The organism is Paenibacillus humicus NBRC 102415, assembly GCF_004000905.1.
In the GTDB taxonomy this organism is placed as follows: domain Bacteria; phylum Bacillota; class Bacilli; order Paenibacillales; family Paenibacillaceae; genus Paenibacillus_O; species Paenibacillus_O humicus.
Window position 1 is genome coordinate 1 of the sequence record NZ_BIMD01000007.1, and the last position, 57,480, is coordinate 57,480.

The 57,480-nt window shown below is 59.5% G+C and carries 51 protein-coding genes and 1 pseudogene (1 of these 52 only partly in view); 37 read left to right on the forward strand and 15 right to left on the reverse strand.

What is annotated here, in order from left to right; genetic code table 11:
* Positions 1–509, reverse strand: a pseudogene (locus PHU01S_RS26860) (hypothetical protein); the annotation flags it as partial.
* A gap of 184 nt (positions 510–693) precedes the next feature.
* Between PHU01S_RS26860 and PHU01S_RS06690 the strand changes: the two are divergent.
* The 11 genes from PHU01S_RS06690 to PHU01S_RS06740 all read left to right on the forward strand — a co-directional run bounded on the left by PHU01S_RS06690 (position 694) and on the right by PHU01S_RS06740 (position 14,567).
* Positions 694–1,803 carry a glycosyltransferase family 2 protein gene (locus PHU01S_RS06690; RefSeq protein WP_127506760.1) on the forward strand — a complete coding sequence of 370 codons (1,110 nt, stop codon included), beginning with the start codon at positions 694–696 and terminating at the stop codon, positions 1,801–1,803.
* Between the two features lie 264 nt (positions 1,804–2,067).
* Positions 2,068–2,814: a C40 family peptidase gene (locus PHU01S_RS06695; RefSeq protein ID WP_021879521.1), complete on the forward strand. Its 747-nt coding sequence runs from the start codon at positions 2,068–2,070 to the stop codon at positions 2,812–2,814.
* Between the two features lie 530 nt (positions 2,815–3,344).
* Complete coding sequence (locus PHU01S_RS27105) at positions 3,345–3,422, forward strand: potassium-transporting ATPase subunit F (RefSeq protein WP_127506941.1); 78 nt, start codon at positions 3,345–3,347, stop codon at positions 3,420–3,422.
* A 32-nt stretch (positions 3,423–3,454) separates the two neighbouring features.
* On the forward strand, positions 3,455–5,131 hold the full coding sequence (gene kdpA, locus PHU01S_RS06705) for a potassium-transporting ATPase subunit KdpA (protein WP_127506943.1): 1,677 nt from the start codon (positions 3,455–3,457) through the stop codon (positions 5,129–5,131).
* 32 nt (positions 5,132–5,163) lie between these two features.
* Complete coding sequence (gene kdpB, locus PHU01S_RS06710; protein ID WP_049867154.1) at positions 5,164–7,200, forward strand: potassium-transporting ATPase subunit KdpB; 2,037 nt, start codon at positions 5,164–5,166, stop codon at positions 7,198–7,200.
* A 51-nt stretch (positions 7,201–7,251) separates the two neighbouring features.
* Positions 7,252–7,812 (forward strand): potassium-transporting ATPase subunit KdpC, encoded by a 561-nt coding sequence (gene kdpC / locus PHU01S_RS06715; RefSeq protein WP_048748225.1) that lies wholly within the window; start codon positions 7,252–7,254, stop codon positions 7,810–7,812.
* A 7-nt stretch (positions 7,813–7,819) separates the two neighbouring features.
* Positions 7,820–10,144, forward strand: a complete 2,325-nt coding sequence (locus tag PHU01S_RS06720) for a histidine kinase (RefSeq protein WP_127506762.1) — start codon at positions 7,820–7,822, stop codon at positions 10,142–10,144.
* A gap of 137 nt (positions 10,145–10,281) precedes the next feature.
* Complete coding sequence (locus tag PHU01S_RS06725) at positions 10,282–11,928, forward strand: DUF4118 domain-containing protein (RefSeq protein ID WP_164762999.1); 1,647 nt, start codon at positions 10,282–10,284, stop codon at positions 11,926–11,928.
* A 2-nt stretch (positions 11,929–11,930) separates the two neighbouring features.
* The gene (locus PHU01S_RS06730; protein WP_048748227.1) at positions 11,931–12,635 is read left to right on the forward strand and encodes a response regulator; all 705 of its coding nucleotides are present in this window, start codon (positions 11,931–11,933) and stop codon (positions 12,633–12,635) included.
* A 258-nt stretch (positions 12,636–12,893) separates the two neighbouring features.
* Positions 12,894–13,724 (forward strand): transporter substrate-binding domain-containing protein, encoded by an 831-nt coding sequence (locus PHU01S_RS06735; RefSeq protein ID WP_021879515.1) that lies wholly within the window; start codon positions 12,894–12,896, stop codon positions 13,722–13,724.
* Between the two features lie 192 nt (positions 13,725–13,916).
* Positions 13,917–14,567 carry an amino acid ABC transporter permease gene (locus PHU01S_RS06740; RefSeq protein ID WP_127506766.1) on the forward strand — a complete coding sequence of 217 codons (651 nt, stop codon included), beginning with the start codon at positions 13,917–13,919 and terminating at the stop codon, positions 14,565–14,567.
* A 142-nt stretch (positions 14,568–14,709) separates the two neighbouring features.
* On the opposite strand, the gene PHU01S_RS25660 is transcribed toward PHU01S_RS06740, so the two are convergent.
* On the reverse strand, positions 14,710–14,874 hold the full coding sequence (locus PHU01S_RS25660; RefSeq protein ID WP_164763000.1) for a hypothetical protein: 165 nt from the start codon (positions 14,872–14,874) through the stop codon (positions 14,710–14,712).
* A 159-nt stretch (positions 14,875–15,033) separates the two neighbouring features.
* Between PHU01S_RS25660 and PHU01S_RS06745 the strand changes: the two genes are divergently transcribed.
* Positions 15,034–16,008, forward strand: coding sequence for an SDR family oxidoreductase (locus PHU01S_RS06745; RefSeq protein ID WP_083436525.1), 975 nt, complete (start codon positions 15,034–15,036; stop codon positions 16,006–16,008).
* Between the two features lie 99 nt (positions 16,009–16,107).
* Here the strand turns inward: PHU01S_RS06745 and PHU01S_RS06750 are convergent, their stop codons facing one another.
* On the reverse strand, positions 16,108–16,782 hold the full coding sequence (locus PHU01S_RS06750; RefSeq protein ID WP_049867158.1) for a hypothetical protein: 675 nt from the start codon (positions 16,780–16,782) through the stop codon (positions 16,108–16,110).
* A gap of 92 nt (positions 16,783–16,874) precedes the next feature.
* Positions 16,875–17,771 carry a LysR family transcriptional regulator gene (locus PHU01S_RS06755; protein ID WP_049867159.1) on the reverse strand — a complete coding sequence of 299 codons (897 nt, stop codon included), beginning with the start codon at positions 17,769–17,771 and terminating at the stop codon, positions 16,875–16,877.
* 103 nt (positions 17,772–17,874) lie between these two features.
* Here PHU01S_RS06755 and PHU01S_RS06760 point away from each other — a divergent pair, with 103 nt between their 5' ends.
* From PHU01S_RS06760 to PHU01S_RS06785, 6 genes are all read left to right on the forward strand, one after another.
* Positions 17,875–18,255: a CidA/LrgA family protein gene (locus PHU01S_RS06760; protein ID WP_049867160.1), complete on the forward strand. Its 381-nt coding sequence runs from the start codon at positions 17,875–17,877 to the stop codon at positions 18,253–18,255.
* Complete coding sequence (locus PHU01S_RS06765; protein WP_048748230.1) at positions 18,252–18,938, forward strand: LrgB family protein; 687 nt, start codon at positions 18,252–18,254, stop codon at positions 18,936–18,938. Before PHU01S_RS06760 ends, PHU01S_RS06765 begins: the two co-directional genes overlap by 4 nt.
* A 109-nt stretch (positions 18,939–19,047) precedes the next feature.
* Positions 19,048–20,028 carry a phosphotransferase family protein gene (locus PHU01S_RS06770; protein WP_127506768.1) on the forward strand — a complete coding sequence of 327 codons (981 nt, stop codon included), beginning with the start codon at positions 19,048–19,050 and terminating at the stop codon, positions 20,026–20,028.
* A 196-nt stretch (positions 20,029–20,224) separates the two neighbouring features.
* Entirely contained in the window at positions 20,225–22,783 is a 2,559-nt protein-coding gene (locus tag PHU01S_RS06775) for a beta-mannosidase (RefSeq protein ID WP_127506770.1), read from the forward strand.
* 438 nt (positions 22,784–23,221) lie between these two features.
* Complete coding sequence (locus tag PHU01S_RS06780; protein WP_049867162.1) at positions 23,222–25,228, forward strand: PAS domain-containing hybrid sensor histidine kinase/response regulator; 2,007 nt, start codon at positions 23,222–23,224, stop codon at positions 25,226–25,228.
* Positions 25,194–25,859, forward strand: coding sequence for a pentapeptide repeat-containing protein (locus PHU01S_RS06785; protein ID WP_069202421.1), 666 nt, complete (start codon positions 25,194–25,196; stop codon positions 25,857–25,859). The genes PHU01S_RS06780 and PHU01S_RS06785 overlap by 35 nt, the downstream gene beginning before the upstream one ends.
* A gap of 88 nt (positions 25,860–25,947) precedes the next feature.
* On the opposite strand, the gene PHU01S_RS06790 is transcribed toward PHU01S_RS06785, so the two are convergent.
* Positions 25,948–27,180, reverse strand: coding sequence for an aminopeptidase (locus PHU01S_RS06790; protein WP_048748241.1), 1,233 nt, complete (start codon positions 27,178–27,180; stop codon positions 25,948–25,950).
* 126 nt (positions 27,181–27,306) lie between these two features.
* Here PHU01S_RS06790 and PHU01S_RS06795 point away from each other — a divergent pair, with 126 nt between their 5' ends.
* The 3 genes from PHU01S_RS06795 to PHU01S_RS06805 all read left to right on the forward strand — a co-directional run bounded on the left by PHU01S_RS06795 (position 27,307) and on the right by PHU01S_RS06805 (position 30,580).
* Positions 27,307–27,915 (forward strand): GNAT family N-acetyltransferase, encoded by a 609-nt coding sequence (locus PHU01S_RS06795; protein WP_021880659.1) that lies wholly within the window; start codon positions 27,307–27,309, stop codon positions 27,913–27,915.
* Complete coding sequence (locus PHU01S_RS06800; protein WP_127506772.1) at positions 27,912–28,946, forward strand: helix-turn-helix domain-containing protein; 1,035 nt, start codon at positions 27,912–27,914, stop codon at positions 28,944–28,946. The genes PHU01S_RS06795 and PHU01S_RS06800 overlap by 4 nt, the downstream gene beginning before the upstream one ends.
* A 125-nt stretch (positions 28,947–29,071) precedes the next feature.
* Positions 29,072–30,580, forward strand: coding sequence for an alpha-glucosidase/alpha-galactosidase (locus tag PHU01S_RS06805; protein WP_127506774.1), 1,509 nt, complete (start codon positions 29,072–29,074; stop codon positions 30,578–30,580).
* 88 nt (positions 30,581–30,668) lie between these two features.
* On the opposite strand, the gene PHU01S_RS06810 is transcribed toward PHU01S_RS06805, so the two are convergent.
* Genes PHU01S_RS06810 through PHU01S_RS06820 form a run of 3 tightly spaced genes read right to left on the reverse strand, consistent with a single transcriptional unit; the run spans position 30,669 to position 34,221 of the window.
* Positions 30,669–31,754 carry a Ger(x)C family spore germination protein gene (locus PHU01S_RS06810; protein WP_021879216.1) on the reverse strand — a complete coding sequence of 362 codons (1,086 nt, stop codon included), beginning with the start codon at positions 31,752–31,754 and terminating at the stop codon, positions 30,669–30,671.
* Positions 31,751–32,854 carry a GerAB/ArcD/ProY family transporter gene (locus PHU01S_RS06815; RefSeq protein WP_021879217.1) on the reverse strand — a complete coding sequence of 368 codons (1,104 nt, stop codon included), beginning with the start codon at positions 32,852–32,854 and terminating at the stop codon, positions 31,751–31,753. The genes PHU01S_RS06810 and PHU01S_RS06815 overlap by 4 nt, the downstream gene beginning before the upstream one ends.
* On the reverse strand, positions 32,851–34,221 hold the full coding sequence (locus tag PHU01S_RS06820) for a spore germination protein (protein ID WP_048746732.1): 1,371 nt from the start codon (positions 34,219–34,221) through the stop codon (positions 32,851–32,853). Before PHU01S_RS06820 ends, PHU01S_RS06815 begins: the two co-directional genes overlap by 4 nt.
* A gap of 154 nt (positions 34,222–34,375) precedes the next feature.
* On the opposite strand from PHU01S_RS06820, the gene PHU01S_RS06825 reads away from it, so the two are divergent.
* The 10 genes from PHU01S_RS06825 (at position 34,376) to PHU01S_RS06870 (ending at position 47,555) form a co-directional block, all read left to right on the forward strand.
* Entirely contained in the window at positions 34,376–36,625 is a 2,250-nt protein-coding gene (locus PHU01S_RS06825) for an alpha/beta hydrolase (protein WP_127506777.1), read from the forward strand.
* 124 nt (positions 36,626–36,749) lie between these two features.
* On the forward strand, positions 36,750–37,463 hold the full coding sequence (locus tag PHU01S_RS06830; protein ID WP_246029161.1) for a DsbA family protein: 714 nt from the start codon (positions 36,750–36,752) through the stop codon (positions 37,461–37,463).
* Between the two features lie 33 nt (positions 37,464–37,496).
* Positions 37,497–37,952, forward strand: a complete 456-nt coding sequence (locus PHU01S_RS06835) for a disulfide oxidoreductase (protein WP_021879222.1) — start codon at positions 37,497–37,499, stop codon at positions 37,950–37,952.
* 297 nt (positions 37,953–38,249) lie between these two features.
* Positions 38,250–40,166, forward strand: coding sequence for a 1,4-alpha-glucan branching protein GlgB (glgB, locus tag PHU01S_RS06840; protein ID WP_127506781.1), 1,917 nt, complete (start codon positions 38,250–38,252; stop codon positions 40,164–40,166).
* A gap of 16 nt (positions 40,167–40,182) precedes the next feature.
* The gene (locus tag PHU01S_RS06845; protein WP_049867168.1) at positions 40,183–41,349 is read left to right on the forward strand and encodes a glucose-1-phosphate adenylyltransferase; all 1,167 of its coding nucleotides are present in this window, start codon (positions 40,183–40,185) and stop codon (positions 41,347–41,349) included.
* A complete protein-coding gene (glgD, locus tag PHU01S_RS06850; RefSeq protein ID WP_048748468.1) occupies positions 41,346–42,458 on the forward strand; it encodes a glucose-1-phosphate adenylyltransferase subunit GlgD in 1,113 nt (370 codons plus the stop codon). Before PHU01S_RS06845 ends, glgD begins: the two co-directional genes overlap by 4 nt.
* Before the next feature lie 210 nt (positions 42,459–42,668).
* On the forward strand, positions 42,669–44,132 hold the full coding sequence (gene glgA, locus PHU01S_RS06855; RefSeq protein ID WP_127506783.1) for a glycogen synthase GlgA: 1,464 nt from the start codon (positions 42,669–42,671) through the stop codon (positions 44,130–44,132).
* Positions 44,114–46,090 (forward strand): glycoside hydrolase family 15 protein, encoded by a 1,977-nt coding sequence (locus PHU01S_RS06860; RefSeq protein WP_048748450.1) that lies wholly within the window; start codon positions 44,114–44,116, stop codon positions 46,088–46,090. Before glgA ends, PHU01S_RS06860 begins: the two co-directional genes overlap by 19 nt.
* Before the next feature lie 81 nt (positions 46,091–46,171).
* Positions 46,172–46,759, forward strand: coding sequence for a GNAT family N-acetyltransferase (locus PHU01S_RS06865; protein WP_232313209.1), 588 nt, complete (start codon positions 46,172–46,174; stop codon positions 46,757–46,759).
* Positions 46,760–47,012: 253 nt separating this feature from the next.
* A complete protein-coding gene (locus PHU01S_RS06870) occupies positions 47,013–47,555 on the forward strand; it encodes an NAD(P)H-dependent oxidoreductase (RefSeq protein ID WP_127506787.1) in 543 nt (180 codons plus the stop codon).
* A 65-nt stretch (positions 47,556–47,620) separates the two neighbouring features.
* Here PHU01S_RS06870 and PHU01S_RS06875 read toward each other — a convergent pair whose 3' ends face one another.
* Entirely contained in the window at positions 47,621–47,995 is a 375-nt protein-coding gene (locus PHU01S_RS06875; protein ID WP_021879230.1) for a winged helix-turn-helix transcriptional regulator, read from the reverse strand.
* A 258-nt stretch (positions 47,996–48,253) separates the two neighbouring features.
* On the opposite strand from PHU01S_RS06875, the gene PHU01S_RS06880 reads away from it, so the two are divergent.
* Entirely contained in the window at positions 48,254–48,946 is a 693-nt protein-coding gene (locus tag PHU01S_RS06880; RefSeq protein ID WP_127506788.1) for a class I SAM-dependent methyltransferase, read from the forward strand.
* A 294-nt stretch (positions 48,947–49,240) separates the two neighbouring features.
* Here the strand turns inward: PHU01S_RS06880 and PHU01S_RS06885 are convergent, their stop codons facing one another.
* The 6 genes from PHU01S_RS06885 to PHU01S_RS06910 all read right to left on the reverse strand — a co-directional run bounded on the left by PHU01S_RS06885 (position 49,241) and on the right by PHU01S_RS06910 (position 52,844).
* Positions 49,241–49,360 (reverse strand): YjcZ family sporulation protein, encoded by a 120-nt coding sequence (locus tag PHU01S_RS06885; protein ID WP_021879232.1) that lies wholly within the window; start codon positions 49,358–49,360, stop codon positions 49,241–49,243.
* A 112-nt stretch (positions 49,361–49,472) separates the two neighbouring features.
* Positions 49,473–50,012 (reverse strand): spore germination protein GerPE, encoded by a 540-nt coding sequence (locus PHU01S_RS06890; protein ID WP_127506790.1) that lies wholly within the window; start codon positions 50,010–50,012, stop codon positions 49,473–49,475.
* Positions 50,009–50,362, reverse strand: coding sequence for a spore germination protein GerPD (locus PHU01S_RS26975; protein ID WP_069202423.1), 354 nt, complete (start codon positions 50,360–50,362; stop codon positions 50,009–50,011). Before PHU01S_RS26975 ends, PHU01S_RS06890 begins: the two co-directional genes overlap by 4 nt.
* 5 nt (positions 50,363–50,367) lie before the next feature.
* Positions 50,368–52,374, reverse strand: coding sequence for a spore germination protein GerPC (gerPC, locus tag PHU01S_RS06900; protein WP_127506792.1), 2,007 nt, complete (start codon positions 52,372–52,374; stop codon positions 50,368–50,370).
* Positions 52,375–52,395: 21 nt separating this feature from the next.
* Complete coding sequence (locus tag PHU01S_RS06905; protein ID WP_048748455.1) at positions 52,396–52,608, reverse strand: spore germination protein GerPB; 213 nt, start codon at positions 52,606–52,608, stop codon at positions 52,396–52,398.
* Positions 52,605–52,844, reverse strand: a complete 240-nt coding sequence (locus PHU01S_RS06910; protein WP_021878205.1) for a spore germination protein — start codon at positions 52,842–52,844, stop codon at positions 52,605–52,607. Before PHU01S_RS06910 ends, PHU01S_RS06905 begins: the two co-directional genes overlap by 4 nt.
* Positions 52,845–53,025: 181 nt before the next feature.
* On the opposite strand from PHU01S_RS06910, the gene PHU01S_RS06915 reads away from it, so the two are divergent.
* The 5 genes from PHU01S_RS06915 to PHU01S_RS06935 form a co-directional block, all read left to right on the forward strand.
* On the forward strand, positions 53,026–53,517 hold the full coding sequence (locus PHU01S_RS06915; protein WP_021878206.1) for an Hsp20/alpha crystallin family protein: 492 nt from the start codon (positions 53,026–53,028) through the stop codon (positions 53,515–53,517).
* A gap of 85 nt (positions 53,518–53,602) precedes the next feature.
* Positions 53,603–53,803, forward strand: coding sequence for a hypothetical protein (locus PHU01S_RS06920; protein ID WP_021878207.1), 201 nt, complete (start codon positions 53,603–53,605; stop codon positions 53,801–53,803).
* Between the two features lie 394 nt (positions 53,804–54,197).
* Positions 54,198–56,018: a ribosomal protection-like ABC-F family protein gene (gene abc-f, locus PHU01S_RS06925; RefSeq protein ID WP_127506794.1), complete on the forward strand. Its 1,821-nt coding sequence runs from the start codon at positions 54,198–54,200 to the stop codon at positions 56,016–56,018.
* Between the two features lie 211 nt (positions 56,019–56,229).
* Complete coding sequence (locus PHU01S_RS06930; protein WP_076356618.1) at positions 56,230–56,457, forward strand: hypothetical protein; 228 nt, start codon at positions 56,230–56,232, stop codon at positions 56,455–56,457.
* A gap of 144 nt (positions 56,458–56,601) precedes the next feature.
* Positions 56,602–57,480 carry the 5' portion of a stalk domain-containing protein gene (locus tag PHU01S_RS06935; protein WP_127506796.1) on the forward strand. 1,071 nt of this gene lie beyond the right edge of the window, so only the first 879 of its 1,950 coding nucleotides appear in the window; its start codon is at positions 56,602–56,604; the stop codon falls past the right edge of the window.

Sequence of the window (57,480 nt, forward strand, 5' to 3'; positions counted from 1 at the left end):
ACGCCTGGATCCCCAGTAACCCCCGTCGCGCCAGTGACACCCGGATCTCCGGTGACTCCTGTCAGACCGTCAGCTCCAGTCACTCCTGTAACGCCTGCCGGTCCCATCGGCCCCGCTGGTCCCATCGGCCCCGCCGGTCCCATCGGCCCCATCGGCCCCGCCGGTCCCATCGGCCCCGCCGGTCCTGTCGGTCCCGGCAAACCTTTGATCAGATGCGCGGAATGAAGGTGCAGGAGGGATTCATCCGGGGAATTTAATGCTTCCAACAAAATATCGAGCTTGTATTGCAAGTGCATATCCCTGAAAGCCAGCTTCTGCAAGTCTGCTTTCAAATGGTCATTGGCGGCTAGAATGTCTTGAAGAGACGAGGAGGGATTTTTCAATACCTGATCGAGTTGTTTTCCTTGACGGTCCAAATATCGGCTCGATCGAAGCTCCTCGATTGATACCTCCGACAGCAATCGGGCGAGTTCATCGATCCATTTGTCCTTTTCATCGGAATCCCGCAACCAGACGCCTCCTCTCCAGTTATGCAGACAGGCTTGTTCGTGGATCAGCCTTGTTCTACTCTATGCACAGCAGCCCAAAAAGGTTATCGGATGACAGGCATGGTGATGATTTTTCCTGGATGCGAATAGATTTACTGGAGGAAGCTTGGGGAAATTCCATTCCAGGGAGAGGGAAGGGGATGGCATGATCACAATCAGCCTGTGCATGATCGTTCGGGACGAAGAGGAGACTCTCGGGAGAGTTCTGGACGGCGTCAAGGACATCGTGGACGAAATCATCATCGCGGATACGGGTTCCGTCGACAGAACGAAAGAGATTGCGGCCGCGTACGAACAATGCCGAATCGTTGATTTCGAGTGGATCGACGATTTCGCGGCCGCGCGCAATTTCTCGTTTTCACAAGCCGGCATGGATTATATTCTATGGCTGGATGCGGATGACTGGCTCCGGGAAGAAGACAGGCAGGGGCTGCTGCGCTTGAAAAAAACGCTGGACCCATCCTATGAACGGGTGACCATGCCCTATAATCTGGCTTACGATTCCGCAGGCAACGCCGTATCGAGCCTTCGGCGCAACCGTCTGGTGCGCAGGGACCGGGGGTTCAAATGGATCGGGCCTGTCCACGAATATTTGGAAGCATGGGGAAAAGCGTTGGACAGCGATGTCTGTGTCTCGCATGGGAAGGAAAAGGAATACTCGGACCGCAATTTGCGCATTTATCGCAACCGGCAGCAGGCTGGCGAAGATTTTTCCATCAGGGATCTCTATTACTTTGCCAATGAATTGAAGGATCACGCGTTCTACGACGAGGCGGCGCTCTACTATGAGCAGATGCTTCGAACGGGACAGGGGTGGATCGAGGACAACATTCAGGCATGCCTGAAGCTGGCGGACTGTTATGGACAGATGGGGCACAAGGATCTGCAGCTGCAAGCTGCGCTGAGATCGCTCTGTTACGACAAGCCTCGGCCGGAATCCAGCTGTGCGATCGGCAACGGCTTGTTTGAGAGGGAACAGTACGAGGCTGCCCTTTATTGGTACGGGCTTGCTGTCGCCTTGGAGCCCCCCGTTACGATGGGAATAATCAATCGCACCGCGTCAACCTGGTATCCCCATCTGCAAATGTGCCTTTGCCTTGACCGGCTGGGAAGGTTCAGGGAGGCATTCGAGCATAATGAACATGCGCTCGCCTTTCATCCGGATCATCCGAGCATGCTGCATAATCGGGAGTATTTCCGTTCGTCGCATGGAATGGTTCCCGATGCCGGCGTAACGGCTGCGGTAAAAGGCTGATTCATGCGAGCAGAAGCATCCGGGGAAACGGATGCTTTTTTTAGTGCCCTCGCTGCCTTTTGCAGGGCTCTATTTACTGCCCCTTAACGAGTCCTTCGTTGATTCGGGAAGGGCTGATTTTGATGAGATAATTCTCATTTATTTCTAAGAAAGGCCTTGAAAGGCATGTCCTTCCTGGATTTCCGCTCTTCGTGGAAAATCTTAGGCCGTTTATAATCTGCTACAGTTGGTTGAGACCAACAACCCTAGGAGGTTTTCACCAACATGAGCAATAATTGGTTCAACCGCAAGCTGATTGGAACGAGTCTATGCGCCGCCGTCGCCTTCACCGCTATTGGAGCCGTTTACGTCCCGCCGACCCCGGCAGCTGCGGCATCATCTTCTTATGAAACCACCATTACATATGGCGTCAATATGCGCACTCAGCCAAGCGTCTCCGCCGCCAAAATCCGCATGCTGAAAAAAGGCGAAGCGGTCCATGTTGTCGGACAAGCCAACAGCTACTGGCTGCATGTCTTGACCGCTAAAGGAGAGAGCGGTTATATTTCCTCCGGAAGCCAGTACACCACATACTCCGGACCTGCAGCAGGAGGGGGCGGCGGAAGCGTACAGCCCGGAGCAAGCGCGAAAGCCGATCAGGTCGTTTCGCTGGCGCAAAGCTACATCGGCAAAGTGTCGTACAGCTACGGCGTCCGAAATGAGAGCAAGCTGATCTTCGACTGCTCCTCCTTCACCCAGTTCATCTACGGCAAAGCCGGAGTCAGCCTGAAATGGGGGACAAGCTCCCAGAAATCCCAAGGAACCGCCGTCAGCAGGGCAAATCTGAAGAAGGGCGATCTTATCTTCTTCGACACTGTCGGTACGAACAATGGCGTCATCAACCATGTCGGCATCTACATGGGCGACGGCAACTTCATCCACAACACTCCATCCGCCAACGGGGTGACGGTCAACAGCCTGACATCCGGCTGGTGGAAAGACCGCTTTGTATCCGCCCGCAGCGTGCTGTAGAAGCTCGTTGCGGATGAATCCGCAAAGTGCCGCTGAACCTCGCCTCGCATGGTTGCACAGCGCGCAGCGAATCGCCACGCATGACCGCACCGCTTGCGGCGGAACCTCGCCCTGCGCGACCGCACAGCGACTTGCCTCTCATGACCGCGCAGCGTACGGCGGAAGCTAGCTACGGCCTCTGCGCGAGGCCTTGGACTTTCGCCTGCCTGTCTGCTCGGCATCCGGCAAGGATTCCGCTTTCGGCTAGCGGCGATTATCGCTATAGATGACAAGCCGCTCCTCCGGGAGCGGCTTTTTTGCGTTTTCCTGGTAGTTTTTACGTCTTTTTTACGCCGCAGCCGTCGATCTTTACCCCGTTTTTACGGCTGCCCGCAGTACCATTTCCCTATGCGGTAGAGGAAATGAGAACCAAGAGGGAGAGTTGAGAATGTTCAATCAGGATTGGACCCTGCTGCTGCTCATGGCGCTCGGGTTTCTGGCGTTCAGAGGTCTGATTTCCTTCGCGGAGAGGTCATAAGGAGGGAATAAGCATGCTTGTGCTCGCTATCATCGCTTTTATTTGCATGGTCTACCTTGGTTTTGTTCTGGTTTATCCGGAAAAATTTTAATGAATGCCGCAAGGGGGAGCTAAGACGTGGGAATGGGATTGGTTCAGGTCGCGGTTACGCTTGCGATCATCATGCTGCTGGTCAAGCCGGTCGGAACGTATCTGGTCGCCGTGTTCGACTACGGCAGCGGCAGGACGAAGCTCGACAGATGGTTCGGCTGGGCGGAGAAGCCGCTGTACCGGCTGGCCGGCATCAAGGAAGAAGAGAACATGGGGTGGAAGGGCTATCTGAAGGCGATGCTCCTCACCAACTTTATTATGCTCGTCATCATGTACGCCATCCTCAGACTGCAGAAATACTTGCCCTTAAATCCCGACGGGATCGGCAACATGCCGCCGGCGCAAGCGTTCAATACGGCTGTATCGTTCATGACGAATACGAACTGGCAATCGTACAGCGGCGAGAATGCGCTGTCCTACTTCTCGCAGATGGCGGCGATCACCTTCCCGATGTTCACATCGGCGGCGACGGGATTTGCCGTCGCGATCGCGTTCATCCGCGGGATCTCGGGCAAGAGCGACGCGCTGGGCAACTTCTACGTGGATCTGGTCCGCGCCGTTACGCGGGTGTTTCTTCCGCTGAGCTTCGCGGCAGCGCTGTTCCTGGTCTTCCAGGGCGTTCCGCAGACAATCTACGGGGCGATAACGGCTACGACGCTTGAAGGCGGCCGGCAGACGATCACTCGAGGACTCGTCGCATCGCTTGAATCCATCAAGCATCTGGGCACGAATGGAGGCGGCTGGTTCGGCACGAACGCGGCGCATCCGTTCGAGAACCCTACGCCTTTGACCAACCTGGTCCATATCGTCAGCATGATGCTTCTGCCGACCGCGCTCGTGTACGCCTTCGGCTTGATGATCCGCAACAAGCGCCAGGGCTGGGCCGTGTTCGGCGCCATGAGCTTCATCTTCGTGGCGATGCTTGCCCTCGTGATGGCGTCGGAATATCGCGGCGTGCCTGCTCTGGATGCCGCCGGCATCCACGGCAATATGGAGGGCAAGGAAGTCCGGTTCGGCATCGCGGAGTCCTCGCTGTTCACGGCCGTGACGACAGCGGCGACGACGGGAAGCGTCAACAACATGCATGAATCGCTGACGCCGCTCGGCGGACTCGTGCCGCTGGCGGAAATGATGCTGAACAACGTGTTCGGCGGCAAAGGCGTCGGCCTCCTGAACGGCCTGCTGTACGCCATTCTTGCGGTGTTCATCTGCGGCCTTCTCGTCGGCAGGACGCCCGAATTCCTCGGCAAGAAGATCGAGGGCAAGGAGATCAAGCTGGCTTCCATCGCCTTGCTGGTTCATCCGTTCATCATCCTGGCCCCGACCGCGCTTGCGCTGCTGACGCCGCAGGCGGTCGCCTCCATCAGCAACGCCGGCATGCACGGCTTGTCCGAAGTGCTGTACGCCTTTACTTCCGGAGCCGCGAACAACGGGTCGGCCTTTGGCGGCCTCAATGCCAATACAGACTTCTATAACGTCGGCATCGGCCTCGTCATGCTTGTCGGCCGCTATGTGTCCATCATCGCGATGCTCGGCATCGCAGGATCGCTGGCGGTCAAGAAAACCGTGCCTCAAGGGATGGGGACGCTGCGCACCGACACCGGCTTGTTCACAGGCATTCTAATCATGATCATCATCGTCATCGGCGCGCTGACATTCCTGCCGGCTCTGGCCCTCGGGCCGATCGCCGAGCATCTGGCGATGCCATGACGTCCGCGAATACGGGAAGGGAGCTTCAAGCAATGGAAGAAAGCCGCAAGAAAACATGGTCCAAACAAATGGTGGGAAGGGCGATGCTGGACGCTCTCATCAAGCTGAACCCAATCGTCATGGCGAAAAATCCGGTCATGCTCATCGTGGAGGCCGGCACCGTGATCGCCCTGCTGCTGGCCATCGACCCCGGGCTGTTCGGAACCGGAGAAGCGGGCAGAGGCTACAATATCGCCGTCTTCTTCGTCCTGTTCTTTACGGTATGGTTCGGCAACTTCGCCGAAGCGCTCGCAGAGGGCCGGGGCAAAGCCCAGGCGGATACGCTGCGCAGGACGAAAAGCGAGACGATGGCGGCGCTGATCCAGAAAGACGGCTCCCTGAAGCAGGTCCCTTCCACCGCCCTGAGGAAAGGAGATTTCGTGCGGGTAGAAGCGGGAGAAATCATTCCGTCGGACGGCGAGATCGTGGAGGGCCTCGCATCGATCGACGAATCGGCCATCAACGGGGAATCGGCTCCGGTCATCAAGGAAGCCGGCGGCGACTTCTCCTCGGTAACGGGCGGAACGAGGGTAGCTTCCGACTGGATCGTCATCCGGATCATGGCGGATCCCGGGGAGTCCTTCCTCGACCGCATGATTGCGCTGGTGGAAGGGGCCAAGCGGCAGAAGACGCCGAACGAGCTCGCTTTGACGACGCTGCTGGCCGTTCTCTCCTTGATCTTCCTGATCGTCATCGTCACCATGGTGCCGATGGCCGATTATCTCGGCATCCAGCTCGATCCCGCCACTCTGATCGCCCTGCTCGTCTGCCTCATCCCGACCACGATCGGGGGCTTGCTCTCGGCCATCGGCATCGCCGGCATGGACCGGGTGACGCAGTTCAACGTGCTGGCCATGTCGGGCAAGGCGGTCGAGGCCGCAGGCGACATCGACACGCTCATCCTGGACAAAACGGGCACGATCACGTACGGCAACCGGATGGCCTCGGAATTCATTCCGGTGCAGGGCGTCAGTGCGGGCGAGATTACACATGCCTCGCTGCAGGCTTCCGTCCGGGACGAGACGCCGGAAGGCCGATCCATCGCGGAGCTCGCCCAGAAGCTCGGGGAGAGCTGGGACGATCGGGATTACGCCGATGCGGAAGTAATGGACTTTACGGCCGAAACGAGGATGTCGGGCATTACGCTGCCAGGCGGGCTGGCCATCCGCAAAGGCGCCGTCGATTCCGTGCGGAGAGCGGTCGCGGAGGCGGGCGGACTCATTCCCGACGATCTGGAGGAGAAGGCGGCCGTCATCGCGAAGTCCGGCGGCACGCCGCTTGCCGTATCCTCCGGCAGCCGCATTCTCGGCTTGATCCACCTGAAGGATACGGTGAAGCCGGGGCTGAAGGAAAGATTCGCGGAGCTGAGGTCGATGGGCATCCGCACCGTCATGTGCACGGGCGACAATCCTCTGACGGCGGCCACCATTGCGCTCGAAGCCGGCATCGACGACTATATCGCCGAAGCGAAGCCGGAGGACAAGATTGCCGCAATCCGCCGCGAGCAGCAGCAAGGACGGCTGGTCGCGATGACGGGCGACGGCACGAACGACGCTCCGGCGCTTGCCCAGGCCGACGTCGGCCTGGCGATGAACTCCGGCACGATGGCGGCGAAGGAAGCGGCCAATATGATCGACCTCGATTCCGATCCGACCAAGCTGCTTTCGGTCGTATCGATAGGCAAGCAGCTGCTCATCACCCGCGGCGCGCTGACGACGTTCTCGATTTCCAACGACCTGGCCAAATATTTCGCGATCCTGCCGGCGATGTTCATCACCGTGCTGCCGCAGCTGTCCTCGCTCAACCTGATGGGGCTCGGCTCGCCGTCCTCGGCCATCCTGTCGGCGCTCATCTTCAATGCCGTCATCATCCCGCTGCTTATTCCGGTCGCGATGAAAGGCGTCAAGTATCGGGCGCTCAGCGCAGACCGGATGCTGGCCCGCAACATCCTTATCTACGGCGTCGGGGGCGTCATCGTGCCGTTCATCGGCATCAAGCTGATCGACATGCTGCTGTCCAGCTTTATTTGATCGGACCGCCGGGTTATCATTCATTTTCAGCAGGAGAAGGAGCTGTATCCTATGAAAGCATTTATGACTGCATTTCGAATATCGGCGCTGCTGCTCGTTCTATGCGGAATTCTATATCCGCTCGCGACGACCGGAGCCGCCCAGCTTCTCTTCCCGAAGCAGGCTGAAGGCAGCCTGATCCATGTCGGTTCCGTTCCGGCAGGATCGGAGCTGCTCGCGCAGGAGACGGCATCGCCGGGGCGGTTCCAGCCCCGGGCTTCCATGGCCAAGTATGATCCGACCGCGTCATCTGGCTCCAACCGGGCTGTCGGCACGAAGGACTATGTGGAAGAGACGCTGGCCAAGGCATCCGATTGGCGCAAGCAGAATCCCGGTCTTGCCGAGATGCCCGCCGATCTCGTGACCGCCTCCGGATCGGGCTTCGACCCCGATCTGTCTCCGGAGGCGGCGAAAGCCCAGATTCCCCGGATCAGCAAGGCGAGCGGCATTCCGGCGGACGAGCTGACGAAGCTGGTGGACCGGCTGACGAAAGGGCGCCAGCTCGGCCTGTTCGGCGAGCCGAGGGTCAACGTGAACGCCCTCAATCTGGAGCTGTCCAAGCGGACTCCGTAAGCCGGCCATGGATTCTTACCGCAGGAAATCGCCGGAGGAATTGCTGGAGTCGATCGACAGGCTGAAGCGCGGCCTGCTGACGGTCTATATCGGGCCGGTCAGCGGGGCGGGCAAGACGTACCATATGCTGCGCGAAGGCTGCGCCCGCGCAGCCAAAGGAGTCGACGTCGTCATCGGAGCGCTCGCCGCCCCGGTGTGGCCGGAGACGCTAGAGCAGATCGGATCGCTGGAGGAAATATCGCCGCTCGTCTGGACGGAGAACGGCACGGGCATGCAGGATCTGGACGTCGACCGCATTGTGGAGCGGATGCCGGACCTGGTGCTGGCGGACGGACTCGCCCACCGCAACCGGCCCGGGGCTCCGCGGCCGACGAGGCTTGAGGATATCCGCCTGCTGATATCCAGCGGCATCAGCGTCATGACGACAGTCAACGTGTACGAGCTGGACGGATACAAGGAGCTGGCGCAGCGGCTGACCGGCGTCGAGGTCCGCTGCACCGTTCCCGACGATACGCTGGAGCTTGCGGATGAGGTCCGGCTGATCGATGTGACGCCCGAGGCTCTGCTGAGCCGGATGGAGGAGGCCAAGCGGAGAAGCGGCAAGGATGCTCCCTTGCTGCGCCAGGGGAATCTCGGCGTGCTGAGGGAGCTTGCCCTACGCTTCGTGGCGGAGGAGGTGAACGAATCGCTGCGGCGCTATCGCCGGGGAATGGGGCTGTCCGGCCCTTCCGGAGCCGGCGAGCATATTCTTGTCAGCACCCAGTATCATTGGAACGGCTCGCTGTATATCCGCCGCGGCGGACAGATCGCCAAGCGCCTCGGAGGGGCGCTTTCGGTCGTTACCTTCCAGGATCCCCGCAAGCCGCTGTCCAAGGAGGGGGCCGATTTTCGCCGCAGCATGCTGAAGCTCTCCTCCAAGCTGGGCAGCTCCTTCGAGGAGCTGCCCAGTCCGGGGAGGCGACGAATTGCGGATGAGCTTGTCCGCTACGCCTACGCTCATGGCGTGACCCGCATCATCATGGGCCATTCACGGCAGAGCCGCTGGGAAGAGTGGAGCAAGGGCTCGGTGCTCGGCACGCTGCTCAAGAAAATGAGGAACGTCGATCTTTATCTCATCGCCGACCGGGAGTCCGGCGACGGCAGCCGCATCGTGACCGGCGCGTCCAGGGAAGGCAAGCGGCAGGAGCCGCATCGAAGGCTGACGGAAGATGAAGTCAAGGAAGAGATCGGCAAAATCGCCAGGGGGCGTCTCAAAATGTTCATCGGGGCGGCTCCTGGCGTAGGCAAGACGTATGCGATGCTTCGAGAGGGCAACGATCTGCTCGATAAAGGCATCGATGTCCGGGTCGGCCTGCTGGAGACGCATGGCCGGCCGGATACGCAGGCGCAGCTCGGCCGCCTCCCCGTCATTGCCCGAGCGGCTTCGGAGATGAAAGGAGCTTTGCTGCAGGAAATGGACGTGGAGGCGATCATCGCCGCGAGGCCGGAGGTCGTGCTCGTGGATGAGCTGGCCCATACCAATGTTCCCGGCAGCCGCAGCCGCAAGCGCTACGAGGATGTGCAGAGGATACTGGAAGAGGGCATTTCCGTGCTGACGACGGTCAATATCCAGCATCTGGAGAGCCTCAACGATGCGGTGGAGCAGATTACCGGCATCCGGGTGAGGGAAACGGTGCCGGACCGCCTGCTGCGGCTTGCGGATGAAATCCAGCTGATCGACGTCTCTCCCCGGTCGCTGCAGCAGCGGATGCGGGAAGGGAAGATTTACGCCATGAACAAGGTGGATCAGGCGCTGAACCATTTTTTCCGTACGGGCAACCTCATCGCCTTGCGGGAGCTCGCTTTGCGCGAGCTCGCCGACGATGTCGACGAACGTCTGGAATCGCGGAGCGACAGCGGTTCGCTGCGCGGCCCATGGAGGCGCAAGGAAGTCATCTTCGTCTGCGTCAGCGCTTCCCCGGGAGCGGAACGGCTTATTCGCCGCGGCTTCCGGACGGCTTTCCGGCTCAAGGCGGATTGGCATGTCCACTACGTGCGGGACGGCATGGACTCTCGAGGGGACGCCTCTCGGCGGGTCGAGGAGCTGGAGAGGCTCACGATGCTGCTCGGAGGAGATTTCGTCGTTCACGAAGGCAGGTCGCCTCGCGAGACTGCCGCTATCCTTGTGGCCGAAGCCGGGAAGGCGGAAGCGACCCAGCTCGTCATCGGGCAGCCGAGCCCGTCGTTCTCCAAGGAATGGAGGAACGGCTCGCTCGTCCGGAGCCTTCTCCGCGCGGCCAGACATCTGGATGTGCTCATCGTAGCTGATTATGAGCCGGGACATGCGATATAATAGGCAGAGCTGCAGTGCAGATGGCGGGATGCAAATAGGCAGAGCTGCAGATGGCGGGATGCCAACAGGCAGAGCTGCAGGGGTGCGCGGTGCAAATAGAAGCTGCAGGAGTGCGCGGCGTTAAGGAGAGATGCGGATTGTCAGTCAGCGGCAGGCCGGCGGAGGGCGAGAACGTTCCCGAGGCCGTCGGAGCGGAAGCGGGAAGAGACGGCGCGGGCCGGAGGCGGAACGCTGCCGTGACCTATGGAATCGTGGCCGTGTCGATCGGCGTGCTGTCGGTATGCCTTCATTTGCCCGGCTTGGCTTACGATACGGTGAACGCTGCCTTGCTCTTTCTGTTCCCGGTGCTGTTCGCCGCTGCATACGGTGGGAGAGGGCCGGCCGTTTTTGCGGCCGTCGCGGGCATACTGGCGTTCGACTTCTTCTTCATTCCCCCGGTATGGAGCTTTACGGTGGCGGATTTGCGCTATTTGATTTCTTTTGCCGTCTATCTTGCCGTCGCCCTCATGACGGCCGGACTGGCGGCTCGGCTCAAGCGGCAGGTCGAGGCGGCCCGGCGGCAGGAGCGCAGCACGGCAGCGCTCTATGTCATGAGCCGGCTGATGTCCGACGTCAGCGATGTCCCTGCCGTGCTCAATGCGTTCAGCGGACATATCCGCGACGCTTGCGGATTGGCCGCCGATTTTTATGTGCCGGACAAGGAGGGGGAGCTGCGGCCGTTCGGGCTGAATCCGCCGCTCGGCTCCATGAAGGGGACGGAGCGGGGGCAGGAGACGCTTGGACAGAATCCCGAGCTGATCGCCCGCTGGGTGTATCGGCACGGAGAGCCTGCCGGACAGGGGACCGGCAAGCTTGGCGGCTCCTCCGGGTGGTTCATGCCGCTGAAGGCCGAGGATCAAACGTACGGCGTAGCGGAGATTCATGCCCTCGGGCAGGACCTATCTCCGGCCGTCGTCCTGCAGGTCGAGGCTTTGAGCGGTCTCGCCGGAAGCGCGCTGGCCCGCATCAAGCGCGGAGAGGATGCCAAGCTGGCCCAGCTGACCGCCGAATCGGAACGGATGCGCACGGCGCTGCTGGATTCCGTCTCGCATGAGCTGAGAACCCCGCTGGCGGCCATCATCGGCTCCTCGACCGGCCTGCTTGAATCCGGCGAGCTGTTCTCCGAGGAAGACCGCGCCGAGCTTCTCGGCACGATCCGGGACGGCGCGCTGCGCATGAACCGGCTTGTGACGAACCTGCTCGGGATGGTGCAGCTGGAGAGCGGCATGATCAAGATGCGGCGGGAATGGCTGGATGTCGGCGAGCTGGCCGGAATCGTGATCCGCCAGCTGAAGGAAGCATTGGGGCAGCGCAAAGTGCGGCTTCGAATCAGCGAAGATCTGCCGCCGCTTCCCGGGGATATCGTCTTGCTGGAGCAGATGCTGGCCAATATCGTGAGCAATGCCATCAAATATTCTCCCGACGGCAGCGACATCCGGCTGGAAGCCTTTGTCCGCGACCGGAGCCTGGCGCTGCGCATCGAGGACGAAGGCGCCGGATTGAGCGAGGAGGAGGGGCGGCGCATCTTCGACAAGTTCTACCGCTCGGAAGCGACCCGCCATATTCCCGGCACGGGGCTCGGACTCTCAATCGCCAAGGGCATCGCGGAGATGCACGGGGGTTCCATCAGCGCGGGTCCGGGCAGCGTCAAGGGTGCGGCCGTGACCGTGCTGCTGCCGCTGTCCATGCCTTCCGGCGTGCCGCCGTCCGAATCATCAGATCCAGCAACAGAGAGCAGGGACTAGAGATGACAACCGAACGAACAGGAGCGCGGGTTCTGATCATTGACGACGAGCCGCAAATCCGCAAGCTGCTGAAGGTGACGCTGCAGGCGCATCAATACGAAATCTATGAAAGCGCCACGGCAGAGTCGGGGATGCTGGAGGCTTCCATGCACCATCCGGATCTCGTCATCCTGGATCTGGGCTTGCCCGACATGGCGGGAATCGAGGTGCTTAGACGGCTGAGGGAATGGTCGTCGGTGCCGGTCATCGTGCTGACGGCCAAAGACCGCGAGGAAGACAAGATCGAAGCTCTGGATGCCGGAGCCGACGATTATGTCACGAAACCGTTCGGCATGGGCGAGCTGGTCGCGCGCATGCGTGTCGCCCTGCGCCATGCCGCCAACAAATCCGGCGGCGAGCCGGTGCTGCGCTTCGGAGAGCTCGTCATCGACCTGGCCCTCCGCAGCGTAGAGCTGTCGGGCAGCCGTCTGAAGCTGACTCCGACGGAGTACGACCTGCTGAAGGCTCTCGCTTCCAATGCCGGCAAGGTGATGACGCAGAAGCAGCTGCTGCAGCAGGTGTGGGGCTCCAGCAATCTAGCCTCGGAAGGCCATTATTTGCGCATATACGTCGGGCATCTCCGCAAAAAGCTGGAGGAGGATCCCGCAGATCCGCGGTATATTGCCACGGAGCCGGGAATCGGATACCGGTTTTTGACCGGGGAATGAGGGTTCGTTTCGACAGCTGCAGAGTCGCCGGCGACGGAGCCTGAAGAGCAAGGGATGCATGGATCCGTAGTCAGGGCAACGGACTTATGCACGCGGAGAACGTCCTGTTTAAGAGCTGTTATCGAAAAGCTGACATTGGCGTTATCGCCGATGTCAGCTTTTTTAATAAATACAAGCAAATAAGGCATTTAAATGGAAAATCATTCTAGCAATTCTCTAATTAGTGTTATATTATATGACACAAAAGGGGGATGAAAGATGGGAAAACGATCATGGATCCTAGGAGCCGCTGTGCTTGTCCTGGCATTGACGGCATGCGGAGATAAGGGGGACGAGGCTTCGGGAGATGGAAGCAGCGGGTCCGGCGGGGAAACGAAGGTGGTCAAAATCGCCACCGATGCGAGCTACGCCCCGATGGAGAGCATGGACAAGGATAAGATTGTCGGGCTGGATGTGGACTTCCTGGATGCCGTCATGAAGGAGGCCGGACTTTCCTACGAGCTGCAGAATACGGGCTGGGATCCGTTGTTCGCCGATTTGGGCAAGGGAGAGAAGAGCTCTTTTGATGCAGCCATATCCTCCATCTCGATTACGGAAGACCGCCAAAAGACATTCGACTTTTCCATTCCTTATTTTGAATCGGTCAATATGATCCTGACGAAGGAAAATGCCAAAGTTGCGGATGCGCTGGAATTGAAGGACAAGAAAGTCGCGGTACAAGGAGCGACGACGGCGGAAGACCTGATGAAGGGGATCATGGGAGACAGCAGCACCAGCCTGAAGCGGTTCGACAGCAATACGCTGGCGCTGATGGAGCTGGATCAGGGCGGCGTGGACGCGGTCGTCGCGGACTTCGCGGTCGTTCAAGCCTTCGTCCAGAACAACCCGGACAAGCATTATGCGGCTGCCTATGACAAGACGAATTTTGCGCCGGAGTATTATGGAATCATGCTGCCCAAGGGAAGCGGCCTGAAGCCGAAAATCGATGCCGCTGTAGAGAAGGTGCGCGCGAGCGATGAATACAAGGCGATGTATAAGAAATGGATCGGCGTCGAGCCGGATACGACGGATCTGCTGAAGACGAAGTAAGCGCGGCAAAGACCGGGGCATGCGCATGCGGAAGCGTTGCTCCTGCTTTTTTGCGGACAAGCATTCTTTCCCGCGCTGGAGAGTCCCGAGGGGATCGGATTGCGGCGGTTCCAGCGGAATTGCCTTCGGAACGATCTTCTTGCCATCCGTTATGGCCAAGGATGCGACAACGTAGAGATAGGGGCGCTGCCTGTGAAGTTCGACTTCGGCATCGTATGGGATTATCTTCCTTTATTGATCAGGGGAACCGGCATGACCATCGGAATTTCCCTGCTGGCGATTCTATTGGGGGCGGTTCTGGGCTTGTTGATCGGCTTTGGGAAAATGTCGGATCGGTGGTATTTCAGCTGGCCGGCCAGCGGGTATATCCATGCCTTCCGCGGAACCCCGCTCATCCTGCAGATTCTGATCACGCATTTCATCGTGGTCCCTATGTTTCTCGGAACGACTCAGGCAGCCGTCGCAGCTGTTGCGGCATTGTCCCTGAACTCCGCCGCATACACAGGGGAAATATATCGAGCCGGCATTCAATCCATTGATCCGGGGCAGAGAGAGGCGGCGCTCTCCCTCGGAATGAACCGCTACCAGACGATGCGCTTCATCATCCTGCCGCAAGCGGTCAAGAGGATGATACCGGCATTCGGCAACGAATTCATCGTGCTTGTCAAGGACTCGTCGCTGGTAGCCTATATCGCCGTTCCTGAGCTTATGTACTGGAGCAATGCGATGAAAGGACAGTATCTGAAGGTGTGGGAGCCTTACCTGACTGCTGCCGTCATCTACCTCATCCTCACGTACCTGCTGAGCAAGCTTCTTCATTTCGCCGAACGGAAAGCGGCATAAGCTTCTTTTTGCGTCGAATGTGACGCGGCAAAGCAGCGAATGCCATCGAGCCGGACAGGCGGATGTCCGCTCGATGGAAGGGAAGCGAAGAAACCCGGCGCCTCGGACAGCGCCGGGTTTCTTCGTCTGCCGCGGAAGCCTCTTAAGCGACCGGATACTCCGATTCCAGGCGGGGATTGGCGTAGAAGGGCGGTCGGATGGCGATGAGCGGCAGCGCGAATTTATACGGGGCGTAGACCACTTCGACTGTTTCCTTGGAATAGGGAATGAGCAGCAGCTTGATGCTCTCGTCATAATAGTAGTTCACATTGATCTCCTCCTGTAGGGCCATGTTGCTGCCTGATACTATATTCCATTCGGAGCCATCCGGGCACTTCGGATACGATTGAGCCGGGTGGGCAGGCACGGCAGGCGCCCATAGCCCATAGGCTATGGATACAAGAAGGTTCAGGAGGTAGGACGCGGCATGAGTGAAGAAAAAGACGACGGCCTGAGCGAAATCCGGGACTTGCAGGAATGGTTCGAGAACTGCAAGCAAAGCGGTTATCCGCTGTATCCGGCCTACGGCAAGATTACCCGCTACGAGGATGTGCAGATCAGCTTTCCGGAGCAGCGCCAGCTGTTCCAGCCGGGTCTGGAGAAGCTTATGGTGCCGCGCCCGATCATCGAGAATCCCCATTACAAAGGCAGCGGCAAGCTCGAAGGCAAGGTCGCGCTGATTACGGGCGGAGACAGCGGCATGGGAGCTGCCGTCGCCATCGCCTTCGCCAAGGAAGGGGCGGATGTCGCGATCTCCTATCTCGACGAGCATGAGGACGCCGGCCGCACCAAGGCTCGCGTGGAGCATTTTGGAGGCCGCTGCCTGCTGCTGCCCGGCGATCTTCGAGACAAGGGCCACTGCAAGGATATCGTCGCCAAGACAGTCGAGGCGTTCGGCTGCCTGAACATTCTCGTGAACCATGTGGGCATCCAGTTCCAGCAAAACGAGCTGACGGATATTACGGATGAGCAGTTCGACGAGACGTTCAAGGTCAACATCTACTCCCACTTCTATACAACGAGGGCTGCGCTTCCGCATCTGAAGGCGGGAGATTCCATCATCAACACCGCCTCGGTCGTCCCCTACGTCGGGGAGAAGCTGCTCATGGACTACACGGCATCCAAGGCCGCGATCGTCGGTTTCACGCGGGCGCTGGCCAAAAACCTGGCGAAAAAAGGCATCCGCGTCAACGCCGTCGCCCCCGGGCCGATCTGGACGCCGCTCATTCCATCGAGCTTCTCCGCCGATCAGGTGGCCGTATTCGGAACGGACACTCCGATGGGCCGGCCGGGCCAGCCGTTCGAGCTCGCTCCGACCTGGGTATACCTCGCTTCCGACGATTCCCGCTATGTGACGGCGCAGGTGCTGCATGTAGACGGCGGCCTGTCGACGAATTCCTGAGCCGCTGCGGCTGCTGTCAGAGCGGCTCTGGCGTCCTAAATAAACAGCCGATCCCAGTTATTAGGGGTCGGCTGTTGCGTCTGGGACCGGGGCGGGGGGTCAGCCTCGCTCCATGGCGGACATCATGCCCAGCAGCTTGCCGGCGACTTCGTGGACGAAGGCGGCGGTTTCTTGAGGCGAGAGGAAACGGAACTCGTAATCGCCGCCCCAATCCTGCTGGAAAGCATGGCCTGTGTAATAGGCGGCGATCCGGTCGATCTGCTTCTGGATCTGTCCAGGGGGGAAGATGTCCAGGTAGTCGGGGAAATCGCGGACGCTGCTGAAGCAGCGGGTGAAGATGTTGGCGGGCTCCTTCTCCAGATACAGGAAGTCGGCTCCATACCAGTCGCTTTTCAGCCGGGAGGTGCGGTCCGGCGTTCCTTCAAGAGCTTGCGTGGCAGGCTCCCTTCTTTTGCGCTTCTGGAGCTCGATCCATTCGACGTCGGTCAGCAGATGGCAATAACAGCCGATCAGGAACGCGGTTCGGGGATTCATGGCATCCGCTTGATCTACTCCTTCCGGCAGGAACGCTTTCAGGAACCGATCCGGGTGAATCATTTTGTCGGCGTCCAAGAAATGGGTCACGGACTTGGGGGGCCGGAACTGCCCCGTGCCGAGATCGGGCAGGCCGCAGTCCGGGCCGATGTGGCCGACGACGAACTCCGGCACGCTGGCCTTGAATCCGCTCTTCAGCATTTGATCCGCGATGCGAAAATGGGTCATCCACGTTGCCATGCCAGCCTCCAATAATCCCGTTGCACGGGAGGATGATTTCCTGACGAGGCTTGTCCGGAAAAAGTTCCGGATGCTACCATTTCTGCCTGCATCTACTTCGGGGCGGAATGGCCGAAATGCTCCCTGGCGTACCGGATCCACTCCCGTGCGGCAAAGCTCAGGTATTGCCCCCGCCGCCAGATCATGACGATATTCCATCCGATCGACGGATTCACGAGCGGGACCGCCGCGACTCGGGAAGGGTCCAGCCTGCGGCAGATCGATTCCGGCAAGAGGGCGATGCCAAGGCCCTCGGCGGCCATCTCGTAGATGAGATCCCACTGCGAGCTTTCCATCAGGACGCGGGGACGAAAGCCGAGGGCGTCGCATTGCTCGTAGATTTTGGCGTGAAGGGCGAAGTCCTCCCGGTACATGACGAAGGCTTCCTCGCGAAGCTCCTGCAAGGACAGCTCTGGCCGTCCGGCGAGAACGTGGCCGCGCTCCATGACGACGCATAGATTCTCCTGAAGAATCGGGAACGAGTCGAACAGATCCTCGCGTACCGGCGCCAGCACGAGGCCTGCATCCAGCAATCCTTCCGCCACCTCCGATTCCACCCGGATCGCGCCATGCTCCTCCAGTCCGATGGACAGGCCTGGATGCTCCTGCAGAAACATGCGTACGACCTTGGGAAAGACGGTGGCTCCAACCATCGGGGGCAGGCCGATGCGGATCCAGCCGCTCTTGAAGCCGGAGAGTTCGGCGAGCTCCGATTTCAGGCTTCCCGCCAGCCGGACGATGTCCTGCGATTGGGACAAGATGGCCTGGCCGGCATCCGTCAGCTTGATTTTCCGGCCATTGCGGACAAAGAGCGGCGTTCCCAGCTCCTGTTCGAGCTGGGCGATCGTCTTGCTGATCGTCGGCTGTGTGACATGAAGAGCCTCGGCGGCTCTAGTGAAGCTTTCCTGCTTGGCGATTTCGAGCATGTATTCCAGATGGCGCAGCTCCATGGCTCCTCCTTATGTCATAGACAGATGGAATGCGAGCGATTCCTATTATTCATTTTACGTATAATCGCATGGGGAATAAACTGGGAGCAGGAGGGATTTTGACATGAATTTCGCCAACTTGCTGCGCGGAGCTGCGCAGATGCTCTTTTTCGTCGCCATTTACGAGGCTATGACGCTGCTGTCCTCCGCCCTGTCTCTGCATATGCCGGGAAGCGTCCTGGGGCTGGCCCTCGTGTTCATTCTGCTGCGGACCGGGGTGATCAAGTTAGGCTGGATCGAGCTCGGAGCCGGATGGCTGCTCGCCGAGATGCTGCTCTTCTTCATCCCGCCTGCCGCCGGGCTCATCCAATTCGGCTCGCTGCTTGCCGGCAGCGGCCTCCAGATCCTGCTCGTCATCCTCGTCAGCAGCGTAATCGTTATGATCAGCGCGGGAGGACTTGCCCAGCTGGCAGGCCGCCGCCGGGAGAGAGCGGAAGAGCGATGAGCATTCTCGCAGCTGCCGCCTTCATCGTCATGACCGTGCTGGTGTACGGAGGGAGCAAGCTGGCGCATCGGCGCTGGCGCAATCTGATCCTGTCTCCTTTGATATTAACGCCGGTTGCGATCATGGCCATTCTAGCCCTATGCCGGATTCCCTATGAAACCTATAACGAGGGAGGCCGCTGGCTGAGCGCTATGGTCGGTCCGGCGACGGTCGCGCTTGCCGTGCCGCTGCACAAAAATGCGGCTCTGCTGAAAAAGCATGCGCTTGAAATCTCGGCCGGGGTAGCTGCCGGCTGGATGACGGGAACGGCTGCCGCGCTCGGAATCTGCCGGCTCTTCCATCTCGACCGCGCGCTCGCGGACTCGCTCCTGCTCCGGGCGACCACGACGCCGATCGCGCTTGCCGTCAGCGGCATGATCGGCGGAATCTCGACCTTGACCGCCGTATTCGTTCTGATCACCGGCATTTTGGGCACGGTGCTCGGCCCGCTCGTGATCCGCTGGACGCGGATACGCAGCGAAGTGGCCCAGGGGGTGCTGATGGGCAGCAGCGCCCATACGGCCGGGGCCCACAAAGCATTCGAGCTCGGAGCCGTGCCGGGCTCCATCGCCAGCGTGTCCATGCTTTTGAGCGCGTTCCTTTCCTTGTTCCTGATTCCCCTGGTTGCCGGCTTCGCGGCTTGACGGAAGGGGAGAGACGGCTCCGCGGATACAGGCCGGCACGCTCTGGTTTCATATCCGGCCGGCCGCCAGGATGCAATTCCACGAGAAGACAGGAGGATGCATGGGGGAGATGACAACGACGATTTATTTTTCAACGAACAAGCTGGGGGACGTAACATCGGAGCAGCTGCAGAAGGCGCTCGACCGGTTCTCGCTCGGCCGGCTTCGAGGCTGCCGCCGCACGGCGAGCGGGGCCGGAGGCCAGACGCTGTTCCTGGAGTCCGACGTAGGGGAGTTCGTGCTTAAGGGCAATCCTTTGTATAAGGGACAGCTGAGCGAGGAACGGTACTTCGTAACGGAGCTGCTGCAGCGCGGACTTCCCGTCCCGGCTCCATACCGGATGGATGAACGATCGGATATTTTCGGCTGGCCGTATGCCGTCATGCCGCGGCTGCCGGGCATCCATCCCCGGGACCTCTCGCTCGAAGACGAGGGAAGCCTGCGCAAGCTCAGCGGCATGCTGGCGCAGACGCTCCTCCGAATGCACGAATGGAAATCGGAAAGCTGCGGGGAATGGATTCCCGCCTCGGGAGAAGTCGAGCCGTTTCCTGTCTCCTACCGGGATTGGCTGTACGGGCGGATCCGCCACTGGCTTCGGGATGCGCAGAATTACGCGCCGGTGGCGGCGGAGGATTGGGCGTGGACGGAAGAAATCCTCGATGCCGCAACGGATTCCTTCGACGGCTTCGACCGGCCCGTCTATGTCATGGGAGATTTCAAGTTCGACAATCTGCTGGTCCGCCGCAACGGCGATCAGTGGGAGCTGAGCGGCCTGTTCGATTTCACAAACGGCTACTTCGGAGATGGGGCAGCCGATCTGCCCAAGATCGCGACCCAGTTCATCGACCGCGGCAGATCCGATCTCGCCGAGCGGTTCGTTCTGGCGTATCGGGACGGGCTTGCCGATAAGGAAGGGTTCGATCAGAGAATCAAGGTCCATACGCTTCATCAAAAGATTCTGGATTGGGGCTGCTTCCATGCGATCGGAGCGGTCAGCTGGAATCCGGAGTGGACGTTCCGGGAATGGGCGTTCCGCTACATAATGCACTAAGCGCTTTCTGTCCCGGCGCCGCTTTGACCCCTCAAAAAACCCGCTCACCTGAGAGAGGGTTTTTTCCCTTCGATTCGTGGCTTGACGAAACTACCTAACGCCGTTATGATTGGCGCGAAATCAAGTGCGTGTTATCCTAACAAACCTAACAAATTAGTTTTGGAAGCGTTTAAAGCGAATAGGGAGGATTGGCATCATGACATCGATCGTCATCGGAAGCTGGACGTTCAGAGCGGCTGGCCGGGAGGAAGCATGGATGGAAGCGAAAGTTCCAGGCTGTGTCCATACCGATCTGCTGCGCAACGGAAACATCGAGGATCCCTTCTATGGAACGAATGAACACCGGCTCCAGTGGATCGACAAGCAGGACTGGGAATACGCGGCTGAGTTCGACGCGGCAGCGGAGCAGCTCGACGATGACTTCGTCCAGCTCGTGTTCGAAGGACTGGATACGTACGCGGACGTTACGCTGAACGGATCCCGCCTGTTGTCGGCGGACAATATGTTCCGCATCTGGAAGGCCGAAGTGAAAGGCCTCCTCAAGGAGAGCGGCAACAAGCTCCATATCCGCTTCCGCTCGCCCGTCAACGAGGATCTGCCGAAGCTGGAGCGGCTCGGCTATGCGCTTCCGGCGACGAACGACCAGTCCGAGCTTGGCGGCCTTGGCGACAAGCGGATCAGCGTTTTCGCCCGCAAAGCCCCCTATCATTACGGCTGGGACTGGGGACCGCGCTTCGTGACGAGCGGCATTTGGCGTCCGGTCCGTCTGGAGAGCTGGTCGGGCGTCCGCATCTCCGAACTGTTCATTCGGCAGGACGCCGTCTCGGCCGAAGCGGCGGAGGTGACGGCGGTCGTCACGGTGGAAGCCGCTGCCTCGGGTCCCTCGACGATGGTTGTAACCGTAGAAGGCCGGGAGCACAGACTTGAAGCGGAGCTGGAGACGGGAGTCCAAACGCTGGAGCTCCCGATCCGGATCGAGCAGCCGCGGCTCTGGTGGAGCCGCGGGCTCGGCGAAGCGTCCCTCACGGAATTCCAGGCCAGGGTTGACAAGCAGGACGGAGCAGCCGACTCCAGGACGGTCCGGACCGGACTGCGTTCCGTCCGTCTGGTGCGCGACCGCGACGAAGCTGGCACCTCGTTTTACTTCGAGCTGAACGGCGTCGCCGTATTCGCCAAGGGAGCGAACCATATTCCGAACGACAGCTTCGTCTCGGAAGTGACGGAGGACCGTTACCGCCATGAAATCTTGTCCGCGGCCGAAGCGAACATGAACATGCTGCGCATATGGGGCGGCGGTATTTACGAGCAGGATATTTTCTACGACCTGTGCGACGAGCACGGCATCATGGTCTGGCAGGACTTCATGTTCGCCTGCAGCATGTATCCCGGCGACGAAGCCTTCCTGGACAACGTTCGCGCGGAGGCTGAGGACAATGTCAGGCGCCTGCGCAATCATCCGTCCATCGTGCTCTGGTGCGGCAACAACGAGATCGATTCCGCCTGGGCCCACTACGACGAGAACGGCGGCTGGGGCTGGAAAAAGGACTACACGCCGGAGCAGCGGGAGAGCATCTGGGCCGACTATGAAGCCATCTTCCACAAGCTGCTTCCGGATGCGGTAGAGCGGCTGTCGCCGGGCATCGGGTATTGGCCTTCCTCGCCGCTCATCAGCCTTACCGAGGATGCGGGCCAGCATGCCTTCCCGGAATCTGCGGCCGGGGACGTCCATTATTGGGGCGTTTGGCACGCCGTAGAGCCGTTCGAGAACTACAAGCTCAAGATCGGCCGCTTCATCAGCGAGTACGGCTTCCAGTCCTTCCCGGAATACAGATCGGTGCGCTCCTTCGCCGAGGAAGCCGATATGGAGCTGCTGTCCACCGTCATGCTCGCCCATCAGAAGAACGGAGCCGGCAACAGGCTCATCAAGGAATATATGGACATGTATTTGCCGGAGCCGAAGGACTTCCCGGCCTTCCTCTACGAGAGCCAGATTCTGCAGGCTGAAGCGATGAAGATGGCGATTGAAGCGCATCGGCGCCGCCGCCCTTACTGCATGGGCACCCTTTACTGGCAGATGAACGATTGCTGGCCGGTCGCCTCCTGGGCGGGCATGGATTATTTCGGCCGCTGGAAAGCGATGCACTATTACGCCAAGCGCAGCTTCCGGGACGTTCTGCTCTCCGCAGACAGGACCGGCACGGGAATCGATCTCCATCTGGTGAACGATTTGCAGGCATCGCTGCAAGGCACCCTCAAGGTCAGCCTGCTGGATTTCTCCGGGCTCACGCTTGCCGAGCGCGAAGTGCCGGCTGCGGCGGCAGGAGGCCAATCGCGGCTCCTGCTCTCGCTTGCAGGCGAAGAGCTTCTGCCGGAAAGCGCTGCCTCCGATTCCGTTCTGGTGACGGCGGAGCTGGTCGCCGAAGACGGGTCGCTGCTTGCCGCAGCCTCCGCCTTCCTCGAAGGCGACCGCCAGCTTGCGCTTGCCCCGGCATCGATCCATGTGGAAGAGATCGAGGGCAGCGGCGGCAGCCGCTTCCGCGTCAGCGCCAGCCGTCTGGCTAGAGCGGTATGGCTGCAGAGCGACCGCGAAGGCATATTCAGCGACAACTTCTTCGACCTGGTGCCGGGGCGCCCGGTGACGGTGGCGTTCAAGGCGCTGAAGCCTGGCGCAGTGCGTTATGAGGCTGCCGACGCCGGGCGGGTGACGGCCTCGTCCATGGGGGATGCGGTGAAAGCCCTCGCCGCGAAAGGCTGAGCAAGGCAGTCAGGCCGTGCTGTTCGGCTGTCGCTCTGACAGCGGAACAGCCCTTTTCCCTCCATTTGTGCCCGGATACAGAACTTTCTTCCCGAAAAGCGCCAAGGCGAATAAGCTGCCGCGGCGTTTTTGGCGTCCTGTCGAACATTGACGTTCTCTGACGAGTGGCGGTAAAATCCAGTAAGATCGGCTTGTTCATTTTTAAGGCATGACAGACTTCTCCCGGGCGCTTGCGCTGGGATGGATTCAAGGATTCCGGGTAAAAAGGACGGACGGCCGGAGCGGAGATGCGCACTCCTTCATACGGTCCGCAGGGACTAGCCCGCTAGTGGACCTATGACGCCAGCGGCGGCAATCTCCTTCATTCGTCAGGTTTCCCTTTCGAGATGCAGGTAGTACAATGTTTGCACATACGAGAAAGTTGAAAAGGAGAACCTTATGAGCGAAGAGAGCCTCTTTTCCCCGATAGAACCTGACGGCAAGCGGACAAGACTCCAAGCGGAGGAGCCGGGACTGCCGCAGTACAAATCCGTCGTGCTTCATAATCCCCATCCGCTCGTCATGATGGATTCTTCCTGGAGAATCTCCATCGTGAATCCGGCGTTCACCGAGCAGCTCGGCTGGTCCCAGAATGAGGTGGCGGGCATGGATGCGATTGAATTCAGAACTCTGCTGATGCCCCAGTCGGACATCGACCTGGAACGGTTCGGCGCAGGCGGATCGGAGCCGGTCTCCTATGAAACTCAATGCCGAAGCCGGAGCGGCAAGACAATCAGCCTGGAAGTCGTCTTTTTCCCATTGAAAGCGGAAAACGGAACCATTTGCGGATACCTGTTCTCCCTGATGGACATATCCGCCCGCAAGGAAGCCGAGCTTAAGCTGCAGGAGACGATCGAGAGATATACCTCGCTCAAGAAATACAACCATGATGCCGTCATATCCCTGGATCTGAAGGGCTGCTTCATTCATTGCAACGCCGTCGCCGAAAGGCTGCTCGGCATGCATGCCGAAGAGCTTGTCGGCAAGGACTTTTCTCCCTTTGTCAAAGTGCCGGATATCCGCTCCGTATTGGCGGATTCGCACGAAGGCGACTCGGTTGAGCGGCGGATCAGCGAAATCGTGAATCGCAACGGAAAGGCGGCTGAGATTCTGACCTCCGTCGCCCCGATCATCATCAACCAACGGATCATGGGCTACTATCTGATCGCCAAGGATATCACCGAGCAGAAGAAGCTGCTCATCGAGAAGGAGGCTGCGGAGTCGACGACCCGCGCCAAAAGCGACTTCCTGGCGATGATGAGCCATGAAATCCGCACGCCGATGAACGGGGTGATCGGCATGACGCAGCTGCTGCTGGATTCGCCCGATCTGAGCGACGAGCAGCGCAGCTTTGTCGAGATCATCCGGCAGAGCGGGCAATCGCTGCTGACGATCATCAACGACATTCTGGACTTTACGAGAATCGAGGCCGGCAAGACGGCTATGGCCAAGGCTCCGTTCAGCATCCGGGAGCTCGCAGCCGAGAGCGTATCCGTCCTGATGCCGGAAATTCTCGAGAAGAGGCTGTCCATCGATTCCAAGGTCGACGGCGATGTCCCGGACATGCTGTTCGGCGACGGGGGCAAGCTGAGGCAAGTGCTGCTGAACATGCTCGGCAATGCCGTCAAATTCACGGATTCCGGCGGTGTCAGCCTTCACATCTCGCGGAAGGAATCGACTGGTGCCGGCGTCCTGCTCCTCATCAAGATCCGGGATACGGGAATCGGAATTCCCGCCGATGCGCTGCCGCTCCTGTTCAATCCTTTCAGCCGACTGGACAACTTCATGACCCGCAAGGTGGAGGGCAGCGGCCTTGGCCTTGCCATATCCAAGAAGTTCGTCGAGCTGATGGGCGGAACGATCGGAGTGGAAAAGGTGGACGGGCCTGGAGCTTGCTTCGCCTTCACGGTCAAGCTGGAACGGAGCTCTGAGCAGGCGGCTCGGGCCGAACAGGCCGAAGCCGGAGCGGAAGAATCCCGTTCCTTCAAGATCCTGATCGGCGAGGATAACGAAGTGAACCAGATGGTTCTGCAGAAGATGCTGGTCAAGCTCGGCCACGAGGTGGAGGTCGTCGGCAACGGTACGGAAGTGGTGGAAGCTTTCCGCAAGGACGACGGCGGATACGACATGATTTTCATGGATGTGCTCATGCCGGACATGGACGGGATGGAAGCGACCCGACATCTGCGCAGCCTATCGGAAAACGAGGACACGCCTTATATCGTCGCGGTTACAGCCAATGCGCTCAAAGGGGACAGGGAAGCCTGCCTAGCTGGCGGCATGAACGACTACATCAGCAAGCCGATCCGCAAGGAATCGCTCTTGCAGGCGCTGGAGCGTTACCGGCTGCAGAGGGCGAGAGGAGACAAGCATGGTCAAGACAGCAATCGGTACCGGCAAGTTTAAGCTGGAGAAGCCGAGACTTGCAGAAGCCGGTCTCGAGCAGCCCGTTCATCCCTTGTTTGCGGATTCAGGCAGCTTTCATGAAAATCTGCTTGTACGCGAGGCGGCCGTGGAGGAACGGAATACGGAGCGCTCGGTCGCGGAACGGATTCTGTGGCAGCATGTCACGTTCACGGATTGCCGTCTAGACAGGCTGGAGCTGACGGATTGCCGGTTCGAGAATTGCGATCTGTCCAACATCCGTCTTGACGAGGCGGTGCTTCATCGGGTAGAGTTCCACAGCTGCAAGCTTGTAGGCGCGGATCTGTCGGGGGCGGTGCTGCGCAATGTTCTTTTTGAAGACTGCCAGGCGGATTATGCCTCCTTCCGGTTCGGCAGCTTCAAGCAGGTCAAGTTCAGCGGCAGCAGCTTGAACCATGCGGACTTGTACCGGTCGGAGCTGTCCAAGACGGTATTCGAGGACGTACAGCTGGACAAGGCCCAGCTGTCCGGAACCCGCCTGTCCGGAATCGATCTCAGCTCCTGCGAGTTCCATCATCTCGGCGTCGAGATGGAGGATCTGAAGGGCTGCATCATCGCGCCTGCCCAGGCGATCCTGTTCACGAGAATTTTCGGACTGGTCGTCAAGGAGTAGCCTCCTGCCCAGAGCATGAAGAAGGACCGGACGCGATCAGACATGCTCGCGTCCGGTCCTTTTTTTGGCGGGACGAGATCGGTTTCCTTTAGAACGCCCAGTTGCCGCCGCGGAAGATCGGCTCCAGGCTGCCGTCCTCGAGGATGCCGTCGATATCCATTTCGGCGGAGCCGATCATGAAGTCGACATGGGTCATGCTCGTGTTCAGCCCTTTTTCCTTCAGCTCGTCCTGGGACATGCCCTTGCCGCCTTCAATGTTGAAGGCATAGGCGCTGCCGAGCGCAAGATGGTTGGAGGCGTTCTCGTCGAAGAGCGTATTGAAGTACAGAATGTTGGAGCGGGAAATCGGGGAATCGTAAGGCACGAGAGCGACTTCGCCGATCCGGCGCGCGCCTTCGTCCATCTCGAGCAGTCCTTCCAGAGCGGCAAGCCCTTTCTCCGCCTCGGCCTTCACTACGCTGCCGTTCTCGAACGTCAGCTTGAAGTTGTCGATGATGGTGCCCCCGTAGCTGAGCGGCTTGGTGCTGGATACATAGCCGCTTACGCCGTCGGCCTTGGCCGCTGTGAACACTTCCTCCGTAGGAAGGTTGGCTACGAATTGGTTGCCTTGGATATTGTGGCTGTCCGCCGCGACCCACAGATGGCCTTCCGGAAGCTCGATCGTCAGATCCGTTCCCGGGGCGGTGTAATGCAGCTTTTTGTATTTGCGCGAGTTGAGATGCTCCGACTTGGCGTTCAGGCTGGCGATATGCTCCTTCCAGGCGGCGACCGGATCGTCGAGATCGGCGCGCACGGCTTTGAGGATGGACGTCCACAGGCTGCTGTACTGCTCTTCTTCCGTCGATCCCGGGAACACCTTCTTCGCCCATGCTTTGGACGGCGCCGCGACGACGCACCAGCTGAATTTGTCGGACTGCATCATCTGGCGGTATGTAGAGAGGGCTTTGCCGTAGGTTTTCTGGTGGTTGATGATACGCTCCTGGGCGACTCCCTTAAGCAGATCCGGATCGGAAGAAACGACGCTGATGACAGCCGCGCCTTCCTGGACAAGCTCCAGCATTTCCCCGGCATACCATTTGGGCTCGTCGAGGAACGCTTCGTCCGGCGCCAGCTCATAGCGCAGGCGGGCAAGCGTGTCGTCGTTCCAGTTGACCTTGACGGAACGGGCTCCTGCTCCGTACGCTTTTTTGGCGATCAGGCGAACGAGGTCCGCGGCATCGAGAGACGCGTTGATGACCAGTCTCTGGCCGGGCTGGATTTGGACGCCGACCTGAACGATCAAATCCGCATACCGCTCGATTTGCTCTTTCAGTTTGGTCATGTTGATTCCTCCATTCATTGTGCGGGTTCCTGATTATTGTACACGATCTGTTCCGAAAAATGAAAATGCCATGCTAAGATGGGAAGACCAAACCGCCTTGCCGGCGCCTGAAAGGAGAGGAACGTCTTGTTCTCCTGCCAATTGAACCCCGACCTGGAGCTGAGGCTTCTCGAGACGCGGTACGCGCGTCCCTTGTTCCGGACCGTCCAGCGGAACCGGAATTATCTGAACGAATGGCTTCCCTGGGTCAAGCATATCGAGAATGTCGACGACATGAAGGATTACATTGAATTCGAGCAGAAAAGAAGGGAGCTTCAGCAAGGCTTCTCCGCAGTCATCCTCGAGGGAGGAAATCCCGTCGGCGTCGTCAGCTACCAGGAGCTCGACTGGCGCAACCGCAAGGCTTCGCTCGGATATTGGCTGAGCGCCGATTGCCAGGGAAGAGGAATCATGACGATTGCCTGCAAGGAAATGGTCCAGTATGCCATCGTGACGCTCGAAATGAACCGGGTCGAAATCAGGACCCGGTCGGACAATGCCCGCAGCCGGAGTGTCGCTGAGAGGCTGGGCTTCTCGCTTGAAGGCCTGCTCAGGCAGGAGGAGCGGAGCGGAGCTTCCTATTACGACCATGCTGTCTACGGCATGGTCGCCTCGGAGTGGGACCGGCACAAAAGAGAACGCCGGAAAGCGGCCGGTGACGGCTATGTCGAAGCGGCCGCAGCGGAGGAGGCATGACTCCGGCCGGGGCAAGCAGCTTCTACGATGCCGTGCTGACGAGCGAACATCTCGAGCCGGAGGTGACCGCCTATTATTTCAAGCGCTGGAACGGGTATGAGATGGACTTCCACCGTCATGATTCCATGGAGATCATGTATGTCATTGAAGGATCCTGCCAGGTGCAGACGAGAGAGATGAGGCATCGGGAAGACGGCATGCTGAGGCGGGGAGAGCTGGTGCTGCTCGATGCGGGCACGGAGCATCGGCTGATCGTCGACGCCGCCAAGGGCTGCCGCATGCTGAACGTGGAGTTCCGCTTCCGGCCGGCCGAGGGTCCGAATTTCTCGGTCCGAGCGCTGGCGGAGGCGGAGGCGTCTGTGCGCAGCCTGCTTTCCCGCGCGCAGCCGCGCATCGTCATGAAGGATACCGATGAATGCTTCCATATTCTCCGCTGCCTCGTTCTGGAGCTGGATCAGCAAGGCATGGAAGGAAACCGGCTCACTGGCCTCCTGTTCGGCCAGCTGATCATCCGCATTGCCCGGCTGGCGGAGAAGAGCCTGGAAGACGGAGCGCAACGGCTGGTTTCCTACATCGGCCGATGCAAGGACTTCATCCACGAGCATATGGATCGGGAGCTGCAGCTGAGGGACATCGCCGCCGAGGTCAACCTTCACCCGAACTATTTGCAGCGGATCTTCAGGAAGGCGGAGGGAATGTCTGTCGGAGCCTATCTGTCGGCGGTCCGCTATGAGAAGGCGAAGCAGCTGCTTGCCCGGACCGCGATTCCGGTATCCGATCTATGGGATTATGTCGGGCTCGGCAGCCGGTCCTACTTCCATGCCTGGTTCCGCAAGCTTGCCGGGATGACGCCGAGCGAATACCGGCAGAGCAGTCTCGCCGACAGCAGGGATCCTTCCGCCTATAGCAGAAATCCATCCGCCGTCGGCAAGGATTCATCCGACGAAGGCAGGGATCCATCCGCCGTCGGCAAGGATTCATCCGACGACAACAGGGCTTCATCCCCGGAAGGCAGGGACGGATTCCCGTGAGGGACAGGACAGGTTTCGATTTCTGACATCTGCGCCACCAGACGGTTCCGTTATCGATAACGCTTAATCCCCCGCGCCTGCTACACTCTATCCATAGGCATCATCCAAGATGGAGGGATCGGGCAATGGCCAAAAAAGTTGCGTTTATCGGGGCGGGCAGCATCGGGTTCACGAGAGGACTGCTGCGGGATCTGCTCTCCGTGCCGGAGATGCGGGATGTTAGGATCGCCTTCACCGACATCCATGCGGACAATCTGGAAATGGTGACCAAGCTCTGCCAGCGAGACATCTCGGAGAACGGCCTGGACATCGTCATCGAGGCATCCACGGATCGAAGGAGAGCGCTTGCAGATGCCGATTATGTCATCTGCACGATACGAGTCGGCGGCCTCGAAGCATTCCGGACCGATGTGGAGATTCCGCTGAAGTACGGGGTCGATCAATGCGTCGGCGACACGCTGAGCGCAGGCGGGATCATGTATGCCCAGCGGGGCATTCCCGAGATGCTCGCCATCTGCAAGGATATCCGCGAGGTCGCCAGCGGGGACGTGCTTCTCCTCAATTACTCCAACCCGATGGCGATGCTGACCTGGGCGTGCAATCGATACGGCGGCGTCCGCACGGTCGGGCTGTGCCACGGGGTGCAGCACGGCCATTGGCAGATCGCGGAGGCGCTGGGGCTCGCTACAGAGGAAGTCGACATCGTCTGCGCCGGCATCAATCACCAGACCTGGTACGTACAGGTCAAGACCGGAGGCGTGGACCGGACCGGCGATCTTCTGGAAGCCTTCGAGCGCCATCCCGACTTTGCCCGGACCGAGAAGGTGCGGATCGACATGCTTCGCCGCTTCGGCTATTACAGCACGGAGTCCAACGGCCATTTGAGCGAATATGTGCCTTGGTACCGCAAGCGTCCGGAGGAGATCGCGGACTGGATCGACATGGGCAGCTGGATCAACGGGGAGACGGGCGGGTACCTGCGCGTCTGCGTCGAGGGCAGGCTTTGGTTCGAGACGGAATTTCCGGCCTGGATGCAGGAGCCGCCGCTGAAGTACTCGATGGATGAGCGCAGCCAGGAGCATGGCTCCTACATCATCGAAGCTTTGGAGACGGGAAGGACCTATCGCGGACATTTCAACGTCGTCAACGGCGGCATCATCTCCAATCTGCCGCAGGACGCGGTCATCGAAGCGCCGGGTTATGTGGATCGCAGCGGCATCGCCATGGGAGCCGTCGGCGAGCTGCCGCTCGGGCCGGCAGCCGTCTGCAATGCCAGCATAAGCGTGCAGCGGCTCGCGGTCGAAGCCGCTGTGCGCGGCGACGACAAGCTGCTGCGCCAGGCGTTCATGATGGATCCGCTCGTCGGTGCCGTCTGCAACCCGCCGGAGATCTGGCAGATGGTCGACGAGATGCTGGCCGCCGGCGAAGCCTGGCTTCCTCAATACAAGGAGGCCGTTGCGCAAGCGCGCAAGCGTCTTGAAGAAGGTCCTCTTCTGCCGGTAAGAGCCTCGGAAGGGGCGGCGCGGCTGAAGACGAAGACGCTGGAGGAAATGCGGCTGAACCGCGAGGAAGCCGATCGCAATGCGGGGGAGGCGGACAAAGGCAAACATCGCGCCGCTCCGATGGACCGCTGATTCCCCCCGCCGGTCGGCCGCGGATGGGCCGCCGATCGGCCGCCGATGCTGGATATCCATTCGCCTGCCGCCTTTCCGGCGGTTTTTTTCATTCCAGGAATTCGAGTCCGGTATTGCGCAGGTCGATGTGGAACTTCATGCTGATTTTAGCCATTTTGAACATTTCCGGCCATTGCTCGTACTGAGCAGGCTTCAGCCGGCTGCGATACCGGTTCCCGAAGCCGAATATGTCCGCGCCGGCCCTTTGGGTTTTCGCGAACATGGACTTGGCCTGCACATTCAAATCCTCCAGCAGCTCCCTCAGAACCTCTTCCTCGCTCATTTCATTCATCTGCGAGCTGTCGACAAGCGTCACGATCAGCCAGGACTCGACGTCGATGATCGGCTGTCCGCTGCTGAGCGCGGTTTTCACTTGCGTGCGGTTATGAACGATTTTGACGTCCGAACGGCTCATCAGCTTCACCTCCGAATCATGGAAGCGATGCGTGATGATTTCATAGATCAGCGATTCATCCGGGTTCAGCACTCCCGCCATGCGGTCTTTGGCGTAGATGGCATTGCCCTCAAGCTCGAACGAGTTTTGGGTTCCTTCCGAAAGAATCGGAATCAGGTTCGCTTGGAGCGGATTGTACAGCTTGGAGTAGATTTCCCACAGCATGGTCTTGTTTTTGCGGGGGATGCCGCCTGCATAGGGTTCAAAAAAAAGCTTGGTGTAAATGCCGGAGAGCTCACCGGTCGGATTGGGGCTGGTAAAGATTCGGCTCATATCTCCCTTGACGATCGCCACGACGGCATCGAGAGGCACGGAACGCTCCCTTACCGCAAACTCCAAATAAGATTTCAAGCTGACCTTGGTCATCGAATCGTCGAGAAGAAGAGCTCTCGTGGAGGTGGCATCCAGCGATTTGGGCAGCTTGTAGCGGGCGCGGTTCATCGCATCGGCGACCGTAATGCCCGGCTGGCTCATGGCGAAGAAATCCTTCCCTTCGGTTTTTTGGGCGGTCTTGGGCAGCGGGAACCTCATCCACACCTGGATTTGCGATCCGGATCCTTTTTCCAGTCCCATTGCCCCGATCATCAGCCGGTTGTCCACATCCTTGGAATCCCAGCATCCGTTCAGCAGTCCGAGCAGACAACAGGCAGCCGCTGCCCGGACCAAGCGCATCTTTCTCATGACGCCACCTTCCTTTTTCGTTCCCGAACCGACAAAAGGGCCAGGCCGAGCAGAGGGAAGCCGAAAAGCGCATACAGCCTTAGGCCCAGCGTATAGAATATCGTTCCTTCAACGGCTCTCCAAGAGGGAAGAGCCGAAGCCGAAGCATAGACCAGCAGCACGACAATTCCATAAATCCAGATCGGATTGGCGCGGGGGAACAAGCTTTTAACGGATTCGCCGAGAGCATGGAGCTTCAAAGCCATGACCAGCAGCACGTACAGCATGGTGACCGATACGAACAAGGCGGTCAGGTTCTCGAAGACGACCCAATAATGGTAGACGGAATCCATTTTGGATATGTACGGCAAGGTCAGGTGGCGTGTGAGCTCGCGGCCGAAAGTCATGACGGGCAGATAAATAAATCCGGCAATCATCGGAAACGAAAGGAGCAGGGCATAGATATAGCTTTTGCGGTAGCGTCCCGAGATTCGAGGATTGTAGCTGCCGATCAGAGCGGTAAAGACAAACCCCATCCAGATAAAGGAGCCGGAGTAGAAATTCCTTATCATGAGAAAATCACCGTTTGTAAAAAGCCAGGGACCGCCCAGCGTCCACTTGACGTCGCTGAAGCCGATCAGCATCAGGCAGACGGATAGAAGGGTGCTGATTAAATAGAGGACACGCGCAGCTCTCGCTATGGGCATCATGCCGGCAAGAGCAAGCGCGCCCGGAGCAAGCAGCATGCCGTTGAGAAAGGTAATGGGAGTCGTCGGCAGCATCGTCATCGTAATCAGTTCCGAATAGGCCCTCAGCATGACGACAAGAGCTCCGAAAATGAAGATGAGCTGAGGCAGGCAGATGATCAAAGCGGCGGGAATGCCGGCCGATTGGCATAGCCTGTCGATCAGCTTGCCTTCCTGCAGGCGGCCGAGCAGCTTGCTGTAGAGCAGGCAGCTCAGCAGCGCAACAGCCGCCCAGACGACCAGCGGAACCCAGTACGCCCCTGTCGTGCTTCGGACGATCAGGCTCGGATAGATGAAGCCGGCTGAAGCTCCGAAAAAGAGGACTTGAATGGAGAACATGTCGTAGCCGGTCAGGGAAGGGGGATTCTTCTTCATGGCTGTATGGCTCCTTTCCTGCGCAGAGAGGTCAAGTAAGGGGCCCCGAACGATTCCAGGCAGCTCAGGTAGAACACAAGGCAGGCGAAGCAGAACATAATGCCCAGCAGTCCGGCTACGGTAGCCCCGATGGCGATGAAGTATTTGAGAATGCGCTGGACAAGCCCCATCTGATAGTCGATGACGATGAAGTTGGTGATCGCGGTCGCGGCGACGATAATCACGAGCAGGTTGCTGACGATGTTCGCCTGGATGATTGCCTGGCCCAGCACGACGCCCCCGACCATCGTCACCGTCGAGCTGATCGTCTTTGGCAGCCGGATGCCGGCTTCGGTGATGAAATCGATGATGAGCAGCATGAGAAAGGTTTCCACGAACACGGGATAGGGAACCCCTTCGCGGCTGGCGGAAGCGGCCAGACTGATCTCCAGCCGGTTGACGTCCACGTTGACGGAAGTAAGGGCGATATACAGAGCCGGCAGGAACAGGTTCATGAACATGGCGAGAAAGCGGAGGGAGAGCAGAAAATAGGCGACATAAGGATTGACATAGTTGTCTTCGGGAGAATGCCAGAAGTCGGTATAAACGGCGGGGACGGTCAAGGCGAAAGGGGATCCGTTGACCATAATGACCATTTTGCCCCGAAGCAGATCCGCCGTGGAGCGGTCGGGACGCTCGCTGGACATCGCCAGCGGGAACAAGCCCAGCTTTTTCCGGGAGACGAGCAGCCGGAGCAGTTGGCCGCTGTCCTGGATGCCGTCGGCCTGTATGTTCCCGATCCGTTCCTTCAGGCTCGCCAGCAGGTCCGGATCGGCGGCGCCCTGGCAATAAAAGACCGCGATTCGGGTCTGGCTCAACTCGCCGACCTTCGTTTCCCACATCTTCAGCTTGGGAGAGCGGATCTGCTGCCTGATGAGAGCGGTGTTGGCATCCAGATTCTCGTTGAACGCATACATCGGCCCTTGGAGCACGCTTTCGGTAATCGGAGAGCCGATGCCGCGCTGCTGGGTTTCCGACAGGTCGACGAGAAGGCCGTTTTCGGATAAGGACGTGCAAATGACAGCGGAGCCGTTGCAGATCGCTTTCTCGCAGGCCGGCTGGTCCGCCTCCCCTATCGAGGTGCCGTTATAGCGGCTCAGCTTGGCGGAGAGCTCGCCGATGCCTGTCGAGCCGAGCAGCAGATCCAGCTTCTGCGTGGAGCAGAGGGAAGCGAGAAAGCAGATGTAGACGGGCTCGGAGCCGGAGGCTCCCACAGCCTCGGTTCGGTAATCGGCCGAATCGCCGAAAGCATCCCGCAGCATCCCAAACAAGCTCCGGCTGCCGGAGCCGGCTCTCAAACGGTGGATGGCTTCAAGGATTTCAGGCATGTCTGCGCCTCCGATCTGGAAATGGTAGCATTGGCAGTCTTATCCTGTCCGGAAACGGGGATTCTCATGTATGCGTGCGGGAAACGGATGCCGCGCATGCCGAGCCTCTGGTATACTTGACCCAACATCATGATAGAGTCGGGGGAATCAACCGATGTCAGTTGAACGGAATTTCATCGCTCCAGTCCGAGTTGCGGACCGCCCGAAGCGCAGGCTCCGCTTCGCGGAGAGGGACAGCCTATTCTGGAGAAGGGCATGGGGGGGCTTATGGGCTGCGGGAGCGTTCCTGGCATCCGCGTCAGCGATGGGCACGCCTACGGGCTTCGGGGCATCGCAGGATGTCATGCTGATGGTGCTGGCCGCTACGGCGGCCATGGGCTTGTTTTCGATGCTGCTTGCCATTGTCTTCACGTGGCTTCGCCTCCCGCTGCCCCGATTGTTCGCCGGCGGGGCGGCAACGCTGCTGTCGGGCTCCATCGCGGCGCTGAAGGTTTCCGGAGCCGGTTGGACCGGGTCCGTCGTCATCGCAGCGGCGTACACGGCCTGCGGAATGGCGGCGGGCATGCTGCTGTCCGCTCTGCATGCCGTTTCGGCCAGGCGCTGCGATGACGGCGCCGGCACGCCAGCCGCATTCAAAGCCGCTGCAATCTCAGCGGCACTGCTGCTGCTGCTGCCTGCGGCTGTCCGAATGTCCGAAGACATCGGAGAAGCTATGGCGGGGGAGGCGGCAGACTACGCCCTTGCTCCGCCGCCAAGCGGGCAAGGCGGATATCAGGCATTTACTTACGGCAGCGGTTCGGATCGGAGGGAGGAGTTCGCCGAAGGCGCCATGCTTGTCTCCAGAACGGCGGATGCAAGATCGCTGCTGCCTTCGTGGAGCCCGCTCAAGAGCTTGTATTGGGGCTTCGAGCCTGCACGTCTGCCGCTCAACGGAACGGCATGGCTGCCTGACGGGGAGGAACCGGTCCCGCTCGTGCTGCTTGTGCACGGCAACCACCTCGCCGAGCAGGACTCCGACAAAGGCTACGCCTATCTAGGCGAGATGCTCGCTTCCCGCGGATATGCGGCCGTCTCGGTAGACGAGAACTTTCTGAATTATTCGGTATGGTCCGATATTCCGGAGGATGATATGCTGCTGCGGTCCTGGCTTCTCCTCCGCCATCTGGAGCAGCTGGCCGAATGGGCGGAACAGCCGGACAATCCGTTCTATGGCCGGATCGACCTGTCCCGGACCGCTCTGATCGGCCATTCCCGAGGAGGGCAGGCCGCGGCGATGGCCGCGGATGCTTCCCGCTGGTTCGGCAGCGGCGTGGACGGCGTCTGCATCCGGGCCGTCGCGGCTCTCGCGCCGACGGATACGATCACGGACGGAGAGCGGGCACAGCTTAGCGGAGTCAGCTATCTCGTCCTGCAAGGCGGCAGGGACGCGGACTTGACGGATTTCTACGGAGAACGGCAGTACAACCGGACCGCGATCGAACCGGACTCCGACGCCTTCAAAGCGGCCGTTTACATCCCGGAGGCGAATCACAGCCGGTTCAACAGCGACTGGGGCACGATGGACAATTCGCTCCCGGGCGGGCTGCTGCTCAGCCAGAAAGGGCTTCTGAGCGGAGAGGAGCAGCGGGCGGCCGCTTCCTATTTCATCTCCGCTTTCATGGATGCGGTATTCCGGAGCGATGCTGAAGCGAGAGACCGAATCCGCAATCCGGGCGACAGCCTCCCCGGCTTCCGTTCTCCCGGTTATTCCATCCAGTATGAAGACGGGTCCTACCGGATGCTGCAGGACTTCGAAAAGGCCGGCGATCCTCCAAGCTTGCCGGCAGCGGAAGCGGCGCCAGGCTTGAGTGCGGCCGTCGAGCCGGTGCCGAGCCGAAGCGGGGGAGGACAGGACAGCCTGGCCGGGGTCTTTTCCTGGGCCGCCGGCAGCGGCGAGGACTATTACCGTATTCGTCTGGAGGAGCCGCCGGTCATTCAGCCGGCCGGGGGCATCACTTTCTCCGCAGCTAACCGCTCCATGGACCTGTGCGATGCAGACGGCTCCGCTTGCCAGCCGCAGGAGATCACCGCAACCGTCCGCTTGACCGATGCGGATGGACAATTTTCTCAGGCTGCCGTCGGACCGATCTCCCCTCCCGAAGCTCCGCGCTACTTGCGCATGTCCTGGCTGGCGGAAGGGTGGAGCAAAGGGAAATACAAGGCCGCAGCCGCGTCGGTCCTGCATTCCTACCGGATGCCATTGAAGCTGTTCGCCATGCTGAACCCGAGTCTCGACACGGACGGGCTCGTATCCGTCGAGATCCGCTTCCGATCCGCCGGAAGCGGACCCGGAAAGCTGATGCTGGACAACATCGGATTATATGGCCCGGATTTCTCCAAATCGTCGATTTCTCCCCCCGGTTGAGAGGTTTAAGGCGCTTGACGCCTTTGTCCCATGCTGGCTATACTTTAGTAAGTGCTTTTGAACTCATTCATCCCAAATCATGAACGATCCGATTCAAGGGATCACAGAAAGGTTGGACGCCCTTTTGAGCAAAACCTCCGCCAACAAGAGCAGGAACAGGAACAAGAGCCAAGGCAGCAAAGCCTACGTCAATCCGAACAAGAAAAAAGGCGGCAACGGGGCGCTGATCTGGCTCTCCCTCGCCATAGTGGCGGTAGCTGTCTTCATCGTTCTGGGCATCAACAACCAGTCCAAGGCGTATGACTTCGATTATGCCGACCTGCCTCGACTGGGCAGCGCGGACGCTCCGGTCAAGATTGTGGAATTCGGCGATTACAAATGTCCGAGCTGCAAGACGTTCGCGGAGACGTACAAGCCTCAGCTTCAAAAGGATCTCATCGACACGGGCAAAGCAGCTCTTTATTTCGCCAACTACGCTTTCATCGGCAAGGATTCCAGTACGGCCGCCGAAGCCGCTGAAGCGGTCCGGACGCAGAAGCCGGACGCTTTCTGGACTTATTATGATGCTCTTTATGCCAATCAAGAAGACGAGAACACCGCATGGGCGACGCCTGAGAAGCTGGTGCAGATCGCCAAGGAGGCGAAGCTCGACATCGATTACGACAAGATGCTGGCGGAGATTCAAAGCGGCGTCTACGCAGACCGGGTCAAGGAGCATAATTCCCTGGCCGCCAAGTCCGGCGTGCAGGGCACTCCGACGCTGTTCCTGAACGGCAAGCTGGTCAGCTTCAAAGATTACAACGATCTCAAGGGCCAGATCGAGGCCGCGAGCAAATGATCCTAACCGCCCCCAAGGAGTGACGGAGACTGCATGATACGGAGTGAAGAAGAAGAGCAGCCGGTCGAAGGCTTCTGGCCTCGTTACCGCTTTTATTTCGCTTGGATGGTCGCCCTCGTCGCGACGCTCGGCAGCCTGTACTTCAGCGAGGTCAAAGGCTTCATTCCTTGCGACCTCTGCTGGTACCAGCGCATCGCCATGTATCCGCTGGCCGTCATTCTCGGCGTCGCGGTATACAAAGGGGACAGGGGCATCGCCAAATACGCTCTTCCTCTGGCTGCCGCGGGGTTCCTGATCGCCCTCTACCACAACCTTGAAATCTGGAATCCTTCCCTCGCTGGATTCGTGCCGTGCAAGTCTGGCGTGCCGTGCAACCGGGACTACCTCAATTGGCTCGGCTTCATTACGATTCCTCTCCTGTCGATGACTGCCTTCGCGGCCATCCTCGTTTGCCTGCTGACAGGCGGAAAGGGATCGCGCCGATCCTAGGCAGGAAGGAACCAGAACCTGCGTCAACTGCGACCATAGACATATCCAGACAAGAATCGACATGCTTTTCACCGTTTCAAATGCCCCAGCCTGCATCCGATGCAGGCTTTTTTTAATTGCATACAAGTTTTGGTTTGTAAGACTAAAGGCGTGGGTATATGATTAAGGCGAGTCCGTTTATAAAGCGTTTACATGACGATTTTTATCTCCTTATCCGGATGTTTTGATATACTTGAAGGACTAGGCATGCCGAACATGACGACCGCCCCGAACAGCCCATTCCTCCGGAGGTGCCCCATGCCAATCGTACAAGATTTGCCGGATAAAGCTTTCATGAAAGATCTCTATTTGTTCAATCGCGGAGAGGCCCATCACGCCTACCGCACCTTCGGCGCGCACAGCGCGCTCGAGAACCGAAGACGCGGTATCCGCTTCACGGTCTGGGCGCCCAACGCCCGCGAAGTCCGGGTCGCAGGCGACTTCAACGGATGGGACGGATCCTCCCATCCGATGGAGCCGGCAGGAAGTACCGGCTGCTGGTCCTTGTTCATTCCGGGCCTGAAGGCCGGGACGATGTACAAGTACGAGATCATCGCTGCCGACGGGCGCAGGCTGATGAAGGCGGATCCGTTCGCCTTCGCCTCGGAGCTGAGGCCTGGCACGGCATCCGTCGTAGCCGATCTCGGCAGCTACAAGTGGAAGGACGAGGAATGGCAGGCCCGCAAGCAAAACGCATCTCCTTACGAGGAGCCGATGCTCACCTACGAGATCCATATGGGAACCTGGAAGATCAAAGGCAAGGAAATCTTTTACTCCTACGACGAGATCGGCGGCGAGCTGCTGGATTACGTCGTCAAGATGGGCTACACCCACATCGAGCTGATGCCGCTTGCCGAGCATCCCTTCGACAAGTCCTGGGGGTACCAGATCACCGGCTATTTCGCTCCGACGAGCCGTTACGGCAGTCCCAAGAGCCTGATGAAGTTCATCGACCGCTGCCACCGCAAGGGAATCGGAGTCATCCTCGACTGGGTGCCCGCCCACTTTTGCAAGGATGAGCAGGGGCTCAGGCAGTTCGACGGCACCCCGATCTATGAGGGGGCCGATCCCAAGCTGGCGGAAAAGCCGCTGTGGGGAACCAACGCTTTCGACTACGGCCGGACCGAGGTCCAAAGCTTCCTCATCTCCAACGCCATCTACTGGATGGACATCTTCCACGTGGACGGCCTTCGCGTGGATGCCGTGGCCAGCATGACGGATCTGACGATGGATAAGCCGCCTGAGATGCACAGCCTCAACCGGTACGGGGGGACGCGCAATCTGGAGGCGGTGGAGTTCCTGCGGAATCTCAACAAAACCGTGTTCCGTTATTTCCCGAACGCCCTCATGATCGCCGAAGACAGCTCGTCCGAGCCCGGCGTGACGGCTCCCGTCCACGAAGGGGGGCTTGGCTTCAACTTCAAATGGAATATGGGCTGGATGAACGACATGCTCCGTTATATGCAGCTTGATCCTTCCGAGCGGCCGAAGCGGCATAATCTTCTTACCTTCGCCATTATGTATGCTTATACCGAAAATTTCGTGCTGCCCTTGTCCCATGACGAGGTCGTGCACGGCAAGCGCTCGCTGCTGAACAAGATGCCCGGCAGCTACGGGGAGAAGTTCGACGGCCTCCGCCTGTTTTACGGATTCTGGATGACCCATCCCGGCAAAAAGCTTCTGTTCATGGGAGGAGAATTCGGGCAATTCGACGAATGGAAGGATAGCGAATCGCTGGACTGGATGGTGCTGGAGTACGACTCCCACCGGCAGATGCAGAACTATTCACGCAAGCTGAACCATCTCTACCGCAAGCTGTCGTCTCTATGGCAAAAGGACTACGATCCCGAAGGCTTCGAGTGGATCGACGCGAACAACGCTTCCCAGAGCGTCGTCTCCTTCATCCGCAGGGGCGAGGGCGGCAGGTTCGTCGTGGCCGTCGCGAACTTCTCGCGCAGCAACTATGGGGAATTCCTAGTCGGCGTGCCGGAGAAGGGGCGCTACTCCCTTCTTCTGCACAGCGGCGATTCCATATATGGAGGCAGCCTTGACGGGCTGCCGACCCACTATCTCAGCAAGCCTGAACCCATGCACGGACGAGATTACAGCCTTACCGTGGAATTGCCCCCGCTCAGCTTCCAGCTCCTAGAATTCCGGCCGCGGGGAACACATTGACGAGGAGATGGGTACCATGGGCCACAAAGAGATGATCGCCATGCTGCTTGCCGGCGGAGAAGGCAAACGGCTGGGAGTCCTGACGAAGGATCTGGCCAAGCCGGCCGTCCACTTCGGCGGCAAATACCGGATTATCGATTTTACCTTGAGCAATTGCATGCATTCCGGCATCGACACGGTCGGTGTCCTGACTCAGTACCAGCCGCTTGAGCTGAACCGGTATTTAGGCATCGGAAGCCCATGGGGGCTCGACCGCAGCGACGGCGGAATGGCCGTGCTCCCCCCGTACGTCAAATCAAAAGGCGGCGATTGGTACAAAGGAACCGCCAATGCCATCTATCAGAATATGGGATTCATCGACCGCTATGAGCCGGAATACGTGCTGGTCATCTCCGGCGATCATATCTACAAGATGGACTACGAGAAGATGCTGGAGCATCACAAGGAGCTCGGAGCGGATGTGACGATCGCCGGTCTGGAGGTCGAGCTGAAGGAAGCCAGCCGGTTCGGCACGATGCATATCGGCGAGAACTGCCGCGTGACGGATTTCGAGGAGAAGCCCAAGCATCCCGTCAGCAACGTGGTCTCCATGGGAGTCTATATCTTCTCCTGGAAAGTGCTGCAGAAATACCTCATCCTCGACGAAGGAGACCGAAAGTCGAGCCACGACTTCGGCAAGGATATCATTCCGCGCATGCTGGAGGATGACATCAGGCTCCATATGTACCCGTTCAAGGGCTATTGGAAAGACGTCGGCACGATCGACAGCCTTTGGGAGGCGCATATGGACCTGCTCGGCGCCGAGCCTCAGCTCGATCTCGGCGGCGACGAGTGGAGAATCTATTCCGCCCGCCACAACCGCCCGGCCCATTATGTCTCTCCGGAGGCATCCATCTCCGACTCTCTCGTCACCGAGGGATGCGTCGTCGAAGGCGTCGTCGAGCGTTCGGTCCTGTTCCATGGCGTTGAAGTCGGCGCCGGCAGCTTCATCCGCGAATCGGTCATCATGCCGGGAGCAATCATCGGCGAGGGAGTGAAGCTCTACCGCGCCATCGTCGGCGAGGGAGCGGTCATCGAGCCTGGCGTCGTCATGGGATCCCCCGACAGTCCGGACATCGCCGTCGTCGGCAGCGACGAGAAGATCAGCAGAAGTCCAAAACTTCAGGAGGTGGAGCAGCCATGATCAACAAAGCGATGGGCGTCGTGAACCTTATCCACGAGACGGATGAGCTGGAAGGCCTCACGTCATACCGCTGCCCGGCTACCGTCCCGTTCGGGGCCAGATACAGGCTGATCGACTTCACGCTCTCCAGCATGGTCAACTCCGGCATCCACAAGGTAGCCGTGTTCGCCCATACGAAGTACCGCTCCCTCATGGACCATCTGGGATCCGGCCGTCCTTGGGATCTGCATACGAGGCAGAGCGGCCTCTTCATTCTTCCGCCGGCTTCGGACAGCATCCAGGAGCTCAGCCGGGGAGACCTGTTCCACTTCTACCAGCATCGCGACTATTTCCAGCGCTGCAAGCTGGAGTACGTCGTCGTGACCCGCAGCCAGATGGTGTGCAACATCGATCTCGACGCGGTGCTCGATTACCATGAGCAGATGAACGCCGACGTTACCGTCGTCTGCAAGCAGCAGGCCGACATGCTCGGCGGCAAGACGCGCAAGGTCGAGCTTGCCTCCGACGGCCGCGTCGTTCAGATGCAGGACCATTTCGGCAATATGGACAGCTCGCTTCATTCCATGGAGATCTATGTCATGAAGAAGGATCTTCTCATGGATCTCGTGCAGACCTCGCTGGCGCAGGGGCAGGACCATCTGGTCCGCCACGCGATCCTCTCGCGCCTGGACAGCCTGCGAATATACGGCTATCTCTATGAGGGCTTCCTCGGCGTCGTCAATACGGTGGAATCCTACTACCGCACGAGCATGGAGCTGCTTCGCCCCGAGGTGTGGAGGGAGCTGTTCTTCCAGCCGGGGTCGGTCTACACCAAGACCAAGGATGAGCCTCCTACCCGTTATCTCGAAGGAGCGATGACGGGCAATTCCCTGATCGCCAATGGCTGCAGGATCGAAGGGACCGTCATCAACAGCGTGCTGTTCCGCGGCGTCCACGTCGGCAAAGGCGCCGTCATCCGCAACAGCATCGTCATGCAGAACGGAACGATCGGAGCGGGCACCCGGCTTGACCGGGTCATATTGGATAAGGAAAGCAGCGTTGAAGCCGACCGCGACATCCGCGGCGCGGAAAGCATGCCTTTCGTATCCGGCAAGAGAAAGACCATTTAATGGTCTTTTCTCTTATCGGGACCTTTTTCTCTCTAGAGGGAGGTCGCCTCCTTCCAGCCGAGGTCCATCTTATCTAGCAATTGCAGCTTTTTTCTCTAAAAGCGAATAGAATGACTCTTCCAAACCGATACTAGATGATAGAAAGACAGGCGGGCGGCCGGCAGGCAGGAACAGCTGCCGCCGCTTGCGCTGTCCAGGAGGGAACCTGCCGTGAATGTATTGTTCGTGACATCGGAGGCTGTGCCCCTGGCTAAGACGGGCGGCCTTGCCGACGTGGCCGGCGCATTGCCCAAAGCTTTGCTGGAAAACGGGGTGGGAGCCAGCGTAATCCTGCCCAAATATGAAAGCATCCCTTGGAAGCATCTGCAGCATTTCGAGACGATCGACACGTTCTCGGTCCAGATGGGATGGCGGATGCAATACTGCGGACTTCTCCGGGGAGAGGTCGGCGGAGTCGTCTATTATCTCATCGACAACGAGCATTACTTCCGCCGGGGCGGACTGTACGGCTACGGCGACGATCCGGAGCGCTTCGTGTTCTTCAGCATCGCCGTGCTCGAAGCGGTCCGCAGGATGGACACCCGCTTCGATGTGCTGCACTGCCACGATTGGCAGGCGGGGCTCGTGCCTTTCCTGCTCAAGCGCCGTTACTTCCAGGATGAGGTTCTGGGCGGCATCCGTACCGTATTCACGATCCATAACCTGCGGTATCAGGGCATATTCGGCCAGCAGGAAATGATGGATATGATCGGGATGGGGCCGGAGATTTTCAGCGAAGGCGGCCTGGAATTCCACGGTGCGGCGAGCTGCATGAAGGGCGGACTTCTCTACGCGGACAAGCTTACGACCGTAAGCCCGAGTTATGCCGAGGAGATCAAGACCGCTTATTACGGGGAAGGGCTGGACGGCCTTCTGCGCTGGAGAGCGGCCGATCTGGCGGGCATCGTCAACGGCATCGACACGGCCGACTTCGATCCGGCTGCGGATGAGGCGCTCCACGCCAAGCTGGGCGGCTCCGCTCCGTACAAGCTGGCCAACAAGCTCGCCCTGCAGCGGGAGATGGGCCTGCCCGAGAGGGCGGACGTTCCGGTCATCGGCATCGTGTCCCGGCTGGTGGAGCAAAAGGGCTTCGACCTGATCGACGCCGTCTTCGGCGAGCTGCTCGAAGAAGACGTGCAGTTCGCGATCCTCGGTTCCGGGGAATGGAAATACGAGGAGATGTTCCGCCAGGCCTCGCATTCCCGGTATGACAAATGCAGCATCCGCACCGGCTTCGATGACGGGCTCGCGCGCCGCATCTACGCCGGCTCCGACCTGTATCTCATGCCGTCCCAGTTCGAGCCTTGCGGCCTCAGCCAGCTGCTGGCGCTGCGCTACGGAACGGTGCCGATCGTGAGAGAGACGGGAGGGCTGAAGGACACCGTCCAGCCTTTCAACGAATACACTGGGGAAGGCAACGGTTTCAGCTTCGCGCATTACAACGCCCATGACATGCTGTATACCATCCGCAGGGCGCTGCATTATTACCGCAACGAACAAGCTTGGAAGGTGATCGTCAGCAACGGCGAGAAGGACGATTACAGCTGGAGCCGTTCCGCCAAGTCCTACATCGGCCTCTACGAACAACTAGCACCTGAGCGGAAGGAGAAGGAATCATGGCCCGTCACCTTGTAATCGGCAACGGAAAAATGCTTCTCAACCTTGACCATAACAGCTACATCCGGGACATCTATTATCCGTACGTCGGACAGCTCAACCATGTCGGCGGCCAATACTGCCGCCTCGGCATCTGGACCGAGGGACAATTCAGCTGGCTGGAGGATTCGGCCTGGGAGTCCAAGCTGGACTATATCGAGGATTCTCTCGTCACCAACGTCAACGCCCGCCATGGCGGGCTCCAGACGGAGCTGCAGATGAACGACGGCATCCATCAGCGCGAATGCATCTACCTCAAGCGAGTCGTCATCCGCAACCTGTCGGACAGGGAGAGGGAATACCGGCTGTTCTTCCACCAGGATCTCATGATCGACGGATCCGAGGTTGGCGATACGGCCGCCTACTATCCCGACAACCATACGCTGTTCCACTACAAGCGCTCGTCGTATTTCATGTTCAACGGATTTTCCGACGAAGGCGGCATGACCCAGTATTCGACCGGAATCAAGCGGTTCCATTCGGCGGAAGGAACATGGAGGGACGCCGAGGACGGCACCCTCATGGGCAATGCGATCGCACAGGGCTCCGTCGACAGCACGATCAGCTTCCGCACCGTCGTTCCGGCGGGCGGCGAGAAGACGGTCTATTACTGGATGTCGATCGGCAAGAGCCTGGAAGAGGTCAAGGAGCTGAACCAGTACGTCCAGGAGAACCATCCCGAGAAGCTGCTCAGCCGCATCGTCATCTACTGGAACCACTGGCTGGGCAGGGCGGAGAGGGATCTGGGCGACCTGCCTCCGGAAGTGGCGCGGATGTTCCGCCTCAGCCTGCTCATGGTGAGGACGCAGACCGACGAGCGGGGCGCCATCATCGCGGCCAACGATACCGATATCCTTCAGTACAACCGGGACCATTACAGCTACATGTGGCCGCGGGATGGAGCGCTGGTCGCCGATGCGATGTCGCTGGCAGGCTATCAGAGCGTGATCGCGCCGTTTTTCCACTTCTGCTCGCAGGCGCTTACTCCGGAAGGATATCTGTACCATAAATTCAATCCGGACGGAACCGTAGGCTCCAGCTGGCATCCTTACATGGTTCAGGGAACCAAGCGGCTCCCGATCCAGGAAGACGAGACGGCGCTTGTCCTGTTCGCGCTCTGGAGAGACTACAAGCGCCATCAGGTCATCGAGCTGCCCCAGTCGCTGTACAGCAGCCTCATCCGCAAGTCGGCCGCCTTCCTGAGCAGCTACATGGAGCATTCGATGTCGCTGCCGAAGCCGAGCTACGACCTGTGGGAGGAACGCTACGGCATCTGGACGTATACGACCGCTTCCGTATATGGAGGCCTCATGGCGGCAAGCTTCTTCACGGAGCTGTTCGGCGATTACGAGCGCAGCGACCATTACCGCCGCACCGCCGAGGAGATCAAGCAGGGCATGCTGACCCATCTATGGGATGAGGACAGCGGCCGGTTCGCCCGCGGACTCGTGCAGAAGGACGGGCGCTGGGTGAAGGACATGACGCTGGAGAGCAGCTTGTTCGCCGTTCTGGAGTTCGGCGTGCTGCCGGCGACCGATCACCGTGTCATCGGCACGATGCAGGCGATCCGGGAAGGGCTGGCGGTGCGTACCGAAGTCGGCGGCATCGCCCGTTATACGAACGACTATTACTTCCAGCAATCCGGGGAGATCGACCGGGTTCCTGGGAACCCATGGATTATCTGCACGCTGTGGGTGGCCAACTTCGAGATCGAGTCGGCGACGAGCCTGGCCGAACTGGAAGCTCCCAGGCGCACGCTGGAGTGGGTCGTCCGCCAGTCGCTGGAGAGCGGCGTCCTGCCGGAGCAGCTCAATCCCTATGACGGCTCGCCGCTGTCCGTCGCTCCGCTCACCTGGTCGCATGCGACCTTCGTGCAGAGCGTGAGCAAGTACGCGGCCAAGTACAAGGAGCTTGCGGGAAGCGCGGGCCCTGTATAAACTGGATAGGATGGTTTCAGTCCCGGTTCCTTTTTGGAGCCGGGACTTGTTTTCGCCCTGAACAGAGGAAGGATGATGAACATGAAAAGCATGGAGACGGATCGATTGATTTTGCGGACGGCGGAGCCGGGGGATGCGGCTGCCGTAGCTTCGTATGCGCGCCGCAACCGCGAGTTTCTGGAGCCGTGGGAGCCGCTGCGCGACGAATCCTTCTACTCGTTGACCGCACAGCGGAAAATGCTGGAGGCGGACCGGGCCGAAATGGAAGCGGGCCGAATGTGCAAGCTGTGGATTTTTTTGAAGGAAGATCCCGACACCGTCATCGGCTCGGTCGCTCTCAGCAATATCATCCGCGGCGTGTTTCAGAGCAGCACATTGGGCTACCGGCTGGACAGCGGACTGCTTGGCAGAGGGTATATGCCGGAAGCCGTCAAGGCGATTGTCGACTACGGCTTCGGCGTCCTGAAGCTGCATCGGATCGAGGCCAATATCATTCCGCGCAACGAAGCCTCTCTCTCGGTCGTGCGCAAGCTGGGGTTCCAGGAGGAAGGGCTGGCCCGCAAATATTTGAAGATCAACGGAAAATGGGAGGACCATTATCATATGGTGCTGCTCAACGAAGCTCTCGAAGCGGAAGAGGAGCAGGCGGCCGGCCGCTCGGGCCGATAGGAAGCAGCCGCGGGGAAGAGCGGTTGCGGAATTGGACCGCGGTTGTTGCGGGCCTCTATGCGGCAACCCCCCGGTTCACGGGCGGCTTCCGATTCCGTCCGCCTCGTCCGGTGAGCGGATGAAGCGTCGGAGTCCGGCACCGATGCTCACCTCGGGGTAAGTATGTGAACGGAAAGTGCGTACTTATGCGACGGCGCAACGCCGGCTATACTCAAAAGCGTACAAAACAGAACGCTCGAGGAGGGCCGACCCTATGAAAACACTTGTCGTCGTCACGCATCCCGGCATCGATACATCCGTCGTCAATCGGCGCTGGCTGGAAGAGCTCCGCAAATACCCCGACCGCTACACGGTCCATGAACTGCATAAAGCCTATCCGGATGGAAATATCCAGGCAGAGAAGGAGCAGGAGCTGATTGAAGCGCATGGCCATCTTGTCCTGCAGTTCCCGATCTACTGGTTCAGTTCTCCTCCGCTCCTTAAAAAGTGGCTGGACGATGTGTTCACTTACGGATGGGCGTACGGGTCGAAGGGAGACAAGCTAAGAAATCGAAAAACAGCCTTGGCTGTAACCGCAGGAGGAACGAGGCTGGATTTCAGCGAAGAAGGAAAGCTCCGCTGCGGGCTTGACCGGATTCTGTCCCCATTCGAAACGACGTTCCGTTACTGCGGTTCCGATTATCAGGACTTCTATGCCTTCTACGGCACCGAATACGAGACGGTGGAGAATGCGGACTACCTGAAGCGGCTGGACCGGAGCGCGCAGGGCTATATTGAATTTCTCAGCCGGCTTTAACCGGCAGCAACCAAAAAAGCAGTCCTCCTGCCCATGGAGGGACTGCTTTTTTGGCCTGGATGCCGCTATGTCGGAAGATGGGCCGTCTCCGCCTGCTCGGCCGGCTTGACGTTCTTCTCTCCCCAGTCGCACATCATATCCATCACGGGAATGAGCGACTGCCCTTTCTCGGTCAAGGAATACTCCACCTTGGGAGGAATCTGCGGAAATTCCTCGCGACGGACGAGACCGTCCGTCTCCAGCTCCTTCAGCATGACGGATAAGGTTTTAAAGGATATGGTGCCGATTCCCCGCTGCAGCTCGTTGAAGCGCATGACCTTATATTGGGAGAGCCAGTACAACAGAGTCATTTTATATTTGCCGCAGATGACGGACAAGGTGTAGTCGAAGCCGGTGTCCTTCATCTGGATGCCGGACGGAGCGCAGCTTGTTTTATCCATGCACGATTACCTCCTTATGGAACATCGCTCAAGGCCGCCTCTCCGGTCAGGGCCTCGTTTTTCTTTGGACAGGCTGCTGCCGGGACGGATGGCGTCATGGACTCATCCTATCATTTCGAAACGGACAGCTCAATGCCTTGCCGGTTCCTTCCTCCGGGAGCGCATTCCTCCTGAACGTCCTGCGCCTCCACTTGCATGGAGATGCGCTCTTGACCTTGACGCCGCGTCAAGGCGCATGATGGTTTCGGAGGCGATGACATGACCAGAGATGCACAGTACTACAGCAGGGGAGAAGCAGCCAATTACGACGCGCTGATCGGCGCTCAGCGAAGCCTGCTTCCGGTTTTGCGGAAGCTGGCCGATCCGAGCGGCAAGCGGATCGCGGATTTAGGCGCAGGAACCGGCCGGCTGACGCTGCAGGTTCTGCCTGTGGCGGCTTCCGTCGCGGCGGTGGACACATCGGAGCAAATGCTGGACAGGCTCCGGGAAAAAGCGGGCTTGCAGCCTGAGGGCAAGCTGAAGCTGGCCGTGGCCGATCATGCCGGCACGGGGCTGGACAGCTGTGCTTACGATCTCATTCTGGGCGGCTGGTCGATCTGCTACGGCGTAGCCCCGTCACAGCAGGGGTGGGAGCAGAGGCTGGCGGCGATAGAGTCGGAGATGAACCGGATCGGGATTCCCGGAGGCGACGTCGTGCTGTTCGAAAATTATGGAACGGCTGCCGAAGAGCCTGCTCCGCCGGAGCATTTGCTGCCGTATTTCCGAAGCCTTGAAGAGCGGTATGGATTCAAGAGGACCGTCGTCAGAGTCGATTACCGCTTTGCGGACGTTCGGGAGGCAGCGGCGAGGACAGGCGCCTTTTTCGGGCCGGAGACGGCGGAGAAGGTCAGGCGGAACGGCTGGAGCATCGTGCCGGAATTCGCCGGCGTGTGGCATCGCAAGCTGGAGTGAAGATTGGATCCGCTTATGGTGAGCGCAGCATGTTCCAAGGAGAACGGTGCCGATGCCCGCCGGCGCCTTGCGCCGGGCTTGTCCGCAAGGCCATGAAGCTTGCTCCGAGCGTATTTCCACAGCCGTCCTGAAAACGCCCCGCCGCTCTGCAAAGGCACCCGGAAAAGCCACGCAGCGCCAAGCCGAACCCGCAAGCGTTCCGCCAAGCTTATCCATGTAACGAGGCTGTACGGAAAGCGCAGCAAGCAGCTCCCGGAACCTTCCGGGAGCTGCTTTTTCGGCTCCATTTCTATGCTAGATGAAGAAAGCTCGGGAGATGATGACGAGCAGGATGAATAGAACGAGAATGACCCCTATGCTCGATCCCCAATAAGGTCCGCAGCCGGCGGCTGCTCCTGCAACAGGATAACCCATCAAGCATACCTCCTGTAACATGGATTCATTTGAAGCTGACAGCCCTGCGCCTAGCGCAGCAGCTTAAGCTTCACAATGACAATGTATGCGGGAAGCGGGCTTATGGACATAGTCAATTGTCCCGGGTCGTCGTAACGGCCTCGCCGCTCGAAGAAGGACTTTCGCTGCCGGACGGGCCTGCGGAGGCTCCATCGTTTTCGTTGTGGGCCGTCTCGATCGCCTGCGACAGAGCCGGATTGGGAACGGAGGTGGAGCCGAGACTGTAGGCATACTGGCGGAAGTGCTTGAGCCTGGATTCCATCAGCGTATCCATGGCGTTGCCAGTAAGGACGACGGAAGCGCTGCTGCAGGTAATGATGTTGACCGTGCCTACCATGATGCTTGGATTCGGGTTGACGGTCCGCGTTCGGATGTCGGCAGCGTCGGCGCTTTCCTCTTGCGGAAGGCTGAATGGCGTGCTGAACAAGTCGTAGCTGGCGAAATCCACCTCTCCTCCGGCTCGGTTGTCCAGCTGGCGCTGGACGGCAAGGCCGGAAGATTTGGCGCTGATCGACGCCGAATCTCCGAACTGGATGACGGAGGAAAGCCCGGTATTGATCAGTTGAAACGACCCGACGTACGAAGTTCGAATCGATGCGTCGTTTTCGATCATGGGCTTATCGTGATGGAGCCGTTCGGGCTGACGAAGCTGGAGCCGTTCCCAAATGGAATCGTTGAACCCGAGGCGGATTCGGCCTGCCCCGAACCTCCGGTTCCTGTCAGAGGAACGACGGTCTGGCCTCCCTCGTTCTGGATGGCGCCGGCTTGCGTCGAGCCTTCGGCTGGAGCCGGAAGCGGGGCGAAGGGGCCGATGATGACGGATTCCGGAGGGGTGTCGAAGATGGAATAGAGCGTGATGCTGTCGGTATCGCCGATTTGAAGCAATGAAGCTGCGGCGACCCCGACAAGCTCCAAGCTTCCCACGCAAAGCATATGATTCGTAATGTTCACATTCATGGACATTGCCATCATCCTTTCGGGTGCTTAGCCAAGTTTTGCACGTAAGCGGTCAAGGCCAGCTCCGCATCCCTTATCGTCCGCTCGGAAGCCTTGCGGAGAAGCTGGCGGACTTCCAATCTTTCGGCTGGAGGGAGCGATTGCTGCTTGGATTGCTCGTCGGCCATGTAGTGGCGGATTCTTTCCGGGATTTGCCGGCGCACATCTTCGATGACCATTTTTTGGTGATAAGGATCCATTTGCAGCTTCAAGGCCTTGGCTTCCCGGCTCATCGCATCCTGCGCCAGCGTATTCAAGTAAGCATCCACCGATGCCCTCACATCGCCGAAGCCGGGCAGGCTGCCGGTTGCGGCTGAAGGGACCGCAACCGGAGAAGGCGCGGTTTGTCCCGGAGGGACAGGCGGAATCCCGTCGGCTGCAGGCGGGACTGCCGAGAAGCCGGGAACTTGGGAGCCGGGGAACGGATTGGCGCCGCCAAATGAACCGAAACCCGGCGGCATGGCGGCTGCAGGGCCATTGAAGCCCGGACCCGAAAAACCGGGAGGAAATGCCGCTCCCGAAGGCGCTCCAAGCATAGACGCACTTGGGAATCCCGGCGGAGAGACAGGAACCGGGCCATGTCCGGGAACGGCGCCGACCTCCGGAAGGACGGTGGAGCCTTGCATCGTAACCGTATTATTGCCATTGGCTCCAACAGAAGGCTGGACGACAGTGGCTGCGAAGGACTGCGAGGGCGTGGGGGCAGAGGGCGGGACGATCGCAGCAGCACCGGGACTTGGAGGTCCCGGCGCATTCGTACCTTTGAGGGATGACTCCGGAATGGGAAGCGGGTAGACGGAGGCGCCGCCATTGACGACCTTTTGCGGAACCGACAGCTGCCCGAACTCCTGCATTTGCGACTCTGAAGGCGTCGTCATGCCGATATTCAGCGTTCCGTCCAGCTGTTCGACCTTCAGCTGATCGAAGTTGTATTCCAGCTTCTCGATCGTGTAGGCCGGCTTGCTCTCCGCCTGCTGAAGTCGTTCATCCATGCTTTTCATATATAGGAACATTTGCGAAATCTGCTGCTGCTGGATTCTTGAGCGAAGCAGTATCGATGCCAGGCAGGCCTGCAGGCAGACTGGATTTTGCAGATCGCCTGCGCATGAGACGAAAGGGTCCGCAGCCATCCCTGCCGTCCATCCTTCTCCAGGACCGCCGGCTCCGGCTGCGGAGTCCGCTACGATGGGAAAGGGAGGCGACGTAAAAGGCCACCCCTCATAGTTTTGCCATTTGCTTACCCAGTTGGGATCAATCGATTGGAGGTACCCGACCAGGGAGGCTTCATTGAATCCGGGGGGCAATCCGGCGAGGGCCTCAGGCGATAAGGGACTATTCCCGCCCGGTCCTGCAGCAGCTGCGGCACCGGCTGCATTCGGAGAAGCTCCTCCTCCATCTGCTGCACCTGCTGCAGCCGGCATTCCGCCGGAAGCGGACATTGGCCATGGGGCCGCCTGAGGGCCGGGCCAGCCTCCGGATTGCGGCGGAGGCTGGAGCTGTCCGACCGGATACGGCGAGGTGAAGCCGCCGGACGGATATCCGGCAGGCGGAAAGCTGCCGGGAGCAGGCATGCCCGCCTGAAAGGCTCCCCCAGGCTGTCCTCCTAGCGGAAAGCTTGCACCGGAGGAGGCTTCATAAGGGAAATTTCCGCTCGACATCGCCTTCAGGGCAGGTACGGATCCGAGCGAAGGAATCGGCCCGCCGAGCCCGGGCATCAGGCCGGTCATGCCCGGTATGCCTCCTGCAAGGCCCGGCAGCGATCCGCCCATGCCTTGGGCGGCGAGGCCGGCGAAGCCCGGCATGGCGCCCGGAAGCTTGAGTCCGGGCCAGCTGCCGCCAGCGCCTGGCCATCCTAATCCTTTGCCGATCTGAGGGAGCAAGCCCATGCCGCCGTAGGAGGAGCCGAATGGAAAGGGCCGGTTCTCCGGATGCTGCTGCAGGCTGGCTGGCGATTGGGAAGAACGATCGCCGTTTTCCATCGTCTGAATCCTCCTCTCGCGTCAGCTAGGTTTGGGCAGAGGAACGAAATTCAGCGCGTCAGCCCCTTCGTTGGATGTCAATTGCTCGGCAGGCTGGCTGAATCCTCCTGAATTGTACAGCTGGGATATAGGACGAATGGAGCCGGCGCTGCCGATCTGAAGAACGGAGCTGTTGGCGACGCTGTCTACGCGAAGCTGATGGATCGTAATGGACTGATGGACGGTCAGATTCATATAATGTTCGTTCCGGATCCGATTTCGTTATTGGAGTTATCCTGAAGATCGGGGTCCAGGGTATTGGTAGCGCTGAGTCCGTTGTTGGCGTTCGTCAAGCCCCCGGTCAGGAACGATCCTGAACCTGCATAGGTTTTGGAGGAGCTGGACGGCGATATTTGGACGGTATCTCCGAACTGGACAACGGCGCTGGAACCGACGCTGACGATGTTGACGAAACCGACGGCAGCAGGCATTCTCAATCACCTCATTCTCGCTTGAATCGCGGCAGGGCCGGGAGAACCGGGCTGCCGTCCATACCCCACTATATGCGGCATTCGCCCAAATGTTCCGGGATGCGCGGGCCTCGGCTCGAAAGCTGTCACTTGATCGAGCCGGCCTGCATAGGCTGGAGCATAGCGGAGGGAGGTTCTGCCCGTGGGCAGCAAATGGGATCAGATGCAGGAATGGCTCGCTCGCCAGCAGCTGCCCAAAGGCTTCGAAGCGATGAAGGAGCCGGAGTGGGTGGCGCGCATCGTCAAGCAGATGATGGAAGGCGCGCTCAGCGGCAATCCGACAGCCGGCTTGTCGGGCATGCAGGATACCGCGGACAAAGCCAAGAAGGGCGAGAATTTCAAAGCGGGCATTTCTTCGCTCGGGGCGGAGTGGTCGGAAAACAAGGATTACTTGCTGCTCAAGCTTCCTCTGCAGGGGGATGCCGACGCCGAGACGCTCCGGGTCAGAGTGAAGGAGGAGCGGCTGCGCATCGAGGGCTTGCCGGGACGACGTCCGCAAAGCCTGCAGCTGCCTGCTCCCGTCCAGCCCCGTTCCACGCGGGCAATCGTCAAGGGAGGCGTTCTCCGGGTTCGTCTGAAGAAGAAGTCTCCGTCGAAATACATCGATGTCTTCATCGAGGAAGGTCCGGATTAAGGATCCGGACCTTGGGCTTGTTGCGTTTGGCAAACGCTTCCCTTATGATTCTAGTGGACGGATTTTACATAAGGGAGTGTCGCCGGTGACCGCCGTTGATGTCAGCAATGTTTCTCCAGGCTTGTTCGTGCTCGGAGCCGTATTCATCCTGCTTATCTTTTCGCTTCTCAGCCTTGGCGTATTGAGGATGTTCCAGCAGCGCTTCCGTGCCGGCTGGTTCTATTTCGCAGGAGGCGCTGTCAGCGCAGTCGTCATGTACATCCTGTTGGATCTATGGTATATCTAGCTGGAAGCAGTCGGGCCTTGAAGGCCCTTTTTTTTGTTTCCGTCCGGCTTCAGTTCCTTAGCGGCCCGAGGCCTGTCCCGGCAGGCGGCAGCGCCCGACAGCCGGCTGGTTGACAGGGAATGGAAGGCGCAGGTATAGTGGAATGAGTGAGAAGAAACCGGAGGTACCTTATACCGATGAAGTAAGCCCGCGTGATCCCATGAAGCCAACAGAGCGAATGCTGCCAGTTGACGGGATACGTGCGCCGGTTTAAGGGTCTTTCTTTCAGGATATGCCGTCTTCCGATCATCGGGATTCGAGGCATGGTCCTGTATCCTTATCCCCATATGCACCACTATCCGGACCGCTGCGCAGCTGCGGTTTTTTTATTATTTCCGGGGATGGGGATGAGAGCATGACCTTATGGATCCAAGCAAAAGGAATAAGCAAGGAATGGAACGGCAAGACGTTATTCCAGGGCGTCGATCTGGAGCTGCGCGCGGGGGAGCGCGCCGCCTTGTTCGGCAGGAACGGCTCCGGCAAGACAACTTTGCTGACGGGCCTGCGCGGCGGGATCGAATTCGATTCCGGATCGGTATACCGAGGCTGTCCGGTCGCCGACTGGGGCTTGATGGAGCAGCATGATGAGCAGGATGTCGGCGAGCTTTCCTTGATCGACTTCGTCCGGATGGGCGACCCTTCCCGGTATGAGATCTGGAGGAGAATGACGGAGGGAGCGGCCGTCATGGCGGCTACGGACGGAGCGGCAGGCCTGGATGATTACGCCGAGTCTGCCGAGGCTTATGCAGCTATGGACGGTTACGGCTGGGAGCTCGAGGTGGATCAGGCGTTGAGCCGGCTCGGGCTAGGCGGTCTGGAGGGCGGGCAAACATACGGCAGCCTGAGCGGCGGGCAGAAAACCCGGGCCAAGCTGGCGAGGCTGATGGCGGGCCGCCCGCAGCTGCTCATGCTTGACGAGCCGACGAATCATCTGGACGAGGAATCGCTCGTCTTTCTGGAGCAGTGGCTGGCTGCGTTTCCCGGCGCGGTATTGTTCGTCTCTCACGACCGTGCTTTCATCGATCATGTGGCGACGCAGGTGCTGGAGCTGCGCGAGGACGGTCTGGGCGTATACCCGGGCGGTTATACCGCTTATCGGGAAGCCAAGGAAACGGAGCGCAGGACGATGGAGGCCAAAGTCCGCAAAGAGAAGCAGGAGCGGCAAAAGCTGATGGAATCCATCCGCAGGTATCAGCAGTGGTTCGATGCCGCCCATAAGGCTGCGGGGCAAAATGATTTTTTGAGATCCAAATCCAAGAAAAACATCTCCCGGCTCCATGCCAAGGAATCTGCGCTCGAGCGGCTGGAGCAAGGAGCTGCGCATGCTCCCGTCGACAAGCCGCGCCTCAAGATGATGCTCGAGGACGATGGATTCGAGGCGGCACGGTTCATGAGGCTGGAGGAGGTCGGCTTCGCCTATGGATCCGCCAAGCCTCTATTGAGCCGGTTCAGCCTCACGATCAGCCGCGGCGACCGCATCGCGATTCTGGGACCGAGCGGCAGCGGGAAGTCGACGCTGCTGAAGCTGCTATCGGGAGAGCTGAAGCCATGCGAAGGCCGAAGATCATCCCATCCGAAGATGAAAATCGGTTATTTCTCCCAGGAGCTCGACCGTCTTCCGAACGAGGCTGCTTTGCTGGACATGATGCTCGGCTTGCCGGACATGACCCAGTCGGAAGCCAGGACGCTGCTTGGCGCGTTTCTATTTTCCCGCGAGGACGTGCACAAGAGGATCGGGGACCTCAGCATGGGAGAGCGATGCCGCGCCGCCTTTCTCCGGCTGATGCTGGGCGGATCGAATCTGCTGCTGCTGGATGAGCCGACGAATTACCTCGACATCGAGTCCAGGGAAGTCGTGGAGGCTACGCTGCGCAGCTACGACGGGGCGATGGTGCTGGCGACGCATGACCGGGCGCTGCTGAAGTCTTCCGTGAACCGGCTCCTGGTTTTCGAGGAAGGGGGAAAGGGCAACCCTCTTCAGTATCCGGGAAGCTACGAGGACTATCTGGAGAGCAAGGCGGAGCGGCAGCGGGACAACGGCGGCAGGAGCGACGGGCAAAGGCTTGCCGGCCTAGAGCTGGCCGTCCTGATGAGCGCGCCGGAGCCTGAGGAAGAGGAGGAGCGCCAGGCTTTCCGCAGGCGGCTGATGGAGCTGCGCCGGCGAGCCGGGCTGTGACGGCTGTGACCGGGCAATTGCAAGCGGATGTTCTCATGGGCATGGATCGTCGTCCAGCCGGGCGATGAGGAATATCCATCGACGACATGAATGAGCGAGACGCATGCGGGAAACCGGAAGCAGCCTGGCAAGTCTTGCTAACGGCGGCCGGTTGAGGTAAAGTCGAAGCTAGTTTGTTCCAAGTGGATGGAGCCGAAAAGGGGTAATGGTCGTGTGGCAGAAAATATGGTTTGTCTCCAACATGGGGTTCGTGGCGATGCTGGTCTGGTATATGTTTCTTCAGAGGGCTTACGCGGATGCCTTGCATCGCGGGGCTGATACGGCGCAGGCGGCCAAATACCGGCGCCGCAGGCTGATGGCGGGAATAGCGGCGCTTGTGCTGTTCGTCGTCATGGCCGGAGCCTTCATTACGAACATGAGAGTCAACGGAACGCGCTGAGGCATGTGTCCAATTCATGGCAATTCCGGCCTTGAGCGCAACTTTCTCCCGAAATGGCCGTCAAATGTCTACTGTACAGGGGCTTTGCCCCGTGAGCGGAAGCAGTTGGACAGACAGCAGTTGGACAGTTAAAGGAGACTAGCAATGAAATCGCTCAAATGGCTTTTGGTTTTGACCCTCTTCACCATGCCTCTGCTGGGAGGAATGGGGCGCGCGACGGCTCAAGGAGCATCGCAGACGCTCGTGATGACAAAAAACAGCAAAACAATGTTTTTGAACGGAACCGCCTTTACTGCGGCTCAGCCGTTCGTCATGAAAAACGGAGTATCCTACGCGCCGTTCAGCTCGCTGGCGGCGCGTTACGGCTTCCAGGTATCCTATGATGCCGCGGCCAAGCAATCGATCGCCCGCAGCGCCGCGGGAGAGATCCGCTTCAAGATGAATACCAAGGAAGTAACCGCCTACGGAACCAAAATGACAGGCCAGGCGAATACGTACTCCGAGAACGGGTCGCTCATGATTCCGATCCGCACCTGGGGTCTGGCGACGGGAAGCCGCGTGAGCGCTTCCGGAGCTCAGGTCACCCTGCAATGGGACACGAAGCCGAGCGCGGCGTTCGCCGTATCTCCGGCCAAGATCTATGCGGGCGACTATGTCACCTATTTGGACCGCTACAGCTCTCCTTCCGGCCAGCCGATCATCAACGAGGAATGGACGGGACGCGAGGAAGTGTTCGCCGAGCCAGGCACGTACACCATTTCCCGCATCGTTCAGGATGCCGCCGGGCAATGGAGCGATCCCTACACGGTGACGATCAAGGTGCTTGCCCCGAACCAGCCTCCCGTCGCGGACTTCACCACGGACAAGACGGTATACCGGATCGGCGAGAACGTCCGTTATAACGATCTCAGCTCGGACGACAACAACGCGATCGCCAAACGCAACTGGATCGGCCAAGCGGATGTCTTCTTCGAGGCGGGAGACAAGACGATCACCTTGGAAGTCATCGATGACCAGGGCTTG

Bases quoted from the DNA above. Each gene is read 5' to 3' on its own strand.
- kdpA (WP_127506943.1), top strand. From the start codon at position 3,455: ATGGGATTGGTTCAGGTCGCGGTTACGCTTGCGATCATCATGCTGCTG.
- PHU01S_RS06785 (WP_069202421.1), top strand. From the start codon at position 25,194: ATGGTCAAGACAGCAATCGGTACCGGCAAGTTTAAGCTGGAGAAGCCG.
- glgD (WP_048748468.1), top strand. From the start codon at position 41,346: ATGATCAACAAAGCGATGGGCGTCGTGAACCTTATCCACGAGACGGAT.
- PHU01S_RS06720 (WP_127506762.1), top strand. From the start codon at position 7,820: ATGGATTCTTACCGCAGGAAATCGCCGGAGGAATTGCTGGAGTCGATC.
- PHU01S_RS06860 (WP_048748450.1), top strand. From the start codon at position 44,114: ATGGCCCGTCACCTTGTAATCGGCAACGGAAAAATGCTTCTCAACCTT.
- PHU01S_RS06870 (WP_127506787.1), top strand. From the start codon at position 47,013: ATGAAAACACTTGTCGTCGTCACGCATCCCGGCATCGATACATCCGTC.
- PHU01S_RS06730 (WP_048748227.1), top strand. From the start codon at position 11,931: ATGACAACCGAACGAACAGGAGCGCGGGTTCTGATCATTGACGACGAG.
- PHU01S_RS06780 (WP_049867162.1), top strand. From the start codon at position 23,222: ATGAGCGAAGAGAGCCTCTTTTCCCCGATAGAACCTGACGGCAAGCGG.
- PHU01S_RS06845 (WP_049867168.1), top strand. From the start codon at position 40,183: ATGGGCCACAAAGAGATGATCGCCATGCTGCTTGCCGGCGGAGAAGGC.
- PHU01S_RS06745 (WP_083436525.1), top strand. From the start codon at position 15,034: ATGAGTGAAGAAAAAGACGACGGCCTGAGCGAAATCCGGGACTTGCAG.
- kdpC (WP_048748225.1), top strand. From the start codon at position 7,252: ATGAAAGCATTTATGACTGCATTTCGAATATCGGCGCTGCTGCTCGTT.
- PHU01S_RS06750 (WP_049867158.1), bottom strand. From the start codon at position 16,782: ATGGCAACGTGGATGACCCATTTTCGCATCGCGGATCAAATGCTGAAG.
- PHU01S_RS06775 (WP_127506770.1), top strand. From the start codon at position 20,225: ATGACATCGATCGTCATCGGAAGCTGGACGTTCAGAGCGGCTGGCCGG.
- PHU01S_RS06905 (WP_048748455.1), bottom strand. From the start codon at position 52,608: ATGAATCTGACCGTCCATCAGTCCATTACGATCCATCAGCTTCGCGTA.
- gerPC (WP_127506792.1), bottom strand. From the start codon at position 52,374: ATGGAAAACGGCGATCGTTCTTCCCAATCGCCAGCCAGCCTGCAGCAG.
- PHU01S_RS06695 (WP_021879521.1), top strand. From the start codon at position 2,068: ATGAGCAATAATTGGTTCAACCGCAAGCTGATTGGAACGAGTCTATGC.
- kdpB (WP_049867154.1), top strand. From the start codon at position 5,164: ATGGAAGAAAGCCGCAAGAAAACATGGTCCAAACAAATGGTGGGAAGG.
- PHU01S_RS06825 (WP_127506777.1), top strand. From the start codon at position 34,376: ATGTCAGTTGAACGGAATTTCATCGCTCCAGTCCGAGTTGCGGACCGC.
- PHU01S_RS06805 (WP_127506774.1), top strand. From the start codon at position 29,072: ATGGCCAAAAAAGTTGCGTTTATCGGGGCGGGCAGCATCGGGTTCACG.
- PHU01S_RS27105 (WP_127506941.1), top strand. From the start codon at position 3,345: ATGCTTGTGCTCGCTATCATCGCTTTTATTTGCATGGTCTACCTTGGT.
- PHU01S_RS06790 (WP_048748241.1), bottom strand. From the start codon at position 27,180: ATGACCAAACTGAAAGAGCAAATCGAGCGGTATGCGGATTTGATCGTT.
- PHU01S_RS06865 (WP_232313209.1), top strand. From the start codon at position 46,172: ATGAAAAGCATGGAGACGGATCGATTGATTTTGCGGACGGCGGAGCCG.
- PHU01S_RS26975 (WP_069202423.1), bottom strand. From the start codon at position 50,362: ATGTCCATGAATGTGAACATTACGAATCATATGCTTTGCGTGGGAAGC.
- PHU01S_RS06875 (WP_021879230.1), bottom strand. From the start codon at position 47,995: ATGGATAAAACAAGCTGCGCTCCGTCCGGCATCCAGATGAAGGACACC.
- PHU01S_RS06760 (WP_049867160.1), top strand. From the start codon at position 17,875: ATGAATTTCGCCAACTTGCTGCGCGGAGCTGCGCAGATGCTCTTTTTC.
- PHU01S_RS06810 (WP_021879216.1), bottom strand. From the start codon at position 31,754: ATGAGAAAGATGCGCTTGGTCCGGGCAGCGGCTGCCTGTTGTCTGCTC.
- PHU01S_RS06880 (WP_127506788.1), top strand. From the start codon at position 48,254: ATGACCAGAGATGCACAGTACTACAGCAGGGGAGAAGCAGCCAATTAC.
- PHU01S_RS06820 (WP_048746732.1), bottom strand. From the start codon at position 34,221: ATGCCTGAAATCCTTGAAGCCATCCACCGTTTGAGAGCCGGCTCCGGC.
- PHU01S_RS06770 (WP_127506768.1), top strand. From the start codon at position 19,048: ATGACAACGACGATTTATTTTTCAACGAACAAGCTGGGGGACGTAACA.
- PHU01S_RS06735 (WP_021879515.1), top strand. From the start codon at position 12,894: ATGGGAAAACGATCATGGATCCTAGGAGCCGCTGTGCTTGTCCTGGCA.
- PHU01S_RS06890 (WP_127506790.1), bottom strand. From the start codon at position 50,012: ATGATCGAAAACGACGCATCGATTCGAACTTCGTACGTCGGGTCGTTT.
- PHU01S_RS06885 (WP_021879232.1), bottom strand. From the start codon at position 49,360: ATGGGTTATCCTGTTGCAGGAGCAGCCGCCGGCTGCGGACCTTATTGG.
- PHU01S_RS06800 (WP_127506772.1), top strand. From the start codon at position 27,912: ATGACTCCGGCCGGGGCAAGCAGCTTCTACGATGCCGTGCTGACGAGC.
- PHU01S_RS06690 (WP_127506760.1), top strand. From the start codon at position 694: ATGATCACAATCAGCCTGTGCATGATCGTTCGGGACGAAGAGGAGACT.
- PHU01S_RS06815 (WP_021879217.1), bottom strand. From the start codon at position 32,854: ATGAAGAAGAATCCCCCTTCCCTGACCGGCTACGACATGTTCTCCATT.
- PHU01S_RS06910 (WP_021878205.1), bottom strand. From the start codon at position 52,844: ATGCCTGCTGCCGTCGGTTTCGTCAACATCGTCAGCGTCGGTTCCAGC.
- glgB (WP_127506781.1), top strand. From the start codon at position 38,250: ATGCCAATCGTACAAGATTTGCCGGATAAAGCTTTCATGAAAGATCTC.
- PHU01S_RS06765 (WP_048748230.1), top strand. From the start codon at position 18,252: ATGAGCATTCTCGCAGCTGCCGCCTTCATCGTCATGACCGTGCTGGTG.
- abc-f (WP_127506794.1), top strand. From the start codon at position 54,198: ATGACCTTATGGATCCAAGCAAAAGGAATAAGCAAGGAATGGAACGGC.
- PHU01S_RS06835 (WP_021879222.1), top strand. From the start codon at position 37,497: ATGATACGGAGTGAAGAAGAAGAGCAGCCGGTCGAAGGCTTCTGGCCT.
- PHU01S_RS06755 (WP_049867159.1), bottom strand. From the start codon at position 17,771: ATGGAGCTGCGCCATCTGGAATACATGCTCGAAATCGCCAAGCAGGAA.